Genomic DNA, 57,080 nt, shown 5'->3' with positions numbered 1-57,080 from the left:
TGGTCGAATCTACTCAGTGTTCTCTATTACACGCTATCCTTTTATTTTGTACATAAACGATATTATCGGGCGTTCTTTGTCGGCCTGTTCGTCGAGGTTGTCTATAACGCCATCATCTCGACGGTCGTGCTCGGTTGGGGTGCGAACGTCCACTATTTCATCATCATGGTCGCCTATGGCGTGTTCTTCATGCCGAACGTCAGTCGGTCCATCCGGGTCGCCTCGACGATGCTCGCCATGACCATCTACGGTTTCCTATACGTGAATGTGACGACAGGGACGCAACCGCTCACGCCATCGTTCGAGCAAATCTTGGGCCTCTTTTGCCTCTTGTCGACGATCGCCTTGATTGCCGGTCTGTCGTTCATCTTCGAAGGGTCCGTCGTCGAGGTGACGTCCGAACTCGAGCGGACGAACGAACGGTTACACACGCTCGCCTCACGGGACGGGCTGACCGGTTTGTATAATCGGACGACCGGTTATCGGTTGGTCGAAGACGGGATTCGCGAGGCCGTCATCAGCGGTCGGCCATACGCCGTCGCGCTAGGAGACATCGACCACTTCAAGGTGTTCAACGAGCAACACGGGCACGACTGCGGTGACCTCGTGCTCAAACAAGTCGCCTCCGCATTAACCCGAACCGACGGAATCGCCATCCGCTGGGGCGGCGAGGAGTTCCTCATCTTCTTGACGGACCAGTCCGCGACCGAGGCCATGGAGACGGTTGAGCGCTTGCGGCAACGCATCAAAGCACTCGAGACGATTTATGACGGCCGTCGGCTCAGTGTCACGATGACGTTCGGCGTCACGACACGGACCGGTTTCGAGGCCGTCGACACGCTCGTCAAAGAGGCGGACGACCGGCTCCGGGCCGGCAAACAGGAAGGCAAGGACCGGATCGTCACGTCAATCCATCAGTAAGCAAGGAGAGATCTTTTGAGTATATTTCGCCAACTCGGACAGGCGCCGACGAAGGTTGCGACGAAACGTTTTAACTTGAGCGGCTACGAGCGCATGCCGAGCTTCATCCAGCGTTTCTTGAACCACCTGGCCGCCAAACACTATTCCGAACAGACCGCGCAGCGCTATCTGTATGACTTTCTAGATTTTTTCCGCTGGGTCGAGGCCGCCAGCGCATCTGAGGTCGACCCTTCGACGGTCGAGATTGACTCGTTCGTCGAGTTTGATCACGCGGGGGCCGAGGCGTACGCGACGTATCTCGCACTCGAGCTCGATAACGCCCCGAGCGTCATCAACCGTAAATTGTCCACGATGCAATCGCTGTTCAACCATTTGATTGAGACGGGCGTTACGGCCCACAACCCGTTCCAGGCGGTCGAGCGGCCGAAGCGTGCCAAACGCAACCCGGTCTATTTGACGGAGCAGGAGTGGCTCGACTTCTCGACGCTCGTCCGCAGCAACGTCGGTATGTCCGACCGCGAGGCGAGCTGGTACGAGCGCAATCGAGACCGTGATTTCTTGATGATTCAACTGCTCGGTTTGACCGGCATGCGTGTCTCGGAACTCGTCGGTCTCGATTGGAACGATATCGACCGCGAAAGCGGAACGATTCGCGTCATCGGGAAAGGCAACAAGGAACGGGTCATCCCAATCGCCTCCCCGCTCGAGCCGCTCCTCGACACCTTTCGACGTCACGGGTCAGGTCCGCTGTTCCAATCGGAGCGAGGCAAGCGCATCTCGGTGCGGACGGTGCAACACACGTTGAAGGGACACATCGACCGTTTGAAACCGTATTTGCCGTTCTTGACGCATAAACAGGTCACGCCGCATAAACTCCGGCATACGTTCGCCTCCCGGCTCGCTATGAGTGGGATTGACGTGCTGACGATTCAACAGCTGCTCGGTCACGAATCGGTGGCGACGACACAAGTATATGCCCATATCGGCGACGAGAAGAAAAAACAAGCCATGATAGGTTTACGATAACTTATTATGTAAACCTATATAAAACACCTGAACCGATCGCGATGATTGGTTCAGGTGTTTTCGTTATAACTGCTTTGTCGAAAGGATGACAATCGTCTCATCGAGCACCGTGTAATAGGCGTCCTCGAACATTTGTCGCTCGTTCGTCTCGAGATTGAAGACGCTCACGCCCCCACCACCACCACTCTCATCCGCCGACTCATGGATGAAATAGTTCGAGGCGAGCACGCGCTCGAACGGCGCCGTGTCGAGGAAACGGGCCCCGGTCGTCGCGTCAATCAGTTCGGTGTGGTCCGCCGATTCTTCGACCTTGATGAAAATCGTCGAGCCGACATCATCGTAGGTGAAGTCAAGCGGTTCATAGGCACCCCAGTCGACGACAGCCACTTCACGGAGTACGTCCGGAGCGGTCAGCTCATAAATCGTCTCCTCGTTCGCCTCGTCGACGAATGTCGAGAACCGGAGACGCTTGTCCCGTTCACCCAAGTATTGGACCGTGTCCCCTTCCCCATGCAGACGGATCAAGTCCTCGAACGGGATCTCGTCTTGACGGGACCGAATCGCCTCGACCGCCTCATCGAGCGAACAGATTAGAATCGCCTCCGAATGGTCGATTGCATCGTCCGGAGAGACCCGTCCGTCCTCGAGTGCCTCATAATAGGCAAACTCATCCAAGCGGGCGTTACAGACGACGTATGGCACGCCATCGAGTTCGGTCGAGAACAGATAGAGCTCACGGAACTTGCCGGCATGGCCGACGAGCCGCTCGTCGCGGACCCGCTCTTGGAACGCCGTCTCCGCATCATACAACCAAGCCTCGTCGGTATCGCCAAAACTCGTCAAGAAGAGGAAGTAACGGTCCGCGAGCACCCAATAGAGCGTGCTGTTGCCGCGTTTCTCGAACGTCGCCAGCACATCCTCTTGTCCGGAGCGGTAGTCGAACGCAATCAACTCCGTGCGGACGACACCGGTCCGGTCTGGCGTTTCGTTCAAGAAATAGACGCGGGCATCACTGACGAACAGCTTCGAGATGCCGTAGTCTTCATAGACACGATGACTGATCGGTGTGACGGCACCATCCTCTTCATCATAACGATAAATCGAGAAACTCGTCTCGCCAGTCTTCTCCCGATAGTAGACGGACGTCTCGGTGACGGCGATTAAATCCTCATGGCTGATTGACATGGCACGTGCGTCGACGATTCTCATAGGGCACCTCTCTCATAGGAAGATTCAACCGGCTCGACGGTGACGATACCGGGTGGTCGTTTTGGGAATGAAATCCGAAGATGGGCGAACTCGATGATGGATTGGTGCGGGTCGGACTTCTCGACCCAGCGGACGCGTTGGCGGTTCGCCAACGCATGGCCAATCTTTTCTTCGATTTGGAACTGGGAAATGCCGCGATAGGCGACTTCCTGGATATAGGTCGATTCATCGGGCTCGAACTGCTGCCAAATGCCCATCACGAGCTGGCCGAGCGAGGAGACCCGTTGCTCCGGCAAACGGACCGTCCGGAGCGTCTGCTCCACTTCCTTCAAACATTCAAGCGGGTCGTTCGCGACGGCGAACAGCCGCTTGGCCGAATTGTTCATGACCCGGTAGCGCCGTTTTCCGCTCTCGAGCCGGAGCACTTGTGCATACGGCTCAACCGGAACCCCGTGGAAAAACGTATCTGTCCCACCCCATGAATAGCCGAAGGCAGGGTCGAATTTCTGAATCGTCTTCATGAAGGCGAGCATGAAATCCTCGACCTCGCGACGCTCAAGCCGTATCCATTCGGCGAGCGCGAGCGTGCCGCGGTCCTTTTTGATGCGATGCACCGGGAAGAACAGGTCCCCTTCGGCCAGTCGATGCGGTTTGAGCTCGGTCCCGTCGGCGCGATAGTCCGTCGCCGGACGGCCGCTCCGGCCCGCATAGATAATCCATTCGTCCTCGGTGCTTTCGAACGCGTAGGCTTGGTGCGCCCAAGGTGGTGTCACATATAGGGCCGGATACTCTTCATACGTCTCGAGGTGCAGATAGGAGCGGTCGGTCCACAGTTGCGCGAGCAAGCGCACGATTTCTCCCGTCTCTGATTCTTTCGGTGCGATATAGTTGCCGGTATTGCCGATATACGTCAAGACATGGAAGTCATAGGCGTGATACAAGTGTCGGACGATGCGCTCGAACACGGCGGCAATCATCCGTTCGAACAGCGGATGGTCCTCGTTCCGGTCGACCGATGTCGCATCGACCGTGCACATGAGCCACCCCATGCGGACGTACAGGCGAATCCGGAGCGGATACGAGATCAATGGGGATGATGACGCATGAATCTCCGTCAGACCGAGGTTGGCCATGTTCTCGACTTGTAACGTGAATCCGCTACGCCTCAGTTGTTCCTCCATCTTCTTTTTCCAATTGATCGTCTCCATTCACATTCACTCGCTTTCCGTGGCCATCGTTCTCGTGTGGCTCATTGTGAAATTTTTCCCGTTTCTTGATTCATACAAACGCCTTTCCGTCAGCATGTTCACGGAGACGTTTGAACGCCTCGTCGAGAATGGCGCGGGACGTCCCGAAATTGATTCGTTCGAACGTCTGGCCCGACTCGCCGAACGGGCGACCTGGCGACAAGAACAGGCGGACGTCCTCATGCAGCCACTTCTTTCGCGCTTCCGGTTCTAAGTTGAGCGCCGCGAAGTCGATCCAAAGGAGATAACTCGCCTCAGGCAGGAACGTCTTCAATTGGGGCAATTCTTCCTGGAACCGCTCGACGAGGTAACTCGCCTGCTCCTCGAGTTCGGCCGTCAACTGGTCGAGCCAACGCTCGGCCCGCGGGTCCGCATAGGCGGCGGTGATGGCCGTGTTCGCGAACGGTGTCGGCAGCACATGGTGTTTGTTCTGTACTTGGATGATCCGCTTGCGCATCGCATCGTCCGGACAGATGATATACGATGCGAACAACCCGGCGATATTGAACGCCTTCGATGGGGCACTCACCGTGATGACATCGTCATCGAGGCGGTTGAGAGCGGTGTGTCGTTGTGACGGATAAGTCAAGTCGGCATGAATCTCATCCGCGACGAGGATGACGTCATGGCGACGCGCCAGTTCGACAACTTGCTTCAGCTCGGCCTCGGTCCATACCCGTCCGACCGGGTTATGCGGCGAGCAGAGCAAGAACAGCTTCGCCTTGCGCATCTGCGTCTCAAGCGCATCAAAGTCCATCTCGTAGCGGCCATCAGTTTGACGGAGCGGGGCATCGAGCAACTCCCGTTTCAACCCGGTCACGAGTTCATGAAACGGCGGGTAGACGGGCGATTGGATGACGATTCCGTCTCCTTCCTCGGTCAACGCCTCGACGATGTGTGTCAATCCAGGCACGACGCCGTTCGAGAACAGTACGTGATTGGCATCGACCTTGAGCTTGTGACGGCGGTCGTACCATGAACTCACGGCGGCTTGCGCGTCTCTCGAGAACAGCGTATACCCGAACTCCCCTGTCGCTGCCCGTGCCGTGAGCGCCTCTGAGATGGACGGCGCTGTGCGAATATCGATGTCTGCGACCCAGAGCGGCAAGACGTCCTCTTTCAAATGGAACCATCTGTCGAGACCGTCCCATTTCACTGAATCCGTTCCCGTCCGGTCAAGCGATTGATGTAAGATTGATTTCATGTTCATCCCTCCTACATCTACTGTAACAAAAAACGAGCGCATGAGTCCGCAAAACGATGGCAGATTCGGGGCGTGTCGGCTATAATCGACCAAGATACTTCAAGGAGGTGAACCCGATGACCGTGACCGTCATCCGCCATAAACGCCGGAAACGAGCAGCCTTTTTCGTGACACCGGACGGCATCGAGCTGCGGATTCCGGCGCGACTCCCGAACCGGGTCGTCGAGACGATTTTATCGAATCATGCCGGCTGGATCGCGGAACGCCTCGCGGCACTACCTAAGCGTGACGTCTTGCCCGATGACAGACTGCTTCTTCATGGGGAGACGTTCTTGCTCATCAAATGTGATTCCGAGACGACGTTCCGCTTCGACGGTGAAAACTTTCACTGTCCCGCTACGTGGGACGAGTCATCACTTCGGGAAGCGTACGAGGCCTGGCTTCGCGAACGGGCTCTCACTTATGTCACGACGCGTGCGCCCCATTATGAACGTATGCTCGGCGTGAAGGCGAACCGGATTCGCATCGGCCATCAAAAGACGCGCTGGGGGTCGTGCAGTTCGACCGGTACGATTTCCATCAACGTCCGGCTCATGCTCGCTCCAAAAGAAGTAATGGATTACGTCATCGCCCACGAATGGGCCCATCTCGTCCATTTCGACCACTCGAAAGCGTTCTGGTCGACGCTCGCATCAGTCTATCCTGATGTCACCGGCGCGATGGCCTGGTTGAAACAGTATGGCCATACACTGCAAATCAAAAAAACCAATTGAACGTGCCCTTCTCACGGGGCATGTCCGATTGGTTTTTTAGATGGCGGACGTGAACCGCTCGGCCGTGCCGTTCAGTGATTCGGCCGACTGTTCGATATGTGCGAACCGCTCGAGCGTCTGTTCCATGATGCGCACACTCTCTTGGATGTCTGCACTGGAGCGAGTGACACCGTCGACGATCGAGACGAGTTCTTTGTTCATCCCGTCCGTGTTCGCACGCACTTCGATGACGGCGCGTTCGACGAGACGTGACAAGTTCCGGACCTCGGTCGCGACGACATTGAAACCGAGTCCGTGCTCCCCTGCCCGCGCGGCCTCGATGGCGGCGTTGAGTGACAACAGGTTCGTTTGGGCGGCAATCTCTTTAATCGTACTGGCGATTTTCGTGATCTCGGCTGCCTGCTCCTGCAAGTTCGCAAGCATCTTCAAGTTCTGATTCGAGTCCGCGTCGAGCCGTTCGATCGTCTGCTTCAGCTGTTGACTCTCCTCCATGCCACGACGGGCCCGGTCGTCAAGGTTATCGGCCATGTCACGAAACGAGCGCGCATATTCCTCAATCGTTTGTTGGCGACTCGTGATGTCGGAGGCGATTTTTACGACACCGACGACCTCGTCTTGTTCATAAATTGGCATATACGTCGCCTCGAGCCAAATCGAGTCACCTCGGGCGTCAATCCGTTCGATTTTGTCGGCCGAACTGAATCCGTCGAACAGCTTGTTCCAAAACGCTTGATAGTCGGGGCTGCTGACGAAACTTGGTGTGCAGAACAAGTGATGGTGCATCCCAATCATTTCATCACGTTTATATTTCATCGCCTTGGCGAAAAGGTCGTTCACATCGACGACGCGTCGTTGACGGTCGAATCGTATCATCGCCACGTTGGCTTCGAGGGCGCGGAGCACGTCAGGGGATGAGAGGCTAGCGGTTGTTGTCAGTTTCATTCCGATTATTCCTACCTTCTTTTCTCGATTTCCTGTAGTGCTTTCTTCCTGTAATGTAGCGGAATTCTAGTGTACCTTGTGCGAAAAATCCTGAATAGCATCAGTTTTTGAAATCGAGTCAATATCTTGAATTTGAAGTGTTTTCCAGTCATTCTCGATGAGACCATAAACAAAAGGGCTCGTGCCAGGCACGGGCCCTCAATCATTTCGATTGATCGAAGATGGCTTGCAACAACGTGACTTGTGCGGCGTTAAGTTCACCGCGGCTATCCTTTGGATTGATGCCACCCATCATCTGTTCTTCGTACCAGATTCCGAAGTCGAGCGAACGCTCGGGCGCATCGTCCGGCGTATAGACGAACGTCGCTCTCACATCCGGGTCCCGCTCGATTGGAACGGGTTGGTCTTCCCATTCAACCTCATCCGTCGTTCGATCAAGCTGAGTAATCGTCTCAGCGTCGGTAATGATGCGTATCGGTCCATAGGCACCATCCGTGTTTAACGTCTGATAGTCGATGCGAGACGGATCCAAGTCTTCCTCGCTACCGGCACAACCGCCAAGAAGCAGTCCCATACAGATGACACATCCTGACAACATGCGTTTCAACGGGGCATCCCTCCTCGATTTACGTCCAATCCATTCATTCGAACGCCTGCGGGAACAGCTGTTGGAACGTCTCCGCCCCGGCGCTCGACAGTTTGAACACTTTCCCGGTCTTCACGTCCTTCACATAGACATCGACTTTTTTCGACCGTTGCTGATAACTGACTTCGAACTGTTGACCGAGATTCCCACGCAACAGCGTCAAATACTTATAGTCATTCATTTCACCACTCTTCGTCGACGGGCGCGCGGTCTCGATGGCTTCGACCAACTGGTTATATGCTTTGCCGCTCACGTTCACAGCATCAGGGTAAGGGAGCGGGACTTCCCGGTGATACGGATACTGATGGAGGTAAGCGACCGCTATCTCGTCTTGATCTGCAGAATCGGTCAAGAGAGGGCTCGTTCGATAGCGCATCGACACGGTTTTTGTTACGTTTTGTCCGTCCACGTCAATCGTGACGTCATATAGCGGATAGGCTGTCATCGGTTCCATCGTGCCACCGTTATGGATTCGACGGAAGGTTAAACTGTCAGCCCCGTTGAGCAAATCGGCATCTTGTAAAATGGAGGAGGAATAGCGAGCCTTGTCTCCACCATAAGACTGGAGCAGATGAGGCATGTTCGTGGCCTTATCTCGTCCTAATGCGATAAACACATCGGACGGTCTAAGGTTCGGCAAAAAGTGGAAAGATGGGGTAAAGTAGCCCCCTTCTCCAATCCCAATCTCGACCGTGCCACTAAATCCAGGCGAAATCCTCATAAGTGTGACCGGATACGGTTCGATGTCTTGTCCATTGTCATAGAAGGCGTCCGGCTTATGTAACGCAGCCCGTTCATTCTCGGTCGCGATATAGACGGTCGGAAGAGCAGACATTTCAGTTCCGACCTCGTCTTTCAAGTAGGCAGGTCTTTCTGCAAGCTCGACGGCCCGATACCCTTCCATCCCGTCCATCCGGTCTGATTTACAGAGCGCATAGATTGTATCCCCCTCGACATAGGTCACTTCATTAAAACTATATCCATAATAGTCATCATTCATAAGCGGGGCCCGGGTCGCATACGCCATTCCAAGCACGGAAAACGTCTCTCCATTCAGTTCGGACAGGGGTTCACCGTCTTCACATTGGTTCAAGATTGGTTCGGCATCCACTACAGGCTCCTGACTGTTCATCGTAACCCGCTCGGCCTGCCAATGTTCCTCGATATGACCATAACGGACGACGTCAATATCTTCCGAGCAGCCTGCCGTCAACCACAACAGTGACAATGTCATTAGCGTTCGTTTCTTCATGTTCAAGCCACTCATTTCTTCTTCAAATCAGGGAAATAGGACAAGAATGTCTCAGCCCCTTCGCTCGTCAGTTTGTACGTCTCCTCAGTCACTCGGTCGGTCACGTAAACGTCCAGCTTCTTCGAGCGCTGTTTATATGTCACCTCAAATTCTTGACCTTTAAGCCCGTCGACGATTGTGAGGTACGGATACTCCCCTGCATCGCCCGAGCGGTTGGTCGGCTCAGCGCCGTCGATTGCTTGAATCAGGTCGTCCATCTCGTTCCCAGACGCACGCAACACGGTCGGATACGTCAAAATCGATTCGTTGTTGAACGGTTTCTCGTGTAGGTAAATCAGTGGACCGCTCACAGTCGGCATATACTGCTCGTCCGGATTGTCCTTGAGCGCCTTTTGTTCGGAAGTCGTCAACAGTTCCTTGGCACGATATGTGATGGTCACCATCTCGGTCACCGGCTTTCCTTCACGGGTATAATTGAACTCGTACAGTGGATAGGACTTGTCGGGCAACAGTTCCGATTGGAGCGGCAGGCGTTTAACTGTCAACTCCTCATATAACCGTTCCCCATTCAACGGGTCGACGATTTCATCTATCGGACTCACCGAGAAAAACATGTCCGCGAGCTTCATCAACACATATGGTTTCTGTTCTTCAGGATGATATCCGATTGCGACTTTAATCTCGTCCATATGCGCCATCGTCGGGTCGAACATCACCAACGGAAATTGGACCGGTCGATCTCCAATCGTCAATTCCATCTCGCCGTGGACGGCCGGTGTGAACGTGACGAGGGTATCAAGAAAAGGTTCGACAGCATTACTCGGATCCATTAATTCATCCGCATCGAGGAATGTTGCTTCGGCGCTCTCACCAGCAGGTTCGATGAACGGGATTCGCTGTATGTGGTTCCCTTTCTCAGTATTGACGAAGTGAGGGAACGCATCGATGACCTCGGCTTGAAAGCGTTCCGAGAGCACGTCACGACAAAGCACATAATGCTCATCCCCTTTTATGTAGGTCACCGCTTTATACGCATACTCTTCGCCGGTGTCTGTCATCGGATGGCAATTCGCAATGACCGTATCGTAAACCGTCAAGTCTCCCTTCAATTCAGTCGTCAATTTCCCGGTACAGGCCTGTAGCGTCTCACCGACCGCCTCAATCTCCTCAGGTTGTTCGAGTGAATACTTACTGACAGTCCAATGTGCGTTGACGTACGACAAGTTGACGACGTCTGGCTTTTCCTCCCTGCATCCGACCAATAACCCGGTGGATAACACAAGTAAACCGACTAACTTTCTCAAAACATCCGCCCCTTACCATCTGTTTGTACCAATTTTACCATTATATGACTTTAGGTGGGAATACGAAAAACCCGTCCACTTTCATGGACGGGATACGTGTATCAATTAGACGGCTTGATCAATCGCACGCGTCAATCGCGTCTCGACGTCACGGGCCACAGTTTGAAGCGATTCATCCTCAATCAGTTCGATCAGTTTCGTCGGCTTCGGCATCCCGACATGGGTCGCCCCGTCCTTTGTGAACACGGCAAGCTTACATGGGAGGAAATACCCGCCTTCTCGGTGCGCCGTGATGACTTTCTTCGCCTCTTTCGGATTGCATACCTCGAGGATACGATAGTCCCCCTCAATTGGCTGGCCTTTCTCTTCGAGCGTCTCACTCAAATTGAAGTCCCAGAGCACCCCGAACTCTTCTTCTTTGAGCGTCGTTTTCAGCTTCTCGACGACCGCTTCGACCGTCTGATCGGTCTTGACCGTATAATCAAACATGTAAATCCCTCCTCGATTGTAGTCTCTCTCGTCATGTACCCGAACTGAGGATCAACAAATCGTGAAAAAAGTATATGTGATTTGAAACATATTCGACGTCCATTACGTATGGATGAGAGAAGATAAAGAAGTCCAACCTTACGTAAAGGAGAAGTGGTTGCCGTGACGGTCACCGTATTCACACATACAAGCTGCAGTTCTTCCCGTAAGACGCTCGATTGGTTACGTGAACAGAATATCCCGTTCATCGAGAAGAAATTGACGGACCAAGGGATGTCGTTCAACGAGTTCAAAGACATGCTCCGCCTCACCGAGAACGGGACGACCGACCTGTTGTCCGTCCAAAAGAGTGTGTACAAACAAGCGGCGGATCAACTTGACGAGATGTCGCTCCGTGAGCTGTACAGCTTCGTGGCATCGCATCCCCAGATTTTGAAGAGTCCGATCGTTGTCGATGATAATCGGATTCAAATCGGGTTCAGCGAGAAAGAGATTCGCACATTCATCCCGCGCCATGACCGCATCGCCGAATTGAAACGATTGCTCGACAACAAGTAAGAGCCCTGCCGAAGCAGAGCTCTTTTTGTTATGCCTTCTTGAGCCGGGCCGCCAAGCGGTTGCCGAATGACTGAATCGATTGGACGAGCAGAATCAAGACGAAGATGGTCACATACATGACCTCCGGCTCGAAGCGGAGATGCCCGTACTGATAGGCGATATCGCCGAGTCCACCGGCCCCGACGAGTCCGGCCATCGCGGTCGCCCCGATCAAACCGATCGTCGCGATCGTCAAACCGAGCACAATCGAGGAGCGGGCCTCCCGAATCAATACGTACCAGATGATTTTCCGGGTCGAGATGCCCATCGCCTCATACGCCTCGACGACGCCGCGGTCGACCTCGAGCAGCGCCGACTCCATGAGTCGCGCGATATACGGGGCCGTGAACACGATTAGCGGTAACAGCACGCCTTGGACGCCGATCGTCGTTCCCATGATGAAGCGGGTGAACGGGAGGATGAAGAACAAGAGGATGATGAACGGGATCGAACGGACGACGTTGATGACACTCGATAAGATGCCGTAGAAATAACGGTTGGCGAGCCGGCCGTTCGGTCGCGTCAAGACGAGCAGCGTCCCGAGCGGCAGTCCGATCAACGTCGAGATGACGAGCGCGATGCCGGTCATCGTGAGCGTCTGAATCGTCCCCGTCCAAATCAAGTCACCCCAATTTTCCCAAAACTGAAGCATGGTTCGTCACCTCCTTCACTTTCACACCGCTCGCCTCTAAGAAACGGACGGCTTGGTCGGTCTGGGCCTCATCGCCGTCCAAATGGACGAGCAGATTACCGACGAGACCACCTTTCAACTTTTTGATGCCGCCCCCGATGATGTTCGGCAGTAAGCCGAACCGTTTCGTCAATTGGGCGAGCACGGCCTGTTCACTTTGATGGCCGATGAACGACAAGTTGACGAGCGTCCCGTGCGTGCTCAATTCGTCGACGACCTCTTTTGGGACATCGAGGTTCGTTTTCAAGAATTTGCGCGTCGTCGCATGCTGCGGGTCCGAGAACACGTCGAGCACATCCCCTTCCTCGATGATCCGGCCGGCCTCGATGACGGCGACCCGGTCACAGATGCGCTCGATGACTTCCATCTCGTGTGTGATCAAGAAAATCGTCAGCCCGAGCTCGCGATTGATGTCGAGCAACAGGTCGAGAATCGACTCGGTCGTCTCCGGGTCGAGCGCGCTCGTCGCCTCGTCGCTGAGCAGGATGTCCGGTTCGTGTGCGAGGGCGCGGGCGATGGCGACACGTTGCTTCTGTCCGCCCGACAATTGCTCCGGGTAATGTTTCCGATGGTCCGTCAATCCGACGATGTCGAGATACTTTTCGACACGCTCACGGATCGTGCGCTTATCAAGCCCCTCGAGACGGAGCGGGATGGCGACGTTCTCTTCGACGGTCGCCGTCTTCAGCAGGTTGTAATGTTGGAAAATCATCCCGATGCGATGACGCAGCTTCGAGAGCCCTCGTTTGTCGAGTCTCGTGATGTCCTGTCCTTCGATTTCGACCTGGCCCGACGTCGGGCGTTCGAGCAGGTTGATCATACGGATGAGCGTGCTCTTGCCGGCCCCGCTTCGCCCGATGATACCGAAGATCTCGCCTTTCTCGATGGTGAGCGAGACGTCGTCGAGTGCGGTGACGGCACTTTTATTTACCGTGAACGTCTTCGTGATGCCTTTAAGTGCGATCATAGGCCCTCCTTAAAACGCCGGGACGATCGAGCCGTCGAACGTCTCTTCGATGAACGTCCGGACCTCGTCCGAGTGATAGTACGATTTGAGCGTGGCGACGACTTCGTCATCCTTGTTGTCGGTGCGGACGACGACGTAGTTCGGATACGGGTTGTCGACCGTGTCCTCGTGGAACAAAGCGTCCTCGTTGATGGACAGGCCGGCACCCATCGCGAAATTCGTGTTGATGGCCGCGAGCGCGACTTCCGGGAGCTGGGTCGGGAGCTGCGACGCCTCGAGCTCGATGAATTCAAGGTTGAGCGGGTTCTCGGCGATATCGCGTTTCGTCGCCTTGTCCGTCAAGCCCTCCTTCAGCGTGATGAGTCCCGCTGTCTCATACAGACGTAGCGCCCGCAACTCGTTCGCCGGGTCGTTCGGGACAGCGACCTTGTCGCCTTCTTTTAAATCTTTAATGTCCGTCAACTTCTCTGAGTAGAGACCCATCGGGAAGGCGACGGTCTTGAACACGTCGTCGATTTTATAGTCTTTATCGGCTTTTTGCAGTTCGAGGAATGAGAGCGTCTGATAGCTGTTGACGTCTAGGCTGCCCTCGGCGAGCGCTGTGTTCGGCGTATTGTAGTCGTTGAACACTTTGATATCGAGCTCGAGTCCGTCCTCGGCCGCGAGTTCTTTCACTTTCTCGGCAATCTGTTGGTGCGGCCCACCCGTGACGCCGATCGTGAGCGCCTCCGTGCTGAGCGCCTCGCTCGCGTCCGATTGTCCGCATGCCGATAGTGCGATGGCGGCGAGTAGTGATGTTCCTGCAAGTACTGTTTTCTGTTTGATGTTCATGTGTTTTCCTCCTCCAAAATGAAAGCCCGCTACTCATTCAGAGTGGCGGGCACGACAAGTCAAAGTCGGACACGCTCATCTCCCAGACGATTTCGTCTGTTGGAATTAGCACCATGATCATTACGATCTGGTTGCCGGGTTTCACAGGGCCAGTCCCTCCACCACTCTTGATAAGCAATCGGTCTATTAAGTTGTTATCATCTTACTTTTAATTGGTTTAATTGTAAATAGATAATTGTAAATTTTCAAAAATTATTTTCAGAAAATCTTTATCGAGCGGTGCCGGCAATTGTTGCAGCTCGGTCTCCGTCATGACGGAGTCGACGAGAACCGGGATATGCTCAGATTCGACCCCGAGCGCCGCGAGTGTCGTCGGGGCACCGAACCGTTTTAACCAAGCCTCCAAATACGGGGCATCGGGCGAGCGACGCAACCGCTCCTGGACGATCAGTCCAAAGCCGACCTTGTCTCCATGCAAGAACGCATGTGTCGACGCGAACCGGCTGAGCGCGTTATGGACCGCATGGCCCACGGCGACCCGTGTCCCGGCGTCACCAAAGCCTCCGACAGCACCGCCGATGGCGAGCACGTGATCGACCGCGAAGCGGACGTCATCGCTATATGACTCGAAGGCCGTTTTGCTCAAATCGAGTTCGACGAGACGACCGCATTCTTCGGCCAAGGCGAGCCCGGTGTTGATGCCGGCATCCATCGAGCTGTCCCCGCTCAAATAGCGGGCCTCATAAAACTTTGCGACCGTGTCGATGACACCGGCCCGGAAGTACTCGTATGGGGAGCGTCTGATGACGCGTGAGTCGACGATGACCCGCTCGATGACGACGCGGAACAAGTCGTAGCGGTCGTAGCTCCCGTCTTCCTGGTAGACGACGCTGAGGGGCGTGAACGCGGCACAGTTCGAGGCGAGCGTCGGGATGACGATGAGCGGGACGTTCCGTTGATAGGCGACGAGTTTGGCCGTATCGACGAGCTTGCCGCCGCCGATGGCGATCAACACATCCGCGTCAAACAGTTCGAGCCGCTCGACTTCCGAGTCCGTGCACTCTCCGCGGAACGCTGTCGCCGGATAGTCCGCGATTCCCGGATCGATTTCCCGGACGATGCCATATCCGTTCTCACCGTGCAGGACGTGGACGCGCCGGCCATCAATCAAGTCTTCGAGACGATCGAGCGCGTCATCGGCGTGGTCATATTCGAGCACGGCCTGACGAATCATGCGCGCACCTCCTCATAGGCGGCGAACAACCGCTCGATCCGTTCGACGGCCTCATCAATCTTCGGTTCTGGTGAGACGAGACCGAAGCGGACGTAGCCGTTCCCTTCCGAACCGAAGAAATAGCCCGGGGTGACGGCGACACCGGCTTCATGCAACAGTTTCCGCGAGAACGATTTGGCATCGCCCTCGGGCACTTTCGCCCAGACGAAGAACGAGCCCTCCGGCGGTTCGACGGCCCAGCCGGCCCGGTTCAATCCGTCGATGAGGCGATCGCGACGTGCCTCGTAAAGTCGTGCCAAGTCATCGCGAATGGTGCGGGGCGCCTCGAGTGCGGCGACGGCCGCCGCCTGGATGGCCGAGAATACGCTGACGTGGACATGGTCCTGATACGTGTTGATTGCCTCGATGATGTCCGCGTTCCCGACGGCGAAGGCGACGCGCCAACCGGACATATTGAACGCTTTCGACATCGTATATACCTCGATGCCGACTTCTTTCGCCCCTTCCGCCTGCAGGAAACTCGGCGGGACATGGCCATCGAACCCGATGCTGCCGTAAGCGAAGTCATGGACGACCATCAAGTCCCGCTCCTGTGCGAAACGGACGGTATCATCAAAGAAGGCGGGTGAGGCGACGGCCCCGGTCGGATTGCTCGGATAGTTCAAATACATGAGTCGCGCGCCTTCCGTGTCGAGTGTCTCATAGTCGGGCAAGAACCCGTTCTCTTCCCGGAGGACGAGGTCACGGACGACCGCACCGGCGAGACGGGCCCCCGAGATATAATCGGGATAACCGGGATTCGGCAACAAGATGCCATCGCCAGGTTCGAGCACGCATTGCGGCAACGTGATCAGTCCGGACTTGGAACCGATGAGAATCGCGACTTCTGTCTCGGCGTCGAGTTCAACCCCGTACTCGTTCAAATAGAACGTCGCCACCGCTTGCTTCAGACGGGCCTGACCGCGGAACGGACCGTATTGATGGGTCGATGCATCAAGGAGCGCTGTCTGGAGCGCGTCGCAGATCGGCTCAGGCGTCGGCAGGTCGGGCGTCCCTTGCCCGAGTCGGATGATGTCGCGGCCGGCCTGTTCGAGTTCGGCGACCTCGTTCGCGAGTCCGACGAAATGTTGGGGCGGTAACGTTTTTAGTAAGTGTGAGCGTCTGTCTGTCATGAATAGTCCTCCTATGCAAAAAACACCCCTTTCCGCGGAAAGGGGTGTCGAGATACGGACGTATTCAAACAACCACCTTTCCATCTCTCAAGGTCACCTTGCTGGAATTAGCACAGTATTGGAACAATCTGTTGCTGAAGCTTCATCGGGCCAGTCCCTCCGCTTCTCTTGATAGAAAGTGTTTTATATGCGATTTGTCTTTTTGTAATATGTCACTTAGTTAACCAAACGTTACCAATCTTGTCAATCCTTTTTTGAAAATGAGCATGCCCTCTTGAATCCCGATAAAAAAACGTTCATAGTAAAAGTGAACGTTATTCTACAAAATTTAAAACATGAGGGGATGGACCATTGGAACTAAACCGTCAATTGATTTGGAAGTTGAGCGTGATCGGCCTGATCTTGCTCGTCCTCTGGAAGGTCATCAGCGAACCGGATACGATTTCGCGGGTGATGCAATATACGTTCCAGTTGCTGACGCCGATTATTATGGGAATCGCCATCGCGCTGCTCCTGAATACCGTCCTGTCCTATATAGAAGAACGGTTTCATCTAAAACGATATCAAGGCTTGCTCATCGTCTATGTCGTCTTCATTGGGATTCTCGTCATCTCCGCGGTGACGCTGTTCCCACGCATCTATTCGAGTCTCGCCTCGCTCATCGAGGAGCTTCCGTCCTACATCCGTCAGATTGACGGGTTTCTGTCGCAGCTGAACACATACTTGAAAGAGTATAATGCGACGGTCGCCCAGGCCATCGATTTCAGCCGGTTCGAGGAGCGTTACTCGGGCTGGGTCGAGACGGCCGTCTTATCGTCGGTCAGTTACGTGTCGAGCTTCACGATGACGCTTATCAACTTCTTGATCGGGATCGTCATCTCGATCTATCTATTGAAAGACAAAGAGGTCTTCGCCCGAATGTTCAAGCGACTGTTGTATGCGATGTTCCCGGTCGCATCGGCCAAGACGACGATCGACATCTTCCAAGAGATGGATTATATCTTCAAACGCTATATCATCGGAAAGTCGCTCGACTGCCTCATCATCGGGGTGCTGGCCGTCGCCGGTCTGTTGATTATCGGGGCGCCCTACGCGCTTCTCCTCGGCGTCATCGTCGGCGTCTTGAACTTCATCCCATATGTCGGGCCGCTGCTCGGGATGATTCCGGCGTTCATCATCACCTACTTCTATGACCCGTTCACGGCGCTGCTCGTCCTCTTGTTCATCTTCTTGTTGCAACAATTCGACGGGCTCTGGCTCGGACCGAAGATTCTCGGCGACAGCGTCGGCATCACGCCGTTCTGGGTCATCACGTCAATCATCATCGGCGGCAGCTTGTTCGGCCTCGTCGGGATGTTCATCAGCGTGCCTGTCACGGCGATGATTCAAGTCGTGTTCTCGCGCTTGATTGACTACCGGCTCAGTCGCAAGAATTTGAATGAATTGTTATGACACATTGACGATTTAGGTTGACACATTTCACAGAAATATCATAATCTTGAAGAGAAGACAGTCCAATGCAGAAAGGAGAGGTACCGATGTCAGTCATTCAATACTCGCACGTCCAAGTCCATATTGACCGGCAGGCGCCTCTCCGTGATTTGAATCCGTGACGTTCGCCTGCCTTCCGAGGCATGTCTAAGATTGTAGGGACGCGTATGCCTTTGTGCATGCTGCGTCCCTTTTTTCATTCCAATAATTAAAGCAGGTGAACTTAATGATTCAATCACTTAAACGACTCGATCGCAATATTTGGATCCGCTTCCTCGGGGAGACGATTACCGGCGTCATGATGTTCATGATTGCGCCGTTTCTTGTCCTCTATTACAGCGACAAACTCGACAGTTATATCCAGGTCGGGGTCATCATGGCGACCGGGCCGATCATGGCCCTGATCGGTTCGGTTGTCGGCGGACGGCTCGCGGACCTGTACGGCCGCAAACCAATCATGATGATCGCCATCCTCGGCGATGCGCTCGCCCTCGTCGGCTTCGCCTTCGCCGAGACATTCTGGCCGCTTCTCCTCTTGAACGCCATGCTCGGCTTGACGAACTCATTGTTCCATCCGGCCGCGAGCGCGATGGTGGCCGACGTGACCGAACCGGAACAGATGAACGAGGCGTTCGGCCTGTTGCGAATGGGCCATAACATCGGGGCTGCGCTCGGACCGCTCCTCGGCAGCGCCGTCCTCTTCATCGACCGGCAGTATATCTTCTACTCGGCCGCGCTCGTCTTCGTCTTGTATGCGCTCGTGCTCGGTCGTTACATCCGGGAGTCGCTCCCGGAGACGACCGAGGCCGACACACCGTCGAACCGGGACGTGCTACGGGTGTTCTATAACGACAAGGTGTTCCTCGTCTTCATCTTCGCCGGCGTATTCATCTCGATGGGCTTCTCGCTCATCGAGAGCATGCTGCCCCTGTTCTTGCGAGAGTCGATGCCGTCGTTCACCGACCGGGAGAACCCGTTCGCCTACATGCTTGCCTTGAACGGCATCATGGTCGTATTGTTCCAGTTCCCGATCGCCTCGAAGCTCGGACGTAAACCGTTCGGCAACGTCATGCTCGCCGGGGCGACCATCTTTGGGATCGGCATGATCTTGATCGCGGTCATGCCGCGTCTCCTCTACTCCCTCGGGACACCGTACCTCATCCTCGTCAGCGTCTTGCTCGCGGTGTACGCATTCTATACGCTCGGTGAGATGATCATGTCCCCGGTCCAACAGACGTTCATCGCCTTGATTGCTCCGGAGAATATGCGCGGTGCCTACAACGGGGCCGCCAGTATCCAATGGTTGATCGGCGGGGTGACGGCTCCAATCATGGCCAGCCTGTTCTTCGACCAGCGGGCCGGCCATATCGCCTTGATTCTCGTCGGGGCGGCCAGCTGTGTGTCAGGCCTCATCTACTGGCAGCTCGGACGTCGCGTCAGTGCGGCCGAGGCGAAACAGAAGACGGCATGACCCATATAAATCACACTGAACCTAGTCGTTTAGTGTGATTTTTTATTTCGTTTCAAGTTCATTAAATTTTGAATATTTGCTTCTATTATTCTTTACAAACATAATGATTCTTTTTATGATAATACGGTTAAGGAGGGATCTTTCATGGAAAGGATCGATAAACAGAAAATTGTGGACAGCGTGCCGCAAAAAGGTTTTTTCGGACAGCCTAAAGGGTTGTTCACGCTATTCTTCACGGAGTTTTGGGAACGGTTCTCGTATTACGGCATGCGTGCCATCCTCGTCTTCTACATGTATTACGAGGTATCAGACGGCGGTCTCGGTCTCGACCAGAACGTCGCCTTGTCCATCATGTCAGTGTATGGCGCACTCGTCTACATGTCGGGGGTCATCGGGGGATGGCTCGCTGACCGTGTGTTCGGGACGTCCCGTGCCGTCTTCTTCGGCGGTGTGTTCATCATGCTCGGTCATATCGTGCTGTCGATTCCCGGCAGCCTGACGTTCTTGTTCATCTCGATGGCGTTGATCGTCATCGGGACCGGTCTCTTGAAACCGAACGTCTCGAGCATCGTCGGTGATCTTTACAATGAGACGGACCGTCGTCGTGACGCCGGGTTCAGTATCTTCTATATGGGAATCAACCTCGGTGCCTTCATTTCGCCGTTGATTGTCGGTGGAGTCCAAAAGAGTTACGGCTTCCATTGGGGCTTCGCGCTCGCCGCGGTCGGGATGTTCATCGGTCTCGTCGTCTTCATGGTCACGAAGAAACAGAACCTCGGTCTCGCCGGTTCATACGTGCCGAACCCGTTGACTCCGTCTGAAAAGAAAAACGCGATCAAGTATACGACGATCGCGGTCGTCCTTATCGGTGGTCTGTTGGCCGTCTTGATTCCACAAGGATTGTTCACGATCAACACGTTCATCGGTCTCGTCGGTGTGTTCGGGATCGCGATTCCGACGATTTATTTCATCGTCATGTATCGCAGCCCGAAAACGACGGAAGTCGAGCGGTCACGGATTATCGCCTACATCCCGCTCTTCATCGCCTCGGTCATGTTCTGGGCGATTCAAGAGCAAGGCGCGACGATTCTCGCCAACTACGCCGATCAGCGGACCGACCTTGAATTTTTAGGGTTCACGTTGTCACCGGCCTGGTTCCAATCGCTCAACCCGTTGTTCATCATCATGCTCGCTCCAGTGTTCGCATGGCTCTGGGTCCGTCTCGGTGACCGTGAGCCGAGCATCCCGACGAAGTTCGCCTTCGGGATTTTGTTCGCAGGACTCAGTTTCTTGGTGATCTTGCTCCCGGCCTACTTCGGTGGCCCGGACACGCTCGTCAACCCGCTCTGGCTCGTGCTCAGTTACTTCATCGTCGTCCTCGGTGAGCTCAGCCTGTCGCCGGTCGGGCTGTCGGCGACGACGAAACTCGCCCCAGCCGCTTTCTCGGCCCAGACGATGTCGCTCTGGTTCTTGTCGAACGCGGCGGCGCAAGGGATTAACGCCCAGCTCGTCCGATTCTACTCACCAGAGAACGAGATGCTCTACTTCGGGATTATCGGTGGAGCAGCGATCGTACTCAGTATGATTTTGTTCGCTCTCGCCCCGGTCATCAAAAAGTATATGCGCGGCATCCATTAAGCGTAAAAGCCCATTCCTCGGACGAGGAATGGGCTTTTGTGCGCTGTGCTTATTTACGGACTTGGATGAGCGACAAGTAGCGGTCGATCAAGTCGTGGTTGAAGTAATCATGGAACCGGTCTGACTTGAGCGATTGAATCGACTCATGGAACGTCGCCGGGAGCGATGAGATGCCTTGGCTCTCGATCTGCTTCGCCGAGTACTCGAACAAGTCGTCCTCGTTCGGTGCCGACGGCTCGAGCTGTTGCTCGATGCCCTCGAGTCCGGCATAAATCAAGGCCGCGAGCGCGAAGTACGGGTTCGCACTCGGGTCTGGGTTACGGACCTCGACGCGTGTCGCGCTTCCGCGTGACGCCGGGATACGAATCATCGAACTGCGGTTCGATGGGCTCCAACAGATGTTGACCGGTGCCTCGAAACCTGGCACAAGACGTTCATACGACTCTGGGAGCGGGTTCGTAAAGATGGCCGTCGCACGGGCATGCTTTAAAATCCCTTCGATGAAGTGACGAGCCGTGAGCGATAGACCATAATCCGACGCCGGCTCTTCGAACGCGTTCACCGTCGGCTTGCCGTCCTTATCGTTCTTCCAGACCGAGATATTGAGGTGCATCCCCGAACCGTTCACGTCACGGAGCGGTTTCGGCAAGAATGACACTTTTGCACCTTTCTCTTGGGCAGCCAATTGCACGATCTCTTTAAAGAACTGGATGTTGTCGGCCGTGTGGAGCGCGTCATCATATTTGATGCCGATCTCGTGTTGGGCCGGTGCGACTTCGTGGTGGACCGCCTCGATGTTGAAGCCGACCTCGCTCAAACGGTTGGCGATATGTTGGCGAACCTCATACCCTTTGTCTTCTGAGCGTGTCGAGAAGTAACCGGCCTCATCGTAAAACTCACCATTCTCGTCGAAGATGAAGAATTCCGGCTCGGCGCCGACGAAAATCGAGTAGCCGTCACGTGCAGCCCGCTCGAGGGCATCCTTCAAGACGTTGCGCGGGTCGAACTCGTAACGTTCGCCGTCCGGTGTGCAGACGTCACAGAAGAAGGCGAGAATGCTCTCGTCCCCGTCCTGCTCGTAACGTGGACGATCTAAATCCGGTCTCAAGAATAGGTCCGAGTTTTTGATGGAAGAAAAACCGGCGATGGATGAACCGTCAAACATCGTCTTCCCTTCAAAGACTTCCGGCAACAATTTTGCAGAGAGAGTCAGTAGCTTCAAGTCTCCAAGCACGTCGGAGAAATACATGTGGATTTGGGTGATCCCTTTCTCCTGAACCGTTTTTTCAATCTCTTCTTGCTTCTTCCTGTTGCCATCCTTGTCTGTTCCGAATAGATTAGCCATGATTCTAAAAAACCTCACTTAAGTTATTTGACAGATCAACACTGTCATGACGTACCTTGCGTACGCTTCTCCTTAAGTCATAACCGACTTTAAAAATTGTTAAACCCCTAATTTTATTCTTTTGGTTGAAAGTGGCTCATTCCGCCGTCGCTTGTTATGATGGGGAGAGACTGAAAAGAGAGGAAGAACGCTGTGAATATTTTTATGACCGGTGCGACCGGATTTTTAGGAGGACGGCTCGCCCGCGAGCTGATTCATCGTGGACATACGTTGTGCGTCCTCGCCCGCACACCTGAGAAAGTGGAGGCGATGTTCTCACGGGACGAACTCCGCTCCATCACTGTCTTGGCCGGGGATTTGACGGCCCCGTTCCTCGGAGCGGACGAGCGGTTCATCATCGACCATGACCGTTCGTTCGACTTGGTGCTCCATATGGCGGCCCTCGTCAAATTCGATGAGGAACTCCGGGAGGAACTGTTCGAGACGAATTTGACCGGGACGAGACAAGCACTCGCGCTCGCGAAGACGCTGCATTGCCCTCGCTTCTTCCACGTCAGCACCGCGTACACGCTCGGAGCGCGTGAGATCGGTGATGAGACGCTGTATGCGACCGACCAGACGTTCCATAACCCGTACGAGGAGAGCAAGGCGCACGCTGAACAGGCTGTCTGGGCGGAACGAGACCACCTCGATGTCTCAATTTTCCGTCCCGCCATCATCGTCGGCGACTCGAAGACCGGTGAGGCCGACTCGAAGTTCACGATGTATGGCTATATGCGCGCGCTCGAAGTGTTCAAGCGCCGCCTTGAGCGCCGCGGGGCACCGGATGGACCAATCCGTCTCCTCGGGTCTGAGACCGGCACGTCGAACCTCGTCCCGGTCGATTATGTGGCTGACGTGCTCCTCGCCGCCATCGAACACGCCAAACCCGACACCATCTATAACGTGACGAACGATGCGCCGCCGCGCAATGTGACCATGCTCGACTATATGAAGCAAGCACTTGCATTCCCGCACTTGAAAATCACGGAAACCGCGACGTCTTCGCTCAGCCAAGCCGAGCAGACGTTCAACGAGATGGTGAAAGTGTTCAACCCTTACTTGAACCGAGATATCGCGTTCGACGACGCCAACACGAAACGTCTATTGCAGGACGCAGGGTTCAAACCGCTCGATTTGAACGAGCGCTCGCTGCGCCGGATCGTGAACGCCTATTACGAGACGAAATAACGAAAAGAGCCGGAACTGACGAGGTCAGTTCCGGCTCTTTTTATGACTTGTCGCAGACGAGGACGATTTTCCCGGCCTGAATCTCCCCTTCGAGCGATTCAACCATCTCTTTCGTCAGACCGAGGCTTTCAAGCTGCTCGATGCGGTCGTCCGAATTTTTCGTGAACTTCGACATGAGTGACTCCCACAGCCCTTTTTCGGTGATGCGGTATGGTTGCACCCCCGCCTCTGCGGCAAGCCGCACCGTTAATTCTTCATCTCTCGCAAATAAGTAAATGTGCTCGTTGACACATCCTCCTGACACCATCCCGTTCACTTCATGGTCGACCGAGGTCATATCCCGCACGATTCTTGTTTCTAACATATTCATCCTCCTAAACGTCCGCTGATCTAAAATCGAATAATATACTATTCCCGAAAAATGAGTCACAAAACCCATTTCACTCAGCGATTTGAAAAAGAGGGGTTCAAGAAAACGTCGCGATCCAATCCTCGATCCCGAAATGGTCGACGATGCCTTGGATGCGGGCCCGTTCATCCGATTCAGACGACACCTCTTCGCGACTAATCCGAACGATATTGATGCCGGTCTGCCAGTCGATTTTTCCAGACCGATAGCCTGCCTGTTGCAACAACCCGGCGACAATCTCGAGCTTCTCGCGCTCGGTTGATTTTAACGTGTGGCTCACTTTCACATATGACACCCCTTCCCGTTCCAAACCGTATTGTATCACAGGCACAGACGACAGATGCGACAGCGATTTCTTTGATGCTATACTACATATAATGAGACAAGGAGTGATGTTGATGCCGAGACAGGATATGAACACGATCATGCTCGACTATATGAACGAGAAGGAAGATTACGAGGCGTTCGCCGCCAAGCTGAAGTTACTCCTCAGCGAGCTGTTGAACGACGCCGGCATCCAGTTCCATTCAATCGTCGCCCGGGCCAAGGAAGCGGAGAGCCTATATGCCAAGCTGTCCCGCAAGCCATATCAATACCGGTCGTTGCGGGACGTCCAAGATTTGGCGGGAATCCGGATCGTGACCTATTTCCACGACGATGTGCGAGCCGTGGCCCAAATCCTCGAGGACGAGTTCCGGATCGACCGCGAACAGTCAATCGATAAATCCACGTTGCTCGACCCGAACGAGTTCGGGTATTTGTCGGTCCATTACGTCGTCGGCTTGAGCGACACGCGGCTCGCCCTCGGGGAGTATCGCCGCTATGAAGACAAAGAGGCCGAGATTCAAGTCCGGTCCATCTTGCAGCACGCATGGGCCGAGATCGAGCATGACCTCGGTTATAAGAATCCGAACGCCGTGCCACCGGAGATTAAGCGCAGCTTCAGCCGCGTAGCGGGGCTCCTCGAGATTGCCGACTCCGAGTTCGTCAATATCCGCAAGCAGTTGCGGACGTTCGAGCAAGAGACCGTCGAGCGGATCGTCGAATCGCCGGATAAGGTGAGTATCACCCGGGATAACTTGAACTACTATATCGCCAATGACGTCACCGTTGAGAAGCTCGACAACGCCATCTTCCAGAGCGATTGGCTACTCGACACCGACCTGTCGACAATCATTGAACTGACGCGCATGTTCCATTACGCGGAGATTCGAACGTTCCAAGATTTGAGTGACACGCTCGACCTCTACTTCAATCGGGCCGTCCAATGTGCGACGCTGTTGCCATCGTCCCTCCTGCCCCGACAAGGGATGGGTGTCGTCTACGCCGTCCTCGCGAAATTGCTCGCAGAAGGGGATGACCAGCAGATTGAATTCTTCTTCCGACGCTTCTATCCGGATTTGAAGCATTACGATGAGGTCATCCAAGAACTTCGTACCCGAGAAGAGCCATCATAACTTTACAGACTTCATGTTTTTGTTGTAGAATGTTTTTATGTTCTGAAATATATGCAAATAATGATATTTTATGTAGGAGGTACTCTTGAGGATGACAACACCTGTACAAACAGCATCCCGCCGCCAGCTCGTCGCCGATGCTGAGCGAGGGATTCGCATGAACTATCGCGGAGTGAAAAAGAACCTCCGGTCGATGTTCTCACAATACTTGACGCGAAACGAATTTTTCATCCTTCGCTCGCTTTGTCAAAACAGTCCTCAAATCGCCTCGGCTCTATCGAACGAGTTCCAATTCTCGGCTTCGATGATTACCGCTCTCGCGGATGAACTCACGAAAAAAGGGTTGATTTCCCGTGAACGCAGCGAACGTGATCGTCGTGTCGTTGAATTGCAAGCGACTGAAGAAGGCCGTGCCTTGTTCGAGACACTTGAAGACATGAAAATCGAGTATTTGATGGACGTGTTCACTGATTTCTCAGATGACGAATTGATTCTTCTGTCAAAACTGCTTGACCGAATGGACGCATAAGAACGACTGGGCCGATTATCGCGGCCTGGTCGTTTTTTGTTTCGCCCCGTCACGACGTAAAACCCCGAGGGCGGTCCAGCCGCACTCGGGGTTTTTCTTGATTCAAGTCTTGGCGATCGCCGTGACGACGATTCGGTCTCGGTATCCGTACTCGGGGTCATAAGGACCCGCACAAGTGATCAGCTGGAGCCGTTCCGCCTGGGTCGCCGCAAAAATCGAGGCGAGCGGGACGTCTTCGAGCCGATACCGTTCGACGGAGACGACCTCATACGCGATTGCCTTTTTGCCACGCTGGAGCGTCACCGATTCTCCGAGGCGTAATTCGCCAAGGTTCGCGAAGATGGCCGGACCACTGAGGTCATCGAGATGACCAGATAGGACCACGTTTCCGGTCGCCCCTGCTTTCGCTCCGTACCGATACCAGCCGACCTCATCCGTCTCGGTCGGGGTATCCATCCGGTCGAGTCGGTCTTTCCCGACCGGTTGGATGACCGCGTTGACATCAATTGACGGAATCTTCAGTCGTTTCGGGATAAACGTGTCGGTACGGAATGACTGTCGATCGATCTCGGTCGCTGCTAGGACGAGCGGTTCGGCGAAGCCGACGGTCGTCAATTTCGCGTCCGCGTCCGGTGCGTCTGCGCCCGGTGCAATCATGAGGAACGATAACGTTCCGATGAAGAGTAGCTTAAGCGTCTTGCTTCTGACGACGAAAGACGTAGAAGCCAGCTGCTGCTGCACCAAGAACCGCTGCTGCGAGCAACCAGTTCATCGATGCTGTCTGAGCGAGACCACCTTGACCTGTGTCAGGTGCTCCAGCCATTTCCCCTCCGTCTGCTGCGAGGAGGACTTCAAACGCTGGTTCGCCTTCAAGGAGTCCGATAGCGAACGCCGTGTAGTTTTTACCACCTTCGAGAGCGACACCGTCAAGCGCCTTCACGACGTCAGTCGCTCCAGCCGGACGGACTTCGAGGTCATACGTGCCAGCGTCGAGTGTACCGTAGTCACTCACTGCTTTGAACTCGAGGTTCGAGAAGAGTGGGTCGCCACCTTTAGGAGCGACATCGACTGCCGGTGCGTCAGGTGCGAAGTGAGCGACACGGACTTTTGATTTTCCATCTTCAAAGTTCGCATCGTCTTCCATTGCTGCGATCTCGATGTTTTCAAGTTGACCGATTGCTGCCGCTGTGTAGAATTTGCCTGCTTCGATTGAGAGGTCTGCCGCAACGACGACCGTCTCTGCATCACCAGCTGGCTTGATTTCCACGTTGTAATCCCCAGCCGGGAGAGTCAAGTAGTCTGTGAGCGCTTTGAACTCTGCGCCTTCGACCGCGACTTCACCGTTGACGTACACGTCTACCGCTGGTGCGTCAGGTGAAGCGTGGAGTACACGTACCATTGCGTTCTCGTGTCCATCTGCACTGACCGGCACGATGAGTGCGAACGCCAAAGCGAGTGTACCAAGTAAAGACATCAATTTCTTCATGTGAAATTTCCTCCTTTTTCTGCTTGGGTTGACCGATTGACTGCATACAACAAGTTTGATGCGGTGCTGCAATGTGTGCTACATCTGATTGCTATGTAGCTGGTGACATCTTAAATTTAAGACAACGGAGCAACGGCGTAAAGACGACGGTGTGCTCTTAATATGTCGTTCAGCACATTTACAAGAAACCGTTTTCTTTACATTAACCACACTTCCCCTTCCCTATTGTTTAAAAACCCCGTAACGCGTAACGTTACGGGGTTAAATGTGCTTTTGCCCAGTCGATGTCATTCACGAACACCGCGTCGACCCCGAGTTGAGTGAAGCGCTCTAGATCGTGGACTGTTTTAACGGTATACGGACGCACCGACAGACCTTCGTCCTGAAGATGAAGAATTTCTGTATCCGTCATCGTGAGGACATTCGGATGAACGGCGTTCGCGCCTACCTTCTTGCAATATGCGACAAGGTCATAGAGCGGTTGGGCCAACAATACGGCACACTCAATTTCTGGAGCCAATTGATTCAGACGCTGGAGCGTCGAATGGTTAAAAGAAGAGAACATGACTTGTCCAACGGGAACACGCTGATTTCGAATGGTGTCAAGCAAGAGTTGTTCAATACCGGGATACCGCTCGATATCCGTTTTGATCTCGAGATTGAGGACCATCGATGTCCCCCGGCACAAATCGATCAGTTCATCTAGCGTCGGTATCTGTTCTTGGACAGCGAACGTGACACCTGCATTATAGCCTCGCAGCTCCGATAACGTCATATCGGCGACACGTCCACGCCCATCTGTCGTCCGATTGATCGTCTCGTCGTGAATGAGGACGAGCTTCCCGTCCTTTGTCATGTGAACGTCCGCCTCAATCCCATCGCTTTGTGCTTCGAGCGCTGCCCGGAATGCCGTCATCGTATTCTCCGGATGATGGGCCATCACCCCTCGGTGCGCGAAAAGTTTCATTGGTTTTCGCCTCAGTTCGTTTTGTATTTGTTCGTCAAATAGCGGATGAGCGGGCGGACCGAGATGTCCTCTCCGGTCACTTGCTTGATAAGTTCGTTCGGCGTCAGCGCTTTCCCGTGACGGTGGACGTTGTCCTCGAGCCACTGTTTGATTGGACCGAACGTGCCCGTACTGACGAGCGTCTCGAAGTCAGGAAGCTCGTTCCGGAGTGATTCCGTCAATTGAGCGGCGTAAATCAGACCGAGGGCATAGCTCGGGAAGTAGCCGAACGACCCGCCGGCCCAGTGGACGTCTTGCAGGACGCCTTTCGCGTCACTCGGCACATCGACACCGAGATATTCCTTATAGAGCGCGTTCCAAGCCGCTGGCAACTCGTCGACTGACAAATCACCTTGGATGAGTTTTTTTTCGAGCTCATAGCGGATGATGATATGCAGGCTGTACGTCAGTTCGTCCGCCTCGATCCGGATGAGCGACGGTTTCGCCTCGTTCACGCCGGCATAGAACGTCTCAAAGTCCACGTCCTGCAACTGCGGATGCTCGGATTGAAGGCGCGGATAGACGCTCTTCAAAAACGCCTCGCTCCGTCCGACAAAGTTTTCAAAGAAGAGGGATTGCGACTCGTGGATGCCCATCGAGGCACCGCCCCCGAGTCCGAGTTCGTCGAGGTCCGAGTCGATTTGCTGTTCGTACGTCGCATGACCGGCCTCGTGCATCGTACCGAACAAGGCGTTGCGGAAATCGGTCTCATCATATTTCGTCGTGATGCGCACATCACGGCGGTTGATTGTGATCTCGAACGGATGCACGGTTGCATCGAGACGGCCGCGCGTCAAATCATAGTCGACGACACGCATCCAGTCCTCGCACAGGCGTTGCTGGACGGCCTTGTCCATCGACCAGTCGAGCCCTTGGACCGGTTCAGGCAGTTGACGGATAAGCGGGACGAGTTCGTCGCGCAACGTCCGGAACAATTCATCGAGCTGGTCGACGGTCATCCCTGGCTCGTAATCGTAAAGGAGCGCATCATACGGATGCGACTCGTAGCCGAAATAATCGGCGAACTTCCGCTGAAATCCGATGATCTTCTCGAGATACGGGGCGAACATGTGCCAGTCGTTCTGGTCCTTCGCTTTCTCCCACGCCGTCTCGGCCTCAGAGACGAGCGTCACATACGCCTGATATTCCGAAGACGGGATTTTGGCATTCCGTTCATATTGGGTCTTGGCGACCGCCACCGAACGCAATTCGATTGGCGTCAAGTCTTCCGTCTCGGCCATCTCGGCCAATAGCGCCTTGAACGGTTCGCTCGTCTGGCGTTTGAACGCTTCGGTCGACAGATACCCGATCGTCTCGGCCCGGAGCGGTGCCGACTGTTCCGGCATCTGGGTGCGCATGTCCCAATATAGTAAAGAGATCGCCTCGTCGAAGGCACGCAATTGTTTGAAATGGTCACGCCACTGCTTTGTTAGTTCCATTCTGATTCCACCCCTATGACAGTTATATCGTTACTTCTTTACTTTAATACAGTCGACGCGCGTTGCCTATTGTTTCGGTGCATCGGTTTTCCGCTCATAGGCGAGCGGTTGTGTCGCCGGTCCTTCCAACACGTTTCCTTTCGTGTCGAACCGTGAACCGTGACACGGACAATCCCATGAACGTTCCGCATCGTTCCAATTGACGGTACATCCCATATGGGTACAACGCGTCGAGACGAGATGGCACTCGTTGTCGAGGTCGCGGTACGCGCCGACCTTCTTGCCGTCGACTTGGACGATACCGCCCTCATCGAGTTGCAAGTCGTCAAGCGAGCCTGGTCGTTCCAGTGATCCTTTCACGAATTGGACGGCCGTGTCGACGTTCGTCTTCAAAAACTGCCCGACATCGGCCGGTTTCAATTTTGAACGTTGCGGGTCCAACAAGTCGTTGAATCGATTCGGCTGTCCGGTCAAACGGTCGGCCAGCAACAGTCCGGCGGCGATTCCGTTCGTCATCCCCCATTTGGCAAAGCCGGTGGCGACGAACACGTCCGGCTCACGGCTGAACATCTGCCCGACGTACGGAAGATGGTCCAACGTGATCAAGTCTTGGGACGACCAACGGAAACTCGCCTTCTTAGTCCCGAAGGTGTCATGGGCGAAGCGGTCCAGGCGGTCATAGCGCGAGCGGGTCTCGGTGACGTGCCCGCTCAAGTGCCCTTCGCCTCCGACGAGCATGTACGTCTTGTCACCTTCCTTGAACGTCCGGAACGACCGGCTCGGTTGATCCACACTTAAATACATGCCGTCCGGAACGGGCTGTACCGTCTCACAGGCGACGATATAGGAGCGCTCGACCTCGAACTTCGAAAAATATAGCCCGCGGATGTCATTGAATGGATAATGCGTGGCGACCACGACCTGATTCGCCTGAACCCGTCGACCTGTCGACGTTGTGACGATCGGACGCGGCCCCGAACTGATCTCGGTCGCCCGTGTCTTCTCGTGCAGTCTCCCGCCGGCCGCAACGAAACGGTTGGCGAGCTCATGTAAGTATTTGACCGGATGCATCTGGGCCTGACCGCGAATGACGACCGCTTGTTTGACCTCGAACGGGAGGACCGCCTTCACTTCCTCGGTCGCGTCTCCACCCGGTAGCTCAAGTTGTGCATATGCCTCGCGCTCGGCGACGAGTTGACTCGATCCGTCGATCGAGTATAAGTAGGAATCTTTCGTCTCGAAATCGATGTCGAACCCGTCTTCGACCTGGTGCCGCAAATACGCGAGTCCCTGCTCGTTGAACTCGTAGTAGCGGCGCGCCGTCTCTTGATTGAACGTCCGAATCAATTTGGAGTAGATGGCCCCATGCTGAACGGAACATTTCGCAGTCGTGTGGCCGGTCGTCCCCCGGCCTATCTCGGCCGCTTCGAGCAAGACGACTTGTTTGCCACGTTGCTGTAGCTCATATGCCGTGACGAGTCCAGCGATGCCTGCCCCGATGACGACGATGTCACAAGAGACCGAGCTCTCGAGTCGTGGATAAGGTGTCGCTACATTGTGCTGACGCCAAATTGAATTGGTGAATGGATGACGATGCATAAACGTACCTCCTTCAGTAAGTTAAGTGTCTGTTACTGTGTATACCCCTTCCAATTCATTTCATACGCCTCAATTATTGACCTGATTCTTGATTTTGAAGACGATTTCAGGAGGCCTCATCCATTATGGTAGAAAAGTAAACAATGAAGGAGCGATTATCTAGTGAAACGAAACCGCAGACACCGAAGAAATACGTACATCATGAGGCGACTTTTTGTCGGCCTCGCCATGATCGGGCTACTCGCCATTATCCCCGCATTGATCGGCTTCAAACAAGAAACAGAACCAAAAGTAGCCAAGTCGTCCGCGGCCACCGTGCCGGTCGAACAAGGGCCGTCGTTCCCCGAGATTCCAATCAAATCATGGACGACTCAACCACTCGTGTCGTCTGACACGGCCGATCTGCTCGTCGGGTCGATGGCGTTCGTCAATTTGACGGATGGGCAGGTGTTGATTGACAAGAACGGTACCGACCGCGTCTTCCCGGCCAGTACGACCAAGCTGATGACCGCGCTTCTCGCTTATGAGAAAGCCGTCGCCGAGAAGGAACTCGATCAAAACGTGGTCCTCGTCAAAAAATCAACGTTGGACATTCCTTGGGACAGCCATATCGTCCATCTCGCGGTCGGTGACCGCTTGACCGTTCGCCAGGCCCTGTATGCGACATTGCTCGAATCAGGAAATGACGCGGCAAACAGTTTGGCCGAATACGTGAGCGGCTCGACGAATGAGTTCGTCGACTTGATGAACGCACGCGCCCAAGTCCTCGGGCTGACCGGGACCCAGTTCCGGAATGCCCATGGCTACTCGGACCCCGACCATTATACGACCGCGCTCGATATGGCCCGCATCACGTATGCGTTCGGCACGTATCCCGAGCTCGTCGAGATTGCCGGGACGTATGAGTATGAGGCGAAGTTTGAAGATGCAACCGGAAACCAGAAACGACGCTGGTGGTATCATCTCGGGTCGGCCGTCAACGAGCGGAGCATCCATTACTCGAAACTCGTCACAGCCACGAAGACGGGTTATACCGATGAATCGGGCTATACGATGGTGTTCTTGATGGAGCGGGACGGGAAACAATACGCCCTGGTGACGATGCAGGCCAAATCGGGACAGACGTTCCCGACGATGCGATCGGTCGAGGAAATCGCGTTCAATCTCACCACCGAGTGATTCAGTCAATCACGACCGCTTCTCCCTGTACAGGGAGAAGCGGTCGTTTGCGCTCAAAATCGTAAAAACTTGCAAGTTATGTGACAAACAGATGACACAGAAGTGTCACATATATAACTAATTGTCTGAATATTTAAACTTTAATCATGAAAAATATTGGGCTCATCCGTTGATACAATGCGGTTTAGAGCCGTTTTAATGAAAAGATGACAGTTTGCAATGATTTCTGAGGTCCGTTATGGTTAGTCACAAGTTCGCCTAGTCATTCAAGTTTGACTCATTTGTGTGAGACTCACACATGATTGAACCGTGATTGATGTAATCGACATAATTGAAAGCAAACAGGAGGTAATCAAATGTTATGGCAAGAATGGGTATCTATCGCGCTTTACCTCGTGATGATGCTCCTCATCGGATACGTCGCTTATAAACGGACGACCGATTCATCAGATTATATGTTAGGTGGCCGCAAGATGGGGCCAGGTGTTACCGCCATGTCAGCCGGGGCTTCGGATATGAGTGGTTGGATGTTAATGGGACTTCCGGGCGCAATGTATGCCACGGGATTATCAGCGATTTGGTTAGCCGTTGGATTGGTCATCGGAGCTTACTTGAACTACTTGTTAGTCGCTCCCCGTCTACGTGTCTTCACTGAGATGGCAAATGACTCGATCACGATTCCTGACTTTTTAGAGAATCGGTTCCGAGATCACTCGAACTGGCTACGGATCCTGTCTGCATCCGTCATCATCATCTTCTTCACGTTCTATACGTCAGCCGGACTCGTCTCTGGTGGGAAGTTGTTTGAAAGCTCATTCGGGCTCGACTATCAGACAGGTGTCATCGTGACGATTAGCGTCGTCGCACTCTACACGCTCTTCGGCGGTTTCACAGCCGTCAGTTGGACGGACTTTGCGCAAGGTGTCATCATGTTCCTCGCCCTCGTCCTCGTCCCTGTCGTTGCCTTGACGGACGTCGGTGGTGTATCGAACGCCGTCGATACGGCTTCAACAATCAATACTGAATTGTTCGACCTGTTTGAAGGAACGACAACGCTCGGAATTATCGGCCTCCTCGCTTGGGGACTCGGTTACTTCGGTCAGCCACACATTATTGTCCGCTTTATGGCGATTCGTGATGTGAAATCATTGAAGACGGCACGCCGCATCGGTATGGGCTGGATGACAGTCTCAATCATCGGTGCTGTCATGACCGGACTTGTCGGGATCGCCTATTTCCGTGGTCAAGGGAATCCTCTCGCTGACCCAGAGACAGTGTTCATCCGCTTCTCAGAAGTGTTGTTCCACCCGTTCATCACTGGATTCTTGCTCGCTGCAATCTTGGCAGCGGTCATGTCGACGGTATCGTCACAGCTTCTCGTGACATCATCGGCATTGACAGAAGACTTCTATCGCAAGTTCTTCAATAAAGATGCCAGTGAGAAGACGATGGTCCTCGCCGGTCGAATCGGTGTCTTGACAGTCGGTCTTGTCGCGACACTTATGTCGCTCAGCCCGTCGAACACGATTTTGACGCTTGTCGGTTATGCCTGGGCCGGATTCGGTTCAGCGTTCGGTCCAGCGATTCTCTTGTCGCTCTACTGGAACAAGATGACACGCCAAGGTGCACTCGCCGGTATCCTCGTCGGTGCCATCACGGTCATCGTTTGGATCGTGACTGGACTCTCGACGGTCATCTATGAGATGGTACCAGGCTTCTTCCTCAGTATGCTTGCCATCGTGCTCGTCAGTACGTTCACGAGCCAACGTGAGCAGAAACGCATCAACCGTGAATTCAGTGAAATGGAAGCTGAACTCGCCGTTGCGAAAAAAGAATAACATCAATCAAAAACGCGGGCCATTGGCTCGCGTTTTTTTGATGCGCCTAACAGCAAAAACCGCAGACATTTTGTCTGCGGTCTGACTAAATCACATTGCTCTCGCCATGAACCAGAGTTGAATGAAGAACGGGACAAGGACGAGCACGAGCATCGCGTTGCGCATCCGACGGTTCCGGTTCCAATAGTACGCCATCAAGACGAACGGATGGAGCGCCGTCAGCTGGTAAGGGTTGAACCAGAACCAAGTGAGCAACAAGACGATAAAGAAATATAGGACCGAGCGCTGTTTCGTGGCACGCCATTCGCGCCACATATCGAACGCCCCTTTAAAGAATACAATAAACGTTACTACCCAAAATACCATCACTATCACACTATTCAATGATTAGACCACCTTCATGAGACATTTTCGATATAGAAGCCGCCCCAGTAGATATGCCGATACGTGTACTCTTTCCCACTCTCTGCCGTGATGATAATCTCATCCTCTGTCAACACGAGCACATGAACCGGAATCTCACCTTTTCGAAGCATCGGACTGAACAGTTGGAACTGTTTGTTCAACCACTTCCGCTCTGTGAAGTCACGGTAATGGTGCAAGGCGAGCGAAGGATGGACCAAGAACACGCCGAGCACAAAGGCGATGGCTCCTGGCGAGGCAGAGACTTCAAGCAGTAAGGAGAAGACGAGGACGAGCGACAGGACCGCATAGCCGAATTCAAGTAACTCCATCAACGAAGCCCGGCTGGCAATCACGTACTGCATGACACGAAACGCCACATACAGCAACAGACTGACCATCACATATTGGGAAAACGGGGCACTGCTCATCGAAACGTCTAGATAAAACAAGACCGGTAGTAACATAACCCACTTCCATAATTGTAAGGCGAGGTAAAACAATGTTTGATCGATGAAACGACGATTGTGTACGAGCCGTTGCATATCCATGTTTCCCACCTCCGATTAAAAGATGTGACCTTAACCGTATCATTCCCTGAATCAAAGAATGATAACAAGCATTTACACGTCAACCGGATATTTCTTTTCGTTCGATAAGCGTGGCGTTCAACAGTCCCCCGAGCAGGATGACCGAGGCCGCCAAATAGAACCAGATCAGCAAGATGATAAAGGCACCGAGTTGACCGTAAAACTGTTCATAGTTTGCATACTGTGAATAGTAGCTGAACACGTTCGAAACTGTCAAGATGCCGATGGTGGCAAATGCCGCCCCGGCCCAACTGTCGCGGAACGTGCCGCGATGGCTCGGCAACCACTTATAAACGAGCAAGAAGACGCTGAATAGGACGAGCGTACCGACGACCCAGCGGAAATAGAACCAGATTTGCGCATAGCGTTCGACGATGTCGTCGATGAAGATGATATGCGTCGCCAACTCCCGAAGCGCGGTCTCGATGACCGGGATCAGTAGCGAGAACGGCAAGACGAACATAAGTGCGAGCGTCACGGCGATGTCTTGCAACACGCCCCGCCAGAACGCCTTGTTCCGAATCAGACGATAGGCATCATTGAGCGATCGGACGAGCGATTGAACCGCCATCGATGAGATCCAAAGCGCCGGCAAGATGCTGAGTGAGGCGATGCGCAACCGAGAATCATCAAAAATCGCCTCGATGTTTCCTTCCAGCAAGCGATAGCTGGCTTCAGGCATGACCAGGGCGAGCGCGGAAATCACATCCCCGCTCGAGAACGGCAGCCACCCGACAATCCCGAGCACGAACAGTAAAAACGGGAACGTCGATAAGATGAAATAATAGGCCAACATGGCGGCTTGGTCGAAGAATCGTTCGGCAAAAAAACGTTTGAATGTATGAAGGAATGGTTGTATCATATCGTGCACTTCTTTCTGTAATTTATTAAACGAATACGGTATTTGAAATAAAAATAACTATAAACGAAAGGCAAGAATGGAACGATGCGTCCGATTCTTGCCCCGATCTTAACTGATGTTCTCTCGTTTCGCTTCCCACGCCTCGACATGTTCTTTACCAGGTAAATCCACATCATCACGATTGAACACCGGATCACGTCCGGCCCGCTTCTGTGCCACATAATCGTCGAGCAGCGCTTTGGCAACTTTGCTGAGCCGGAAGATGGCATACATATTGACGAGTGCCATCAAGCCCATAAAGATATCGGCAATCGACCAGACTAACCCCGCCGATCGGACCGAACCGAACAAGACCATGCCGACGACGGCGATTCGGTAGATGACCAGATACACTTTTCGTTCAGAGATGAACTCGATATTCGTTTCTCCGTAATAGTAATTCGCCAAAATCGAACTGAACGCGAACAATAAGATGGCGATTGTCATGAGCGTCGTCGCGAGCGGCCCGATCTCCGTCAAGAGCGCCTCTTGCGCCAACTCGATGCCTTGGAAGTCCTCTGACCCCGGCACGCCCGAAATCAGGACGATCATCGCCGTCGCCGTACAGATAAAGAGCGTATCGACGAATACGCTGAGCGATTGAATCAAGCCTTGTTTGACCGGGTGGCTGACCTCTGCGGTCGCGGCCGCATTCGGAGCCGACCCCATCCCCGCCTCGTTCGAGAACAAACCGCGACGAATCCCTTGCAGGACGGCCGCACCGACCGCACCGCCGAGCAGTTGTCGGAATCCGAGGATCCCTTCTGAGAAGATGGCCGAGAAGACGGCCGGGACGGCCTCTAGATTCGTGAGTACGACCCATAAGGCGAGCAAGATATAGCCGCCAGCCATGATCGGGACGATGATTCCTGACAACGTTGAAATCGAGCGAATCCCGCCGAAGATGACGATGGCCGTCACGATGGCCAAGACGATACCGACCCAAAGCGTATCGACCTCGAAGACGTTGTTGACCGATAAAGCGATCGTATTGGCCTGTACCGAGTTGAACGCGAAACCGAACGCGAACGTGATTAAAATCGCGAATACGATGCCGAGCCACCGCTGACCGAGCGCCCGCTCGATATAGTAGGCCGGTCCACCGCGCCACGCCTTGCCGTCGTGCACTTTATACACCTGGGCGAGCGTGCTCTCGACGAAGGCGGAAGCCGAACCAATCAAGGCGATGAGCCACATCCAGAAAACGGCCCCCGGTCCACCGAGTGCGATGGCCGTCGAGACGCCGGCGATATTCCCCGTGCCGACCCGAGCGGCCGTTCCGATGGCGAACGCCTGGAACGACGATACTTGCCCTTTCTCGTGTTTGATCCCTTTGACGAACAGCAACTTGAACATCTCGGGCAACATGCGGAACTGGACGAATCCCATCCGGATGGTGAAATACAATCCTCCGGCAATCAAGACAAAAATGAGTACATACGTCCATAACAGGTCGTTCACCTGCATGACGAGCTCACGAATGTCCATGCGCATCCCCTCCTTTTACGGAGTTAATACCCGCTCGACGGACCGCAGAAACGACACGGTCAACGCGAAGCCTGTTCGAGTATGCGTTCACAGAGGGCGTGTGTCGTCAAACTGTCCTCTGCCCGCACCGAATTGTTCGGTTCGCCGACGAGGAGCTTCAGAAACTCGTCGAGCATGGTCGTGAAGCCCCGGCGCGACAGGTTCGACTCCCACGGATTCAGCGCCCGCTCGAGCATGCCGTCACGGGTGAAATCATACACCCGCTCGACGTCGCGCGATACCCGCTTCAGACGAGGGGACATCACTTCCATCACTTCTTCCGTACAACCGTTGTCCCGGTTCATGATGCCGACCGCTTCAATCCCTCCGGCCGTGAATTGAATCTGGAGCTGTTTCAACGTCTCGCCCTCATGGCGCGTCCGTACGGCCAGATTCTCGACCGGCGCGAGCCCGGTCAAATAGCGGAGCGTATCGACGACGTGGACGAAGTCCTCGATGATGAACTCACGCAACGTCGCCGGTTGATACGTCCGATTCTTTTGAATCAAAATCAGATTCGGGTCGGACACTTCTTTCAAGGCAGCCGTCGCCGTCGCGAAACGGCGGTTGAACCCGGTGACGAGCTCGACGCCCTGCTCGGCAGCGAGGCGTACGAGCCGCTCCGTGTCCTCGAGCATGAACGTGACCGGCTTATCGATGAAGACAGGAACACCTTGCGCGAGCACATAACCGACTTGATCGGCATGGACCGCTGTCGTCGAGTGAATCAATGCGCCATCTATCGTCTCGAACGGGACGTCTTCGAGCGATGCATACTGACCGGCAAAACGATACTTCTCGACGAGTTGACCCGCTTTCGCCTCGTCCCTCGAGACGAGATAGACGTCGACCCCTTCTAAACCGGCATAGACCGGCAAATACGCCTTTTTCGCGACGTCCCCTAACCCAACAACGACAATCTTCATGTATACATCTCTCCTCTTCCTTAGACTGAACAAAACCCCAAGGCGTGCGCCCGGGGTCAAAGATTCGTTTAATGGACCGCTACGATTTCAAAACTGGTGATCGGCTTACGAATCGCATCTGACACGATTTGATACAGATCGGCCAATTGCTGATTATCATTCAAATCGGGCGTCCGGTCGAGTACGACCTCACACGTCCGCGTCGTCTGTTCTTTGTCCTGGAACGCATATTCAATGGTATATGTCTGCATGACACGTCTCCTCTCAAGCGATGTATACGTATGTATAGCCTGAAACGAAACGATTGAAACGCCACAACCCGCTCGACCGCCGGACCGCTCCCACCCATTGTACCACTAGTTCTAAGCAAGGCGCGTCATCGAATCATGACAATGTCTGGCTCGTTTATAAGAAGCACGACCGAAACACGTCGCAATCCGATTGCTTGTCAATCGTGTCGAAGATTCCTAAAATGAATAAGGTTGCATCACACGGAGGAGACTACATAATGAAACGAAACATGACTTATTTGGTATTACCGCTCTCGATTCTGCTATTGACAGGTTGTACGAGTGAGGAAACCGTGACCACCACGGTGACGGACAGCCCAGCACAGTCCAGCGTCGAGGCGACGTCACCGACCGAACCGCAGACAGATGACCGCTTCGCCGGCTATGACATGATTGAAGTCGATGGTGGAGATTTGTCAGGTGAACGCGAGAATAATGTCGTCGTCGATATCGGATACGGGGAACGCGAGTATTGGGCGTTCACGAACGAGCACGGTCAACTCGTGAAAGTGATTGCGGAAGAGATTGTGTTGCAAGATGACGACCGAGAAGACGTGACGTCGGATGGTCGCTACTACGCTGACGAGGCGAAAGTGCCCGGTGTCGAACACCGCGACCTCGACGAAGGGCACGTCATCGCCGATTCGCTCGGTGGCGTCTCGAACGCGTTCAACATCACGCCGCAAAACAGCACGCTCAATCGCCACGGCGACCAGGCGTATATGGAGAGCGTGATTCGGAGTGCAGGCGGCGCGACCGACTTCGAGGCAATCATCACATATCCGGATACGAATACTCATATCCCGTCACACTATGAGTACACATACACGGTCAAAGGAAACGTCGTTACCGATTCGTTCGACAACGTCAACCCGGACGAGGTGAATGAAGAACTTGGACTGACGGAGAGCGCACCATCAGCCACCGAGGCAAGCGGTGACGTCACGCGCGTCGATACGAACGGCAACGGTCAAGTGACGATTCAAGAGGCAAAGGACGCCGGCTTCACCATGCCGATCACGAGCGACCATTGGCTCTATCCGCACATGCGTGATAACGATGGCGACGGGATGGTCGGCGAGTGACATCATACTTAAATCAAAAACGAGATGGTTGGCCGGCGTGGCCATCCATCTCGTTTTTTATACGATATTTGAAGCTTCATCTATCTCGTCGTGCGTGTACGTCAACAGTTCATGCCCCGCGTAACGGAACGTATGGCGTCGAGGCATAGGATGGTCTAGCATCGGCTGTAAATACAGCTTCAAATTGCTGACGATTCCCATATTGTCGGGATGCAACACCCAGTCGATTCGCTTCCATTCCAAAATCCCTTCTCGCGTCTTGAACGCGGTGCCATCCGTCTCACGTTTATCCACCTCAACGACGAACAGATGCATCCCGACCTGCTGTTCTCCGCCTAGGATGACCTCCCCTTTATACAGTGGATGCTCAATCTCATACCCGGTCTCCTCGAATACTTCTCGACAGACCGACGCCTCAACCGTCTCACCCGACTCGATTTTCCCACCTACGCCGTTCCATAGCCCCATCGCTGGCGGCTTCTCACGATTCAACAGCAAGACTTCATTCTGTGACTTCAATAGACATAACGTATACCGGTACATCGCCCCCCCCTGCCTCATCCAGTATGTTGTGACCCTTGCATCCGCTTCCGTTCTGACCAGTCCTCGAATGACATCATTTGAAACGCAGCGGTCGGGTCCGTCTCAAGAAACGCGATCAGTTCGAGCGAATTCCCGTCCGGATCGTCGAAATAGATGGCGGCATGTGCGTGCGGGAAGTTCGGCAGGACCAACGGCTGCTCTGCCGGTGTCATCTTGAAGGCGGTCCGGACTTCGATGTTCCGTTCATCGAGCCACTCCTTCACCGTTTCCAGGCTGTCGGGGTCGATTCGAAACGCCACGTGACGAATCGAAGGATGGTACGGCATCTCGACGCGATCGCTCTCCCACAAACCGAGCCAGCTCTCTCCTTCGATAATCCATAAAAACGCCAAGCGCTCGTTTTGGAAGGCCAGCTTCATTCCGAGTTTTTCATAAAACGGAATCGACACTGTCAAATCACTGACCGGCAAGTGTGCTTCATATATACCTGTTATCATCTGTAGTTCATCTCCCTATCTTAACCATATTATGAGTATAATCCTTATATATGGAAATGTATTTCAAAATCACTTGAATGGATGAACGATACACGATGTTTAGGAAAGTGAGTGATGTGATGTGTTACAGGATGCGATGACGCATCGTTTATCAAATTTGTATGGCCCGTTCACTGCCGTCCGACTTCAAGGAGGCTATTCGAACGATGTGTTCAAACTCGAAGGGACGTCGCCCCCGCTGGTCGTAAAAATCGCGAGCGAGCGAAATCCACACTTGGTTAACGAAATGAATAGTTTGAGCTTGCTCGACCATAAAGTCGCCCCCCGCGTTCACGATCAGCTGCACATCGGCAACGAACGTCTCGTCGTCATGGATTATAAGGACGGGAAGAGCGGGCAAGCGATCCTAGAGACAGACGGATTGGGACGGGCCATGCCGATGTATGAGGACCTGGCCGTCTGTCTGGCCGCCGACATCCATTCGGTCGCCTTCACGGGTGAAGATTGCGGCATACTTGTGTTTAATTCCTCGACGCTCGATTTTGGTTTGGACTTCGTGCCGGAGGAGTTGAGCGACGCATCTCGCCGGCTCATCGACCGCTTGCCGCTCACGGCTGAACGAGACATGGTGCTCACGCACGGTGATTTCGGAATTCATAACGTACTCTACACCGACATAGGAGAAGTAACCGTCCTCGACTGGGAGTGGGCGGAATGGGCCGATCCGAGGATGGACGTGGCCTGGTGCTGTTGGTTCACTGCATTTCATTATCCGCCTGTCTCCGGCACGTTGAATGCGGCGTTTCTTGCGACCTACCTTGCTCACAACCCGATCAACATTACTTCCGATGAACTGAAGGCGTACGCACTCTATCGGATCTTAGTCATTTTGAACCTCATCCGCACCTCGTCATCGGAAGTGAAAACGGAATGGGTCAAGCGCTTGGCATGGACACTCCAGCACGATTTCCGAGTGTAGAGCTTAAGTAATCATTCCCTACTCATTGTAAAAACAGCAGATCCTCCCTGCGTGTAGACAGGGAGGATCTGCTGTTTACGTGACTATGTCAAACGGCTTTCTTTTGCATCCACTTCATCAAGTTCGAGGTGACGCCACGCGGCAAGAAGCGCTCTCCGAAGACGAGCGACTTGTTTGGCAGCCCATAAATCGCGACCACCTTGCCCCGTTCCCATGAACGATAGCCGAATTCCGCCACTTTCTTTGCCGGAACGGGTTGGAACCGTTGAAACAGCACTGATTTCTCTAGACCAGTGACATCTGCAAATCCCGTATCGGTCGGACCCGGACAGAGCGCCGTCACTTTTACCCCCGACCCGACGAGCTCCGATGCCAGCGCCTCCGTGAACGAGAGCACGTACGCCTTCGACGCATAATAGACGGCCATCAACGGACCTGGTTGAAACGCGACGATTGACGCCAAATTAATCATCCCGCCTCGCTGACGCTCGACCATGGCCGGGGCATACAGACGGGTCAACGCTGTCAGGGAGACGATGTTCACTTGCAACATCTCATAATTCTTTTGTACGTCCGTCTCGATGAAATCACCATAATCTCCGAATCCCGCATTATTGACGAGCAGGTCGATTTGAATAGCGTTCATCGAGGTGAGCGTAAATAAGGATTCCGCACTTTCCGGCCGTGACAAATCCAAGGCGACGGTCTTGACCGTAATCGGGTACTCTGACTCCAACTGTCGTTTCAACCGATCCAACAAATGCTGACGTCTGGCCACCAATACCAAATTATATCCTTGCTTTGCGAGAATGTGCGCGAATTCGAGCCCGATACCGCTCGAAGCGCCTGTAATTAACGCGGTTTCGTTCATGCTGTTCACTCCTTACGGCTAAGTTGACAGTGTAAACATTGATGTAAGTCTAGTTTACGGCCATATGTTTACACCGTCAACATTTTTCTTTTATAATGGTATATATCACATGACGAGAAAAGAGGGCTTTTATGCAAAACAATCCTTATCATCACGGCGATCTCAAACAAAACTTGATCACTCAGGGACTTGCCCTCATGAACCGGGATGGCATCGAGGGCTTCTCTATCCGCAAAGTTGCGGACCTGTGCGGCGTCAGCCACGCCGCCCCCTATCGTCATTTTAAAAATAAAGATGAGCTGATTCATGAAATCGGACAGTCGGTGTGGACATCGTTTTCTTCCGCATTGTCCAAGGCCGTCGAGGAACATCCTGACGACCCAACCGCACAAATCGTCGAGATGGGCGTGCGCTACGTCCGGTTTTTAGTGGAGCACCCAGAATACCGATTCTTTATCTTCTCTTCCGATCAAGCCGTACCGATTGATGTCGACCCTTCGTCCATCGATTCAAAGGTCGCAGCCTTTAACGTCTTTCGCCGAAGCGCTGTCAACTATTTGACCGCGGCCTCGATTGAGGAATCGCTCCATATAGAAAAGACCATCCTCATGTGGAGCACGGTCCATGGCATGGCATTGTTGATTGCGAACAAAAACCTGGTGTATGACGGCGATTATCTCACATGGGTCGAGTCGATGTTGCATCTCTATTTGACATGACGGCTTGTCGACCATCCAATACCGGGCAGATAAACCTGATTCACGCCAGTAACCTAAAATGGCCCTAGACATCTCTCTAGGGCCACAAACCTCTTTCATGGCGGTTTGTTTATTTAATTTCGCATGAAGCAATTATCTCCATCACTTGGCGTGAGGCGTCATCCATTTTATCTAATAAAACTCGTTCTAGTACAAAGACGTACACCAAAGTAACAGGAACTCCGTTTGTCCTCGGCAGTACAGCCAAAATCACATTTAAAGAACACGCCATCGGCTTATAGACTACTTCAAGCATAAAAAGACTGCAGACAATATTATGTCTGCAGTCTTTAACTTCGCGTAAGAGCAATTGTCATATGTCTTCGGCATCACAAAAGAAAAGTGTGCAATGTCTGTGCAATGAAGACTTATTTCGTATCAGAAGTCGGCTCAGCTGAACGTCTCGGCGGACGTTTACCGAAGAACTGGTAGTACTGGGTCTCGATATTCCCGTTGTACAGCTTACGGCGTTTCGTCGCCGGACGGCCGTACGCCTTCTCGAAGTCCTCATAGCTCGTCAACATATAGACGCTGTAGCCCGGATACTTGGCGAACTGTTGCCCGATCCGCTCGTACAGGTCGATAATCTCTTCTTCGGTCTGCAACCGTTCACCGTATGGCGGGTTACCGATGATGACGCCGTACTCTTCTTTCGGCTTCAAGGCAGCCGCGTCACTGTGAACGAACGTGATCGCGTCACGGACGTCGGCGAGCTCGGCGTTATCCTTGGCGAGCTTGACCATGCGTGGGTCGAGGTCGATGCCGTAGATCTTCAGCGGCTTGTCCCACTCGGCTTTTTCGTTCGCTTCATTGATGGCCTCATACCAGGCTTTCTTCGGCACGCATGGCCAGTCTTGTGAGCAGAACTCACGGTTGAGACCAGGCGCGATGTTGCGGCCGATGAGCGCCGCCTCGATGGCGAGCGTCCCTGAACCGGTGAAGACGTCGTAGAACGGTATGTCCGGCTTCCAATTCGTCAGCTGAATCATCGCCGCAGCCATCGTCTCTTTGAGCGGTGCCTGTGAGTGGAGCTCACGGTAGCCACGACGGTGAAGCGCGTCACCTGACGTATCGATCGTGATCGTCGCCACGTCTTTCAACAAGGCGACTTCAATCGGATAGTAGGCGCCCGTCTTCGGGAGCCACTCGCCCGGCTTATCGTATCCGCGTTGCATCGCATCGACGATCGCCTTCTCCGTGATTTTCTGACAGTCGCGGATTGAGAACAACTTCGACTTGACCGAACGGCCGTCGACGATGAAGCGGGCATCCCACGGCATGAGATCCGTCCACGGCAGTTCGACGACACCGTCGAACAGTTCCGTGAACGTCGTCGCCTTGAATTCGGCGACGACGAGTTTGACGCGGTCTGCCGTCCGGAGCCATAGGTTCAAACGTGGAATGTCTTCCATTTCTGCGTCGATATAGACGCGTCCGTTCTCGACCTCACACGTGTAGCCGAGGTCACGCACTTCTTTGGCGACGAGCGCTTCGATGCCCATCGCTGCGGTGGCAATCAGTTTTCGTTTTGCCATAAGATCCCTACTTTCTATAAATGTTACTCCTAAAATGGTCATGTAAAAAGGAGCTCAAGTAGGATTGCTTGAACTCCTGGTCAATGTTAAATGAGAGACTATGCTGCCCTGTAAGCCATGTTCTGTACTCCGGTGCTCATAACGGTCTCCCTGGCACGATGGAGTGACAATCATCTATCTGCGCCGATTGGCGCCTTCCGTCCCGTTCGGTTCCAGTCAGGAAGTTCCCCTACCATAGTTTGGGTTTCTCGCTCGTGGGGTTTACCTCGTTCCACTCTGAACGTTTCCGATCAGACTCCGTCACTGTGGCACTTTCAAGAAGCTTGCACCATATCCGAGGACTTAGGTGCTTCTTCTGCCGTCAACTTGCGTTGCCTACACTTATCTTTTCGTGTAGCACGATCACTACAGCCATCACAGGCTGTGCGAGCATGGACTTTCCTCAAGACTTGCGTCCCGCGATTGCCCAGACCTCATAGTCACTTTACCCATTGTAGCGGATAACCCGTGAAATGACAACCGAGAACCTGAACTTGATTTTCATCGGCGTCAGCGCTAAAATAAGGCGTGTTCCATTGAACAAGGAGGGATTTTGATGCGTCAAGATGCAAAAAACGGTTGGATTCAACGCCTGACCTATGTGATTGAAATCGATGACATTAAAGCGCTCCACCCGAATAACGGCGTGTTCGCCTTCTACCGGAATAATCGACTCGTTCGAGGATTCGAGCCGTTTGACATCAAAGCACCAAATGAACTGTCCAAACGTCCGTATCACTTCGACCATCATAACTTGGCCCACTTACAGGAACGTTTTCCTGAATCGATTCCGACGTTCGACGCGTCGACTCAGACACGTCGTGCATGGAGCGAGGATGTGCGCGTTGGTCTCTGTGAGATTATCGTCGACGGGAAACTGAGTTTTGAACATATCGACGACAACGGCAACGTCTTAGAAGCGAACATTCGTTGGAGCGGTGAAGCCATCACAAAAGCATAAACCAACACCCGGAGCCAACGCTGGCTCCGGGTGTTTTTTATGTCGATTCCGCCGAACTGTCCGTCTCGGCTTGGACCGGTTGCGGCGCATACTTGACCGTCACTACTTTCTCAGAGACGTCGGTCGGTTTCAAAACGACCGTGTACACGGCGCTCGTATCGCTCCGGACCGGGAACTTGCCTGGCACATGGAGCGCCTCATAGACGACTTTTTTGTTCGCATCGAGCACAGTGACGACCCCTTTTCGCGTCGTCGCCAACTCGAACGTGCCTCCGTCGGACGCTTTGACCGCGACCGCCGGCTTGATGGGATTCACGTATTTGAAGGAACGACTGGCCGTCCGTTTATGTTTTCCATCCGTGACGACGGCTTGGAGCTTATACGAGCCGCTCGGCAGCCAATCGCCGCCGGCATACATCGAGAACATCGAATTCCCTGCCGAGAGCGTCTTCACTTTACGTGTGCCTTGATATAACGTGTACGTCGTTTTCAAATTCGGTTTTTTCATGACCGTCAGTTTCGCTTCTTTGACGTACCGGCTCTTGAGTGTCGACGGTACCGAGAGCGTCACGGGACGCGGCGTCGCATCGAGGAGCCGTTTCGTGTTCAACTCCGTATACGTCTTGCCACTCGTCCGTGGCATTTTTTGAATCAAGCCGTCCATATCGGCCGGTGTCAAGAACGGGTTGACCGACTTGACGAGCGCGAGTCCCGAAGACACCATCGGCGCGGCCATCGACGTCCCGTCCATATAGACGAACCCATTGTTCAGGCCGAGCGACAAGATGTTCACCCCAGGTGCGACGACTTTGACTTGAGCGGCCATGTTGCTGAAGCCGGCGACGCGACGGTTCGCGTCAATCGCCCCGACCGCGATGACTTCCTTCATGTTGGCCGGGAACGAGACGGTCTTCTGCCCGTCGTTTCCGGCCGAAGCGACGATGATGACCCCTTTGGCCCGGGCCCGGCGAATCGAGTCGGCGAGGACTTGATCATAATCTTGCCCGCCGAGCGACAGGTTGATGATGTCCGCCCCTTTCGCCACGGCCGTATCGACCGCCTTGGCGACGGTCCAGGAATCCGTGTACTCCGAGTTCTTACCGTAGAAGACGTTATAAAAATGATAGCGTACGTTCGGAGCAAGTCCGGCCATCCCGAACTTGTTATGACGGCCCGACATGATGCCGGCCGTATGCGTCCCATGATAGTCGACGCTGTATGGGCCTTTCATCGAATTGACGACACGTGGGACATTATAGAGTTCTTTATGCCGCCGGTCGGCCGACGAGTCGATTAAAGCGATCACGATGTCCGAAGCGCCACGTGTTGTGTTCCACGCCAGATCGGTGCCCGTTTGCTTGATATAATATTGGTTCCCGACCCTCGGCTCGGCCACGACGTAACCATGTTTCTCCAACACGACCGGTTTCGCCGCGTCCACCGACGTCGGCACGAGCAGCGCGAGCGCCGCCACAAGCATCATTTTTTTCATCGCCTACCGCTCCATTCCAAACTTCCTAAGATGCCCCCATTATCTCAAATTACGGAATCAATTTCCCTTTTTTTCGAAAAATAGATTGCGACATTTTTTCGACGCTCACCAATAGTTCGGTTCGTCGGGCTCATCCATCTCATAGTCGACAATCTTCCCGATGGTCAAATACGTATAATAACGCGCCAGTTCCGTCCGATACGGATCGGGCGTGAACCCGTCGAGATCCTCTCCGAGCGGAGATCCGTCAATCGTCTCGAACTGTTGACAGAAAAACGACTCCGTCTCTTTGTCCCAGACGATATTATCGCCGATATATCCGCTACCGAACCGAATATAGTCGATGATGGAAGGGACGATCACCTCGGCCGGGAGCCGTTCACTCATCCGGCCGACCAGTTCATAGCGGTCTCGGTCGACATAGTCGGCCTGATCGAGGGACGTACATTTCAATACTTCCTTGTTGATTTCAATCAACACGACATAATCCCCCGGATCGATCGATAGCTTCATCTCATCACCTCATCTCAACATCCGCATAGCTCTATCATATTCAATTATTCGCAATCAATCCATGAAATCCTGTATGCCTGTAAAATTTTCCATCTGGTCGATTCATACAACATGACGAAATTTGTTTTTGGTATACTAAATCATATGAATGCAAGAAAGGAAGTGCACCATGGCCAAACGTCCTTTGACCCCTCGCGAGAGTGAGTTGATCGCCACCGCCCTGTTCGTCGTCGGACACGTCCCGTACGTCGGGCATATCGACCGGCTCGAATCGATCACGCTCCGCGATATCGCCGACGATTATTTGAGCGGCAAAAATTCCGCCAGCGACGCCGTCGAGGCGCTCGATCAATACATTTTCGTCCGCCGGCATCGCTTCAAGAATGTCACACCGAACAACCTCTGGACACTCGACGACAAGACCGAGCAAGAAGCACTCCGCTACATCGTCCGACGTCCCGAACTGAAAAAAGGCGAGACGCTCAACAAACAGAACCAACCGTTCACGGTCGGCCAAGACATCGAGTTCAAAGTCGACAAGCAACTCGACCGCGGCCAGTTCCGGATTTATATCGGTAAACTGAACGGCTACACGGTCAAAGCCCAGTCGAAAGACAAGGACAAGCTCAAGACGGTCAAAGGATGGATCACCCACCTCGACCGTAAGGACCGTCTCGTCTTCGTCAATATCTCCGAGTTTGGACGCGAACCGATTGAGCCAGAAGCCAAGGCGCGACTCGAAGCGATGAGTGCCGGACTGCTCGGCTGGTTCGCCACGGCCACGCTGCCGTCCGAGGCGGAAGCACAGACCGCCAAACAGATGATTGCCACATTACAGCGTCGGGACCAACCGTATTGGTTCACGTTGACCGTCGCGATGAACCATCCGAAGCCCGAGCACGTCAAGCGCTGGGGAACGGTCGTCAACCTGCTCGTCAAAGCGAGCGCCGGCGATACGACCGCGCTCGAGACGCTCGAGGCCCAGGAAGACAAGTATTTCAAGGACGCCTTCTTACGGGCGCTCCGGGCGCTGCACAAAGAACTCACTAAAGCGACATAACGGCCAGGTGACCTGACACAGGTCACCTGTTTTCGATGTCCTTCACGAGAAAGGAAGAGAGTCATGCACGTACTGATTGTAGAGGACGACCTGGCCATCCTGCATCTGATTGAAACGACGCTGCGGCGGGCCGGCCACACCGTCACCACGGCGACAGACGGAACCGTCGCCGAACGACTGTTTGAAGAGCGGCCCGCCGATGCCGCCGTCATCGATATCCTGTTGCCGGGTCAAGACGGGCGAACGCTCTGTTCACGACTGAAACGAATGACGGATATCCCGGTCATCCTGTTGACCGCCCTCGGGGAATGGGAGGAGAAACGGAGCGGTTTCGAGCACGGGGCCGACGATTACATGACGAAACCTTTCATTCCGGAGGAACTGCTGTTCCGGCTTCAAGCCGTTGCGAAACGTTACGCCAAGAATGCGGCCACGGTCGTCACCGCCGGACCGCTCAAACTCGACTTGCGTGATTACCGGCTCGAACTTCATGAGGAGACGATCCACTTGCCGAAAAAAGAGTTCGAGCTGCTCTATCAGTTGGCCGCCTTTCCAGGTCGCGTGTTCACCCGAGATGAATTGATTGAACAAGTATGGGGCCTCGAGTTTGAAGGCGATGATCGGACGATTGACGTCCATATCAAGCGCTTGCGGGGTCGTCTCCGTGACGAAGGCAACATGATTCGGACGGTGCGAGGCGTCGGGTATACGCTCGAGGTGACCCTATGAAGACACTCTACACGCGGATCGTCTTGACCGTGTTCATGATTTTATTGTTATCTGGCGCCATCGCCCTCCTCGTCAGCAACGTCGCCTACTACGTGTGGTGGCAACCGTCCTATAGCGACAAGACCGAACAGACGGCCGAGGCCGCGAAAGCTTACTTCGCGACCCATACCGACGGCGAGACGTCCTCGTTTTATATGTTACTCGCGCAGACCGGCTATCAGTTGTTCGTCGTACGACCGGACGATACGATTGAACGTTATGGCGGCGCGTTTCGGGATGAGCGGCTCGACACCGACATCGTCGCCTCCGTCCGGGCCGGTGAAACCTATGACGGGATGCACACTTATCCGTTCCACTTGTTTTTGCTCGGACTGTTCGACAACGAGGTCGTCAACACGTACGGGTTTAGCATCGATGGTGAGGATGCCGTCTTCATTCGTCCCGACCTGAGTGCCCAAATCCGCGAGCTGCACTTATTCGTCGGGTTGTTCTTCGCCTTGTTGACCGGGCTCGCCTTCATTTTGATCGCATTGTCGACGAGTCAACTCGTCCGCCCGTTGCGGACGTTGACCGCTGCGACCGATTCGGTCGCGTCCGGGGGACGGCCGAACGACCTCCCACTCGAGCGCAACGATGAGATTGGCACGCTCTCCCGTCGCTTCAACGATATGGTCGACTCGCTTGAAAAATCGGAAGGCGAGCGCAGACGTTTCGTCTCGAGCGTCTCCCATGAGTTCCAGACCCCGCTCACTTCCATCAAAGGCTATGCCTCGGAACTCGTCGCGACGACCGACGGTGAGGCGAAGGCGCATGCCGCCATCATTCGTGATGAGGCGGCGCGCCTGTCCGAGCTGACGAGACAGTTACTGCTCCTCGCTAGGCTCGACGAGGCCAACGTGTCGTTAACGACACCGGTCGATGTCGGAGCATCGATTGAGGATGTCATTCGCCGGCACACGTTCCAACTCGACGAGAAAGGCATTGCCGTCGCCACAGAACTCGATTCGACGCTCGTCGTGAACGGCGACCCACTCTTGCTGGCACAAGTGTGGTCCAATCTGCTGACGAACGCGATTCACGCTTCGGCAGAAGGTGGCCTCATCACCATCAAGGCGTTTCAAGCCGAACGCCCGACCGTCTCGATTCAGGACGTTGGCGTCGGCATGGATGAAGCGACCCAGGCACGGCTGTTCGAGCGGTTTTATAAAGGCGACGCCTCAAGGTCCGGACAAGGTACCGGGCTTGGACTCGCCATCGCCCGAGATATCGTCCATCTGCACGGCGGCACGTTGACGGTCGAATCCCGGCTCGGAACAGGTACCGTCTTTTACGTCACGCTGTAGTCTTGTTCATATTCTGTTCATCTCGGTCGGTTATGCTTCCTTCATCGCTATGAAGGAGGCTTTTTTTATGAACTTAGGATTGAAAGAGATGTGGCGCCAAAAACGAAAATTTTCGCTCATCTTTGTAATCACGCTGCTCATCGTCTTATTGTCGACATTGATCACCGGACTCGCGGACGGCCTGGCCTACGATAACGGGGCCACTTTGCGTGAACTCGATGTCGAGTCGTTTCAACTGGCCGATGATGCCGACGGGCAATTGACTCGCTCGTTCATCGAACGTCCGACGCCCGATGCGCTCACCCCGCTCGGCGTCAAATCGATGACGCTCGTCCATGGAACAAAGAAGCAGGACGCCACGTTATTCACACTGCCGAAAAATTCCACAATCGGTCCCGAACTTGACCTCGCCGTCGGCGACGTGCTCGTCGACCCGAGTTTTCTCGGTGACGTCGAGATTGGAGACACGGTGCACGACTTTACGTCCGGATATGCATTCACCATCGTCGGGACGACGGACGGACGTTATAGCCACGCCCCGGTCATCTGGGCAACACAGGATACGTGGGAAGCATTCCAGACGGCAAGCGGTCAGCCTGCCTACGTCTCGGCCTGGCTCGGGAAGGCTGACACCTCACTCGCGTCGATGACGAAACAGGAAGTCGTCGAGGCCGTCCCCGGGTATACGGCGGAGCAAGGCACGTTCACGATGATGCGCGGCTTCTTGCTGTTCATCGGTGCATTCATCTTGACCGCTTTCTTTTATATGTTGACGCTCCAAAAGCTTCCGGAGCTCGGCATTTTGAAAGCAATCGGGATTCATCCCCGCGTCATCGGCACGGCACTCGTCATCCAGGTCATGGCCACGGTGCTCACGGCGAGCCTGCTAGCGACGGTGCTGACAGGGTTCACCGGTACGTTCGTGCCGGACGCCATCCCGTTCCGGTTCGACTTGGGTAACGTGCTCGCATATGGTGCGATTATGGCCATCCTCTCGCTCATCGGGACGCTGTTGCCACTTTGGAAATTGCGCCGGCTTGACGCCGCCGACGCGTTAGGAGGAATCGGACAATGAAATTGACGAATATTTGCCATACGTATGACGGACAACCGATTTTGCGTGGCATCGATTTACAGGTCGAGCCCGGTGAATGTATCGGCATCATCGGACCGAGCGGGAGCGGAAAGAGCACGTTGCTCCAAATACTTGGTTTATTAAAACGACCTGATGTTGGGCATATCGAGCTCGAGGGACGAAAGTTGCTCGCCGCGAGTGAAGAAGAACGACGCTTGCTTCGATTGAATGAAATCGGCTTCGTGTTTCAGCAGGCCCATCTCGTCCCATACTTGACGGTCCGGGAACAACTCGAGCTCGTGCAGGCCGAGAGCGAATCTAAACAAGATCCGCTCCGCCTGCTCGACGTCCTCGGTCTGAGTCATCGACTCAATCAATTGCCGAAGCATTTGTCGGGCGGCGAACGGCAGCGCGTCGCCGTCGCCCGTGCCCTCATCAATCGCCCTCGACTCTTGTTGGCCGACGAACCGACGGCGAGCCTCGATTTCGAGAACGGGCGCCGGGTCATGGAGTTGCTCGTCGCCGAGGCGCGCCATCACGGCCGGCGGGTCGTCGTCATCACTCACGACGAACGCATGCTCGACGTCTGTGACCGGGTGCTGTTGCTTCAAGACGGAAAACTTCAACCGTCGCCCCGACATTAAAAATAGGGAAGACCGCGCCCGTCGCGGCCTTCCCTATTTATTTGTCATTCAAGGTGTCTCACATGACATGCACTTGAGCCGGCAACTCGCGCCACTCTCTCGACAAACGTCCCAAATGATATGTCAGCCAAGCGTTGAAACAAATGACGAGCGTCAAGCGTCCCGCGTCATCGATGCCCGCCGAGACGACACGAATCAATCTCTCCTCGATATGTTGCGAGACGAGCGTGATACGGGCGAGCGCGAGCACGGACCGGACGATCTCGTCCGCCGACACGTCGATGGAGACGGCGATGTCCGGGACCGACAGTTCAATCGTCTGGCCAGGCCGAGATAAATAGCGGTCAATCAATACGTCCAAGACGATTCCATGTTGCCGCTCCCCGCTCGTCGGGGCGCGATAAAACGTCACCCCATCTGTCGTATAGTCCGTCTGTCCCGTCAAACACGCTTGTAAAAACTGATACATCGCCTGTCGCTCCATCGGTTCGCTTCCTCCCACTTGGTGACTGTTCGCTCTCATCTTATGCGACAACTCCGTTCGGCACAATCTGGCTTGTCACACGTAAGACCTGGTGTTCCGTCACGCAAAGCACGCCCCGCCCCACATGGCACGTGAATTGGGAACGTGTTTTCGGGTACAATAATGAGGAAAGGAGCGGTTCATATGCAGAAGAGATGGAAGGTTGGACTCGCAACATTATTCACTGGCTATTATGCCATCAGCTACTATGCGTTCAAACGCATGACACGAGGGAAACGCAAGACGCCCGAGATGCTGTTGGCCCCCTATACGAAGGAAGATCAATCCTTTTATCACGACGTACCTTTCGAGCACGTCTCGCTCCGCTCGCAAGACGGATACCGCCTCTATGGACGTGTGTACCGAAACGAAGGCTCATCGAAATGGATCGTCTTCGTACACGGCTATACGGCGTCCCACAGCTTCATGGCCCCGCATTTGGCGATGTTCCATCGCCTCGGCTACAATCTGCTCGCCGTCGACTTGCGGTCCCACGGTGAATCCGAGGGTGTATACGCCTCATACGGCTATCATGAGAAACATGACATCGTGGATTGGGTCGATTGGCTGCGGGCCAATGAGTCCGTCACCGAGGTCGGCCTGCATGGCGTGTCGATGGGCGCCGCCTCGATTTTACAGGCCGGTCCGTTGACCGATGTCGACTTTTTGATTGCCGAGTGCCCGTTCGATGACATGAGACAACTCATGCGCCATCAGTTGAACGTCCTGCACCGCCTGCCTGGTGATTTATTGTTGCCGGGAATCAATTATTTCCTTTGGACGCGGGCCGGATTCCGGATGCACCAAGTCCGACCGAAACGAGCGCTCGCGGCGATCGATGCGCCCGTCTTGTTCATCCATGGGACAGAGGACGATTTCGTGCCGACCTGGATGTCCGTCGAGATGAATGCGCTCAATCGCAAAAATGAGATCGCCCTCATCCACGGCGCGGAACATACGAACTGTATCTTGAAAGACCAACCCGCCTATGAGACGGCCGTCAGTCAGTTTCTGAATCGACGACGTGAATCGGTCCAGCGATAAGGTCGAGCAAGGCATGTACGACCATCACTGGCCACAGGACGCCCATCGCCAAGTATAGATAACCGAGTCCCCACCCGACGAGACCGGTCACGAGGATGCCTCGGACACCTTGATAAGCGTGGGCCAAACCGAATAACGCTCCACCGATCAAAGCGAGCATCGGGGAAGAGACGTCCACCCACAGGGTGACCGTGTAGAGCAGCACGCCACGAAAGATGAACTCCTCGGTCACACCGGCCGTCCAAGACACGGCTCCCCACGCTCTCGCCTCCTGAATCGTCTGGGGCAACAGCAGCCGTTCAATCTCAAGTTCATAATATGGCCGTAACCGGCGCCGCAAACCCGGGGACGTTTTCACGAGTAAATAGAACGCAATCAATACGGAGATGAGAATGCTCGTCAAAAAGAAGAACTGCCAGGCGCGCAAATCCCCTTCCGCCGGTGCGAAACCAAGTCCGACCATTTCAGGCGGGACCCGGAACAAAAAGACGAGGGCGAGCAACAGCAGGCAGAGCCCCCACGCCGACTTGATCGTCTGATCGTACACGTGGCTTCGCCCGAGCGTCTCGATCATCGGTTTCATCAACCGCGCGTTGAACAACTGAATGATCAATAAATACACAAGAATGATGGTAAAGACGGTCTGTTCGAGCATGAATATCCACTCCTGTCCTTCCTGTTAGCTATATGCTACACTATTCGGGTATTGTCTAGAAAGCTAGGAGGCGGAATCTTGAAACGATTGATTTTGCGACTGACCGGTCTTATGCTTGTGATCGTGCTGTGCCTCGGCGCAATCGGCTGGTTTGGTCAACATGATAAAGTGAACAACGCCCTTTACCGGGCCTATTACGGGGATCATGGCATCCCGGCCGTCCATCGCGACGTGTATGAGGATGCAGCGGCAACCTACGACGTCGATTGGCGGCTCCTCGCCGCGGTCCATCGCGTCGAGACGATTTTCTCGCACAGCTCATCGATGCGTTCATCGGTCGGGGCGATCGGCCCGTTCCAATTCATGCCGCGGACGTGGCTCGGTTGGCAGTACGATACCGACGATCAAAAAGGAGACGTGCCCGAGGACGAGGTCGATTTGACAGACCTCGCCCTCATCGACCAGTATGGCGGTCTCGGACGGGACGGCAACAACGATGGTCAGGCCGACCCGCACAGTCTCGTCGATTCGGCCCATGCGGCCGCTTATTATTTGAGCGAGCACGGTGGGACGACGGCAGATTCGACGGATTCGATTCGGAACGCCATCTTCGAGTACAACCGAAGTGAGCAGTATGTCAACGATGTGATGTCGTTTTATGAGTCATATCAGGCCGACGTGTCTTATTTACCGGAAGACAAGGCTTCGGCGACGCAACAAGTCGCCCGCTATACGATCCGCTATTTGGAATGGTTCGCTGGCTGGGTCTGACCTGGCACTATTTGAACAAAAGTGAGGAAACATTATGAACACCCATATCGAGGAAGTGACGATTCGCGTCAAGTCGGTCTTCAATGAGGACAAGACGAAACGATATATGCGAACGTACGAGTTCACCGATGTCGTCGACGGCGTCATCTGTGCCGTCATCATTTATTCGCCCCGGATGAGCGACGCCTTTTTGTCCGGTACGACCACGCAGCGGGCCTATATGCTCATGCGGAACCATCTCAAGCAACCAATCCGTGAGATGCGCGTCATTAGCCTCGTCCCGACGCTCGCCATCAATGACAATCTACCGTACGTCGAGTCACAGCTCGACGAGGTCAACTTCCATTACGTGGAGGAAACGCTCGATGAGGTCGAGGCGAGCGGTGGCATGGTGATCGTCGGCTGGGGCTCGCCAGGTCGCTTGATGCACCATGCGACTCCGTATAAGGCGCTGTTCGCCGACCACGAGGCCCATATGTTCTGTATCGGCACGACGTCAAAAGGCGAGCCGCAACAGATTCGCATGGCCAACGAGAACACCGTGCTCGAGGCGTTCAATAACGAATCGGTCAAACCGAAATTTAGAATCGTGAAAGAAACGAAACAAGACGACTCCGAGTGAGTCGTCTCAGGCTGTTGACGAACCAAATCGCCCATCGCGATTTGGTTCGTCTTTTTTTGTGTTCCATGTGCTCGAGGCGCTCT

The 57,080-nt window shown here is 54.2% G+C and carries 59 protein-coding genes, 1 other RNA gene and 2 riboswitches (1 of these 62 running past the window's edge); of the genes, 24 read left to right on the top strand and 36 right to left on the bottom strand.

Annotated elements, in window-relative coordinates; all coding sequences use genetic code 11:
* A protein-coding gene (locus tag KNO58_RS15455) for a GGDEF domain-containing protein (RefSeq protein WP_214751953.1) crosses the window boundary here: on the top strand, positions 1-921 show its 3' portion. It extends 135 nt beyond the left edge of the window; the window shows 921 of its 1,056 coding nt (coding positions 136-1,056); its start codon lies beyond the left edge, outside the window; the stop codon is at positions 919-921.
* Between the two features lie 15 nt (positions 922-936).
* On the top strand, positions 937-1,947 hold the full coding sequence (locus tag KNO58_RS03755; protein WP_214751952.1) for a tyrosine-type recombinase/integrase: 1,011 nt from the start codon (positions 937-939) through the stop codon (positions 1,945-1,947).
* 63 nt (positions 1,948-2,010) lie between these two features.
* On the opposite strand, the gene KNO58_RS03750 is transcribed toward KNO58_RS03755, so the two are convergent.
* From KNO58_RS03750 to KNO58_RS03740, 3 genes are all read right to left on the bottom strand, one after another.
* On the bottom strand, positions 2,011-3,156 hold the full coding sequence (locus KNO58_RS03750) for a hypothetical protein (RefSeq protein ID WP_214751951.1): 1,146 nt from the start codon (positions 3,154-3,156) through the stop codon (positions 2,011-2,013).
* Positions 3,153-4,364, bottom strand: coding sequence for a hypothetical protein (locus KNO58_RS03745; RefSeq protein ID WP_214751950.1), 1,212 nt, complete (start codon positions 4,362-4,364; stop codon positions 3,153-3,155). The genes KNO58_RS03750 and KNO58_RS03745 overlap by 4 nt, the downstream gene beginning before the upstream one ends.
* Positions 4,365-4,434: 70 nt before the next feature.
* The gene (locus KNO58_RS03740; protein ID WP_214751949.1) at positions 4,435-5,607 is read right to left on the bottom strand and encodes a MalY/PatB family protein; all 1,173 of its coding nucleotides are present in this window, start codon (positions 5,605-5,607) and stop codon (positions 4,435-4,437) included.
* Between the two features lie 116 nt (positions 5,608-5,723).
* On the opposite strand from KNO58_RS03740, the gene KNO58_RS03735 reads away from it, so the two are divergent.
* Positions 5,724-6,380 (top strand): M48 family metallopeptidase, encoded by a 657-nt coding sequence (locus KNO58_RS03735; protein ID WP_214751948.1) that lies wholly within the window; start codon positions 5,724-5,726, stop codon positions 6,378-6,380.
* Positions 6,381-6,416: 36 nt separating this feature from the next.
* On the opposite strand, the gene KNO58_RS03730 is transcribed toward KNO58_RS03735, so the two are convergent.
* The 5 genes from KNO58_RS03730 to KNO58_RS03710 form a co-directional block, all read right to left on the bottom strand.
* Positions 6,417-7,322: a methyl-accepting chemotaxis protein gene (locus tag KNO58_RS03730; protein ID WP_214751947.1), complete on the bottom strand. Its 906-nt coding sequence runs from the start codon at positions 7,320-7,322 to the stop codon at positions 6,417-6,419.
* A gap of 202 nt (positions 7,323-7,524) precedes the next feature.
* Positions 7,525-7,929, bottom strand: coding sequence for a PNPOx family protein (locus KNO58_RS03725; protein WP_214751946.1), 405 nt, complete (start codon positions 7,927-7,929; stop codon positions 7,525-7,527).
* A 34-nt stretch (positions 7,930-7,963) separates the two neighbouring features.
* Positions 7,964-9,220, bottom strand: coding sequence for a hypothetical protein (locus KNO58_RS03720; protein ID WP_214751945.1), 1,257 nt, complete (start codon positions 9,218-9,220; stop codon positions 7,964-7,966).
* 11 nt (positions 9,221-9,231) lie between these two features.
* A complete protein-coding gene (locus KNO58_RS03715; protein WP_214751944.1) occupies positions 9,232-10,524 on the bottom strand; it encodes a hypothetical protein in 1,293 nt (430 codons plus the stop codon).
* Positions 10,525-10,629: 105 nt separating this feature from the next.
* Positions 10,630-11,013 carry a DUF302 domain-containing protein gene (locus KNO58_RS03710; protein WP_214751943.1) on the bottom strand — a complete coding sequence of 128 codons (384 nt, stop codon included), beginning with the start codon at positions 11,011-11,013 and terminating at the stop codon, positions 10,630-10,632.
* A gap of 162 nt (positions 11,014-11,175) precedes the next feature.
* Between KNO58_RS03710 and KNO58_RS03705 the strand changes: the two genes are divergently transcribed.
* The gene (locus KNO58_RS03705) at positions 11,176-11,571 is read left to right on the top strand and encodes a Spx/MgsR family RNA polymerase-binding regulatory protein (protein WP_214751942.1); all 396 of its coding nucleotides are present in this window, start codon (positions 11,176-11,178) and stop codon (positions 11,569-11,571) included.
* Between the two features lie 28 nt (positions 11,572-11,599).
* Here the strand turns inward: KNO58_RS03705 and KNO58_RS03700 are convergent, their stop codons facing one another.
* The 5 genes from KNO58_RS03700 to KNO58_RS03680 form a co-directional block, all read right to left on the bottom strand.
* Complete coding sequence (locus tag KNO58_RS03700) at positions 11,600-12,262, bottom strand: methionine ABC transporter permease (protein ID WP_034777647.1); 663 nt, start codon at positions 12,260-12,262, stop codon at positions 11,600-11,602.
* A complete protein-coding gene (locus tag KNO58_RS03695; RefSeq protein WP_214751941.1) occupies positions 12,234-13,268 on the bottom strand; it encodes a methionine ABC transporter ATP-binding protein in 1,035 nt (344 codons plus the stop codon). The genes KNO58_RS03700 and KNO58_RS03695 overlap by 29 nt, the downstream gene beginning before the upstream one ends.
* A 9-nt stretch (positions 13,269-13,277) precedes the next feature.
* Positions 13,278-14,099 carry a MetQ/NlpA family ABC transporter substrate-binding protein gene (locus KNO58_RS03690; protein WP_214751940.1) on the bottom strand — a complete coding sequence of 274 codons (822 nt, stop codon included), beginning with the start codon at positions 14,097-14,099 and terminating at the stop codon, positions 13,278-13,280.
* A 72-nt stretch (positions 14,100-14,171) separates the two neighbouring features.
* Positions 14,172-14,276: riboswitch (SAM riboswitch) on the bottom strand.
* Between the two features lie 40 nt (positions 14,277-14,316).
* Positions 14,317-15,333 carry an iron-containing alcohol dehydrogenase family protein gene (locus tag KNO58_RS03685; protein ID WP_214751939.1) on the bottom strand — a complete coding sequence of 339 codons (1,017 nt, stop codon included), beginning with the start codon at positions 15,331-15,333 and terminating at the stop codon, positions 14,317-14,319.
* Positions 15,330-16,505 (bottom strand): aminotransferase class I/II-fold pyridoxal phosphate-dependent enzyme, encoded by a 1,176-nt coding sequence (locus tag KNO58_RS03680; protein ID WP_214751938.1) that lies wholly within the window; start codon positions 16,503-16,505, stop codon positions 15,330-15,332. Before KNO58_RS03680 ends, KNO58_RS03685 begins: the two co-directional genes overlap by 4 nt.
* A 77-nt stretch (positions 16,506-16,582) precedes the next feature.
* Positions 16,583-16,683, bottom strand: a riboswitch (SAM riboswitch).
* 173 nt (positions 16,684-16,856) lie between these two features.
* Here KNO58_RS03680 and KNO58_RS03675 point away from each other — a divergent pair.
* The 3 genes from KNO58_RS03675 to KNO58_RS03665 all read left to right on the top strand — a co-directional run bounded on the left by KNO58_RS03675 (position 16,857) and on the right by KNO58_RS03665 (position 21,105).
* Positions 16,857-17,957, top strand: coding sequence for an AI-2E family transporter (locus tag KNO58_RS03675; RefSeq protein ID WP_214751937.1), 1,101 nt, complete (start codon positions 16,857-16,859; stop codon positions 17,955-17,957).
* A 265-nt stretch (positions 17,958-18,222) separates the two neighbouring features.
* Positions 18,223-19,467, top strand: a complete 1,245-nt coding sequence (locus KNO58_RS03670) for an MDR family MFS transporter (RefSeq protein WP_214751936.1) — start codon at positions 18,223-18,225, stop codon at positions 19,465-19,467.
* Positions 19,468-19,611: 144 nt separating this feature from the next.
* Positions 19,612-21,105: a peptide MFS transporter gene (locus KNO58_RS03665; protein ID WP_214751935.1), complete on the top strand. Its 1,494-nt coding sequence runs from the start codon at positions 19,612-19,614 to the stop codon at positions 21,103-21,105.
* A gap of 49 nt (positions 21,106-21,154) precedes the next feature.
* Here the strand turns inward: KNO58_RS03665 and KNO58_RS03655 are convergent, their stop codons facing one another.
* Entirely contained in the window at positions 21,155-22,450 is a 1,296-nt protein-coding gene (locus KNO58_RS03655) for a glutamine synthetase family protein (protein ID WP_214751934.1), read from the bottom strand.
* A gap of 192 nt (positions 22,451-22,642) precedes the next feature.
* On the opposite strand from KNO58_RS03655, the gene KNO58_RS03650 reads away from it, so the two are divergent.
* Positions 22,643-23,680, top strand: a complete 1,038-nt coding sequence (locus tag KNO58_RS03650; RefSeq protein WP_214751933.1) for an SDR family oxidoreductase — start codon at positions 22,643-22,645, stop codon at positions 23,678-23,680.
* Positions 23,681-23,720: 40 nt separating this feature from the next.
* On the opposite strand, the gene KNO58_RS03645 is transcribed toward KNO58_RS03650, so the two are convergent.
* Positions 23,721-24,044 (bottom strand): YflT domain-containing protein, encoded by a 324-nt coding sequence (locus KNO58_RS03645; protein ID WP_021067491.1) that lies wholly within the window; start codon positions 24,042-24,044, stop codon positions 23,721-23,723.
* A gap of 103 nt (positions 24,045-24,147) precedes the next feature.
* Positions 24,148-24,375 carry a hypothetical protein gene (locus tag KNO58_RS03640; RefSeq protein WP_214751932.1) on the bottom strand — a complete coding sequence of 76 codons (228 nt, stop codon included), beginning with the start codon at positions 24,373-24,375 and terminating at the stop codon, positions 24,148-24,150.
* A gap of 112 nt (positions 24,376-24,487) precedes the next feature.
* Between KNO58_RS03640 and KNO58_RS03635 the strand changes: the two genes are divergently transcribed.
* Positions 24,488-25,546: a GTP pyrophosphokinase gene (locus KNO58_RS03635; protein ID WP_251026069.1), complete on the top strand. Its 1,059-nt coding sequence runs from the start codon at positions 24,488-24,490 to the stop codon at positions 25,544-25,546.
* Positions 25,547-25,637: 91 nt separating this feature from the next.
* The gene (locus KNO58_RS03630; RefSeq protein WP_214751930.1) at positions 25,638-26,075 is read left to right on the top strand and encodes a MarR family winged helix-turn-helix transcriptional regulator; all 438 of its coding nucleotides are present in this window, start codon (positions 25,638-25,640) and stop codon (positions 26,073-26,075) included.
* 102 nt (positions 26,076-26,177) lie between these two features.
* Here the strand turns inward: KNO58_RS03630 and KNO58_RS03625 are convergent, their stop codons facing one another.
* The 5 genes from KNO58_RS03625 to KNO58_RS03605 all read right to left on the bottom strand — a co-directional run bounded on the left by KNO58_RS03625 (position 26,178) and on the right by KNO58_RS03605 (position 31,605).
* Positions 26,178-26,816 (bottom strand): class F sortase, encoded by a 639-nt coding sequence (locus KNO58_RS03625; protein ID WP_260570940.1) that lies wholly within the window; start codon positions 26,814-26,816, stop codon positions 26,178-26,180.
* Positions 26,764-27,561, bottom strand: coding sequence for a DUF4397 domain-containing protein (locus KNO58_RS03620; RefSeq protein WP_021067496.1), 798 nt, complete (start codon positions 27,559-27,561; stop codon positions 26,764-26,766). Before KNO58_RS03620 ends, KNO58_RS03625 begins: the two co-directional genes overlap by 53 nt.
* Before the next feature lie 253 nt (positions 27,562-27,814).
* Positions 27,815-28,528, bottom strand: a complete 714-nt coding sequence (locus KNO58_RS03615) for a glycerophosphodiester phosphodiesterase (protein ID WP_214751929.1) — start codon at positions 28,526-28,528, stop codon at positions 27,815-27,817.
* 11 nt (positions 28,529-28,539) lie between these two features.
* Positions 28,540-30,006 carry a carboxypeptidase M32 gene (locus KNO58_RS03610; protein ID WP_214751928.1) on the bottom strand — a complete coding sequence of 489 codons (1,467 nt, stop codon included), beginning with the start codon at positions 30,004-30,006 and terminating at the stop codon, positions 28,540-28,542.
* A 66-nt stretch (positions 30,007-30,072) separates the two neighbouring features.
* A complete protein-coding gene (locus KNO58_RS03605) occupies positions 30,073-31,605 on the bottom strand; it encodes an FAD-dependent oxidoreductase (RefSeq protein WP_214751927.1) in 1,533 nt (510 codons plus the stop codon).
* A 201-nt stretch (positions 31,606-31,806) separates the two neighbouring features.
* On the opposite strand from KNO58_RS03605, the gene KNO58_RS03600 reads away from it, so the two are divergent.
* Entirely contained in the window at positions 31,807-32,784 is a 978-nt protein-coding gene (locus KNO58_RS03600) for a D-alanyl-D-alanine carboxypeptidase family protein (protein WP_214751926.1), read from the top strand.
* Positions 32,785-33,140: 356 nt separating this feature from the next.
* Complete coding sequence (gene putP / locus KNO58_RS03595) at positions 33,141-34,622, top strand: sodium/proline symporter PutP (RefSeq protein WP_214751925.1); 1,482 nt, start codon at positions 33,141-33,143, stop codon at positions 34,620-34,622.
* Between the two features lie 90 nt (positions 34,623-34,712).
* On the opposite strand, the gene KNO58_RS03590 is transcribed toward putP, so the two are convergent.
* The 6 genes from KNO58_RS03590 to KNO58_RS03565 all read right to left on the bottom strand — a co-directional run bounded on the left by KNO58_RS03590 (position 34,713) and on the right by KNO58_RS03565 (position 39,219).
* Complete coding sequence (locus tag KNO58_RS03590; RefSeq protein ID WP_251026068.1) at positions 34,713-34,937, bottom strand: hypothetical protein; 225 nt, start codon at positions 34,935-34,937, stop codon at positions 34,713-34,715.
* Positions 34,938-35,020: 83 nt separating this feature from the next.
* Positions 35,021-35,575, bottom strand: coding sequence for a hypothetical protein (locus tag KNO58_RS03585; protein ID WP_214751924.1), 555 nt, complete (start codon positions 35,573-35,575; stop codon positions 35,021-35,023).
* Between the two features lie 79 nt (positions 35,576-35,654).
* On the bottom strand, positions 35,655-36,476 hold the full coding sequence (locus KNO58_RS03580; RefSeq protein WP_021067504.1) for a YihY/virulence factor BrkB family protein: 822 nt from the start codon (positions 36,474-36,476) through the stop codon (positions 35,655-35,657).
* Between the two features lie 108 nt (positions 36,477-36,584).
* A complete protein-coding gene (locus KNO58_RS03575; protein WP_214751923.1) occupies positions 36,585-38,003 on the bottom strand; it encodes an alanine/glycine:cation symporter family protein in 1,419 nt (472 codons plus the stop codon).
* Between the two features lie 59 nt (positions 38,004-38,062).
* Positions 38,063-38,968 carry a Gfo/Idh/MocA family protein gene (locus KNO58_RS03570; protein WP_214751922.1) on the bottom strand — a complete coding sequence of 302 codons (906 nt, stop codon included), beginning with the start codon at positions 38,966-38,968 and terminating at the stop codon, positions 38,063-38,065.
* A 68-nt stretch (positions 38,969-39,036) separates the two neighbouring features.
* A complete protein-coding gene (locus KNO58_RS03565) occupies positions 39,037-39,219 on the bottom strand; it encodes a hypothetical protein (RefSeq protein WP_034806608.1) in 183 nt (60 codons plus the stop codon).
* A gap of 257 nt (positions 39,220-39,476) precedes the next feature.
* Between KNO58_RS03565 and KNO58_RS03560 the strand changes: the two genes are divergently transcribed.
* Positions 39,477-40,343: a DNA/RNA non-specific endonuclease gene (locus tag KNO58_RS03560; RefSeq protein WP_214751921.1), complete on the top strand. Its 867-nt coding sequence runs from the start codon at positions 39,477-39,479 to the stop codon at positions 40,341-40,343.
* A 57-nt stretch (positions 40,344-40,400) separates the two neighbouring features.
* On the opposite strand, the gene KNO58_RS03555 is transcribed toward KNO58_RS03560, so the two are convergent.
* A complete protein-coding gene (locus tag KNO58_RS03555; RefSeq protein ID WP_214751920.1) occupies positions 40,401-40,886 on the bottom strand; it encodes an NUDIX hydrolase in 486 nt (161 codons plus the stop codon).
* 14 nt (positions 40,887-40,900) lie between these two features.
* Entirely contained in the window at positions 40,901-41,383 is a 483-nt protein-coding gene (locus KNO58_RS03550) for a VOC family protein (RefSeq protein ID WP_214751919.1), read from the bottom strand.
* 136 nt (positions 41,384-41,519) lie between these two features.
* Here KNO58_RS03550 and KNO58_RS03545 point away from each other — a divergent pair, with 136 nt between their 5' ends.
* Entirely contained in the window at positions 41,520-42,362 is an 843-nt protein-coding gene (locus KNO58_RS03545) for a phosphotransferase family protein (RefSeq protein ID WP_214751918.1), read from the top strand.
* An 88-nt stretch (positions 42,363-42,450) separates the two neighbouring features.
* Here the strand turns inward: KNO58_RS03545 and KNO58_RS03540 are convergent, their stop codons facing one another.
* On the bottom strand, positions 42,451-43,233 hold the full coding sequence (locus tag KNO58_RS03540; protein ID WP_214751917.1) for an SDR family NAD(P)-dependent oxidoreductase: 783 nt from the start codon (positions 43,231-43,233) through the stop codon (positions 42,451-42,453).
* Positions 43,234-43,364: 131 nt separating this feature from the next.
* On the opposite strand from KNO58_RS03540, the gene KNO58_RS03535 reads away from it, so the two are divergent.
* Complete coding sequence (locus KNO58_RS03535) at positions 43,365-43,952, top strand: TetR/AcrR family transcriptional regulator (protein ID WP_214751916.1); 588 nt, start codon at positions 43,365-43,367, stop codon at positions 43,950-43,952.
* Between the two features lie 407 nt (positions 43,953-44,359).
* Here KNO58_RS03535 and KNO58_RS03530 read toward each other — a convergent pair whose 3' ends face one another.
* Positions 44,360-45,526: a THUMP domain-containing class I SAM-dependent RNA methyltransferase gene (locus KNO58_RS03530; protein WP_214751915.1), complete on the bottom strand. Its 1,167-nt coding sequence runs from the start codon at positions 45,524-45,526 to the stop codon at positions 44,360-44,362.
* Between the two features lie 106 nt (positions 45,527-45,632).
* An RNA gene (rnpB, locus tag KNO58_RS03525) (RNase P RNA component class B) lies at positions 45,633-46,000 on the bottom strand.
* Positions 46,001-46,121: 121 nt separating this feature from the next.
* On the opposite strand from rnpB, the gene KNO58_RS03520 reads away from it, so the two are divergent.
* Positions 46,122-46,526 carry a hypothetical protein gene (locus KNO58_RS03520; RefSeq protein WP_021067512.1) on the top strand — a complete coding sequence of 135 codons (405 nt, stop codon included), beginning with the start codon at positions 46,122-46,124 and terminating at the stop codon, positions 46,524-46,526.
* 37 nt (positions 46,527-46,563) lie between these two features.
* Here the strand turns inward: KNO58_RS03520 and KNO58_RS03515 are convergent, their stop codons facing one another.
* Together KNO58_RS03515 and KNO58_RS03510 are read right to left on the bottom strand one after the other, a co-directional pair.
* Positions 46,564-48,018 (bottom strand): S8 family peptidase, encoded by a 1,455-nt coding sequence (locus tag KNO58_RS03515; protein WP_214751914.1) that lies wholly within the window; start codon positions 48,016-48,018, stop codon positions 46,564-46,566.
* 105 nt (positions 48,019-48,123) lie between these two features.
* Positions 48,124-48,531, bottom strand: a complete 408-nt coding sequence (locus KNO58_RS03510; protein WP_214751913.1) for a hypothetical protein — start codon at positions 48,529-48,531, stop codon at positions 48,124-48,126.
* A gap of 169 nt (positions 48,532-48,700) precedes the next feature.
* Here KNO58_RS03510 and KNO58_RS03505 point away from each other — a divergent pair, with 169 nt between their 5' ends.
* The 5 genes from KNO58_RS03505 to KNO58_RS03485 all read left to right on the top strand — a co-directional run bounded on the left by KNO58_RS03505 (position 48,701) and on the right by KNO58_RS03485 (position 53,382).
* Positions 48,701-49,591 (top strand): hypothetical protein, encoded by an 891-nt coding sequence (locus tag KNO58_RS03505; protein WP_214751912.1) that lies wholly within the window; start codon positions 48,701-48,703, stop codon positions 49,589-49,591.
* A gap of 63 nt (positions 49,592-49,654) precedes the next feature.
* Complete coding sequence (locus KNO58_RS03500; RefSeq protein WP_214751911.1) at positions 49,655-50,320, top strand: response regulator transcription factor; 666 nt, start codon at positions 49,655-49,657, stop codon at positions 50,318-50,320.
* Positions 50,317-51,663, top strand: coding sequence for a sensor histidine kinase (locus KNO58_RS03495; protein WP_214751910.1), 1,347 nt, complete (start codon positions 50,317-50,319; stop codon positions 51,661-51,663). The genes KNO58_RS03500 and KNO58_RS03495 overlap by 4 nt, the downstream gene beginning before the upstream one ends.
* A 67-nt stretch (positions 51,664-51,730) precedes the next feature.
* Positions 51,731-52,738 (top strand): ABC transporter permease, encoded by a 1,008-nt coding sequence (locus KNO58_RS03490; protein WP_214751909.1) that lies wholly within the window; start codon positions 51,731-51,733, stop codon positions 52,736-52,738.
* Positions 52,735-53,382: an ABC transporter ATP-binding protein gene (locus KNO58_RS03485; protein WP_214751908.1), complete on the top strand. Its 648-nt coding sequence runs from the start codon at positions 52,735-52,737 to the stop codon at positions 53,380-53,382. Before KNO58_RS03490 ends, KNO58_RS03485 begins: the two co-directional genes overlap by 4 nt.
* A gap of 58 nt (positions 53,383-53,440) precedes the next feature.
* Here the strand turns inward: KNO58_RS03485 and KNO58_RS03480 are convergent, their stop codons facing one another.
* Positions 53,441-53,866: a hypothetical protein gene (locus KNO58_RS03480; protein WP_214751907.1), complete on the bottom strand. Its 426-nt coding sequence runs from the start codon at positions 53,864-53,866 to the stop codon at positions 53,441-53,443.
* A 183-nt stretch (positions 53,867-54,049) separates the two neighbouring features.
* Here KNO58_RS03480 and KNO58_RS03475 point away from each other — a divergent pair, with 183 nt between their 5' ends.
* Entirely contained in the window at positions 54,050-54,949 is a 900-nt protein-coding gene (locus KNO58_RS03475) for an alpha/beta hydrolase (RefSeq protein WP_214751906.1), read from the top strand.
* Here the strand turns inward: KNO58_RS03475 and KNO58_RS03470 are convergent.
* Positions 54,906-55,604 (bottom strand): CPBP family intramembrane glutamic endopeptidase, encoded by a 699-nt coding sequence (locus tag KNO58_RS03470; RefSeq protein WP_214751905.1) that lies wholly within the window; start codon positions 55,602-55,604, stop codon positions 54,906-54,908. The genes KNO58_RS03475 and KNO58_RS03470 overlap by 44 nt on opposite strands.
* Positions 55,605-55,682: 78 nt before the next feature.
* On the opposite strand from KNO58_RS03470, the gene KNO58_RS03465 reads away from it, so the two are divergent.
* Entirely contained in the window at positions 55,683-56,375 is a 693-nt protein-coding gene (locus tag KNO58_RS03465) for a lytic transglycosylase domain-containing protein (protein WP_251026067.1), read from the top strand.
* 34 nt (positions 56,376-56,409) lie between these two features.
* A complete protein-coding gene (locus KNO58_RS03460) occupies positions 56,410-56,997 on the top strand; it encodes a DUF1643 domain-containing protein (RefSeq protein WP_214751904.1) in 588 nt (195 codons plus the stop codon).
* The last annotated feature ends 83 nt before the right edge of the window (positions 56,998-57,080 follow it).

The sequence above is a fragment of the Exiguobacterium sp. J17977 genome (genome assembly GCF_018616375.1).
GTDB classification, from domain to species: domain Bacteria; phylum Bacillota; class Bacilli; order Exiguobacteriales; family Exiguobacteriaceae; genus Exiguobacterium; species Exiguobacterium mexicanum.
This window is presented reverse-complemented; position numbering and strand designations above follow the sequence as displayed.

Coding starts and splice junctions, on each gene's coding strand:
- KNO58_RS03750 (WP_214751951.1), bottom strand. CDS start 3,156: ATGAGAATCGTCGACGCACGTGCCATGTCAATCAGCCATGAGGATTTA.
- KNO58_RS03745 (WP_214751950.1), bottom strand. CDS start 4,364: ATGGAGACGATCAATTGGAAAAAGAAGATGGAGGAACAACTGAGGCGT.
- KNO58_RS03740 (WP_214751949.1), bottom strand. CDS start 5,607: ATGAAATCAATCTTACATCAATCGCTTGACCGGACGGGAACGGATTCA.
- KNO58_RS03735 (WP_214751948.1), top strand. CDS start 5,724: ATGACCGTGACCGTCATCCGCCATAAACGCCGGAAACGAGCAGCCTTT.
- KNO58_RS03730 (WP_214751947.1), bottom strand. CDS start 7,322: ATGAAACTGACAACAACCGCTAGCCTCTCATCCCCTGACGTGCTCCGC.
- KNO58_RS03720 (WP_214751945.1), bottom strand. CDS start 9,220: ATGAAGAAACGAACGCTAATGACATTGTCACTGTTGTGGTTGACGGCA.
- KNO58_RS03710 (WP_214751943.1), bottom strand. CDS start 11,013: ATGTTTGATTATACGGTCAAGACCGATCAGACGGTCGAAGCGGTCGTC.
- KNO58_RS03700 (WP_034777647.1), bottom strand. CDS start 12,262: ATGCTTCAGTTTTGGGAAAATTGGGGTGACTTGATTTGGACGGGGACG.
- KNO58_RS03695 (WP_214751941.1), bottom strand. CDS start 13,268: ATGATCGCACTTAAAGGCATCACGAAGACGTTCACGGTAAATAAAAGT.
- KNO58_RS03690 (WP_214751940.1), bottom strand. CDS start 14,099: ATGAACATCAAACAGAAAACAGTACTTGCAGGAACATCACTACTCGCC.
- KNO58_RS03685 (WP_214751939.1), bottom strand. CDS start 15,333: ATGATTCGTCAGGCCGTGCTCGAATATGACCACGCCGATGACGCGCTC.
- KNO58_RS03680 (WP_214751938.1), bottom strand. CDS start 16,505: ATGACAGACAGACGCTCACACTTACTAAAAACGTTACCGCCCCAACAT.
- KNO58_RS03670 (WP_214751936.1), top strand. CDS start 18,223: ATGATTCAATCACTTAAACGACTCGATCGCAATATTTGGATCCGCTTC.
- KNO58_RS03665 (WP_214751935.1), top strand. CDS start 19,612: ATGGAAAGGATCGATAAACAGAAAATTGTGGACAGCGTGCCGCAAAAA.
- KNO58_RS03655 (WP_214751934.1), bottom strand. CDS start 22,450: ATGGCTAATCTATTCGGAACAGACAAGGATGGCAACAGGAAGAAGCAA.
- KNO58_RS03645 (WP_021067491.1), bottom strand. CDS start 24,044: ATGTTAGAAACAAGAATCGTGCGGGATATGACCTCGGTCGACCATGAA.
- KNO58_RS03635 (WP_251026069.1), top strand. CDS start 24,488: ATGCCGAGACAGGATATGAACACGATCATGCTCGACTATATGAACGAG.
- KNO58_RS03630 (WP_214751930.1), top strand. CDS start 25,638: ATGACAACACCTGTACAAACAGCATCCCGCCGCCAGCTCGTCGCCGAT.
- KNO58_RS03620 (WP_021067496.1), bottom strand. CDS start 27,561: ATGAAGAAATTGATGTCTTTACTTGGTACACTCGCTTTGGCGTTCGCA.
- KNO58_RS03615 (WP_214751929.1), bottom strand. CDS start 28,528: ATGAAACTTTTCGCGCACCGAGGGGTGATGGCCCATCATCCGGAGAAT.
- KNO58_RS03610 (WP_214751928.1), bottom strand. CDS start 30,006: ATGGAACTAACAAAGCAGTGGCGTGACCATTTCAAACAATTGCGTGCC.
- KNO58_RS03605 (WP_214751927.1), bottom strand. CDS start 31,605: ATGCATCGTCATCCATTCACCAATTCAATTTGGCGTCAGCACAATGTA.
- KNO58_RS03600 (WP_214751926.1), top strand. CDS start 31,807: ATGAGGCGACTTTTTGTCGGCCTCGCCATGATCGGGCTACTCGCCATT.
- putP (WP_214751925.1), top strand. CDS start 33,141: ATGTTATGGCAAGAATGGGTATCTATCGCGCTTTACCTCGTGATGATG.
- KNO58_RS03590 (WP_251026068.1), bottom strand. CDS start 34,937: ATGTGGCGCGAATGGCGTGCCACGAAACAGCGCTCGGTCCTATATTTC.
- KNO58_RS03585 (WP_214751924.1), bottom strand. CDS start 35,575: ATGGATATGCAACGGCTCGTACACAATCGTCGTTTCATCGATCAAACA.
- KNO58_RS03580 (WP_021067504.1), bottom strand. CDS start 36,476: ATGATACAACCATTCCTTCATACATTCAAACGTTTTTTTGCCGAACGA.
- KNO58_RS03575 (WP_214751923.1), bottom strand. CDS start 38,003: ATGGACATTCGTGAGCTCGTCATGCAGGTGAACGACCTGTTATGGACG.
- KNO58_RS03570 (WP_214751922.1), bottom strand. CDS start 38,968: ATGAAGATTGTCGTTGTTGGGTTAGGGGACGTCGCGAAAAAGGCGTAT.
- KNO58_RS03565 (WP_034806608.1), bottom strand. CDS start 39,219: ATGCAGACATATACCATTGAATATGCGTTCCAGGACAAAGAACAGACG.
- KNO58_RS03560 (WP_214751921.1), top strand. CDS start 39,477: ATGAAACGAAACATGACTTATTTGGTATTACCGCTCTCGATTCTGCTA.
- KNO58_RS03555 (WP_214751920.1), bottom strand. CDS start 40,886: ATGTACCGGTATACGTTATGTCTATTGAAGTCACAGAATGAAGTCTTG.
- KNO58_RS03550 (WP_214751919.1), bottom strand. CDS start 41,383: ATGATAACAGGTATATATGAAGCACACTTGCCGGTCAGTGATTTGACA.
- KNO58_RS03545 (WP_214751918.1), top strand. CDS start 41,520: ATGACGCATCGTTTATCAAATTTGTATGGCCCGTTCACTGCCGTCCGA.
- KNO58_RS03540 (WP_214751917.1), bottom strand. CDS start 43,233: ATGAACGAAACCGCGTTAATTACAGGCGCTTCGAGCGGTATCGGGCTC.
- KNO58_RS03535 (WP_214751916.1), top strand. CDS start 43,365: ATGCAAAACAATCCTTATCATCACGGCGATCTCAAACAAAACTTGATC.
- KNO58_RS03530 (WP_214751915.1), bottom strand. CDS start 45,526: ATGGCAAAACGAAAACTGATTGCCACCGCAGCGATGGGCATCGAAGCG.
- KNO58_RS03520 (WP_021067512.1), top strand. CDS start 46,122: ATGCGTCAAGATGCAAAAAACGGTTGGATTCAACGCCTGACCTATGTG.
- KNO58_RS03515 (WP_214751914.1), bottom strand. CDS start 48,018: ATGAAAAAAATGATGCTTGTGGCGGCGCTCGCGCTGCTCGTGCCGACG.
- KNO58_RS03510 (WP_214751913.1), bottom strand. CDS start 48,531: ATGAAGCTATCGATCGATCCGGGGGATTATGTCGTGTTGATTGAAATC.
- KNO58_RS03505 (WP_214751912.1), top strand. CDS start 48,701: ATGGCCAAACGTCCTTTGACCCCTCGCGAGAGTGAGTTGATCGCCACC.
- KNO58_RS03500 (WP_214751911.1), top strand. CDS start 49,655: ATGCACGTACTGATTGTAGAGGACGACCTGGCCATCCTGCATCTGATT.
- KNO58_RS03495 (WP_214751910.1), top strand. CDS start 50,317: ATGAAGACACTCTACACGCGGATCGTCTTGACCGTGTTCATGATTTTA.
- KNO58_RS03490 (WP_214751909.1), top strand. CDS start 51,731: ATGAACTTAGGATTGAAAGAGATGTGGCGCCAAAAACGAAAATTTTCG.
- KNO58_RS03485 (WP_214751908.1), top strand. CDS start 52,735: ATGAAATTGACGAATATTTGCCATACGTATGACGGACAACCGATTTTG.
- KNO58_RS03480 (WP_214751907.1), bottom strand. CDS start 53,866: ATGGAGCGACAGGCGATGTATCAGTTTTTACAAGCGTGTTTGACGGGA.
- KNO58_RS03475 (WP_214751906.1), top strand. CDS start 54,050: ATGCAGAAGAGATGGAAGGTTGGACTCGCAACATTATTCACTGGCTAT.
- KNO58_RS03470 (WP_214751905.1), bottom strand. CDS start 55,604: ATGCTCGAACAGACCGTCTTTACCATCATTCTTGTGTATTTATTGATC.
- KNO58_RS03460 (WP_214751904.1), top strand. CDS start 56,410: ATGAACACCCATATCGAGGAAGTGACGATTCGCGTCAAGTCGGTCTTC.